At 54.2% G+C, this 57671-nt stretch carries 44 protein-coding genes and 1 tRNA gene (2 of these 45 cut by a window edge); 21 read left to right on the top strand and 24 right to left on the bottom strand.

The window, feature by feature from the left end; all coding sequences use genetic code 11:
• Window positions 1-379, top strand: the end of a protein-coding gene (locus O5O45_RS25475) for a hypothetical protein (protein ID WP_305902119.1). The gene continues 545 nt to the left of window position 1, outside the view; the window shows 379 of its 924 coding nt (coding positions 546-924); its start codon lies beyond the left edge, outside the window; it ends in the stop codon at window positions 377-379.
• On the opposite strand, the gene O5O45_RS25480 is transcribed toward O5O45_RS25475, so the two are convergent.
• The gene (locus O5O45_RS25480) at window positions 335-1639 is read right to left on the bottom strand and encodes a DNA cytosine methyltransferase (protein WP_305902120.1); all 1305 of its coding nucleotides are present in this window, start codon (window positions 1637-1639) and stop codon (window positions 335-337) included. The two genes, O5O45_RS25475 and O5O45_RS25480, sit on opposite strands and share 45 nt — an antisense overlap.
• A gap of 857 nt (window positions 1640-2496) precedes the next feature.
• Between O5O45_RS25480 and O5O45_RS25485 the strand changes: the two genes are divergently transcribed.
• Window positions 2497-3138, top strand: coding sequence for a hypothetical protein (locus O5O45_RS25485; protein ID WP_305902121.1), 642 nt, complete (start codon window positions 2497-2499; stop codon window positions 3136-3138).
• A 23-nt stretch (window positions 3139-3161) separates the two neighbouring features.
• Here the strand turns inward: O5O45_RS25485 and O5O45_RS25490 are convergent, their stop codons facing one another.
• The 4 genes from O5O45_RS25490 to O5O45_RS25505 form a co-directional block, all read right to left on the bottom strand.
• Window positions 3162-5345 carry a transglycosylase domain-containing protein gene (locus O5O45_RS25490; RefSeq protein WP_305902122.1) on the bottom strand — a complete coding sequence of 728 codons (2184 nt, stop codon included), beginning with the start codon at window positions 5343-5345 and terminating at the stop codon, window positions 3162-3164.
• A 9-nt stretch (window positions 5346-5354) separates the two neighbouring features.
• Complete coding sequence (locus O5O45_RS25495; RefSeq protein WP_305902123.1) at window positions 5355-11477, bottom strand: alpha-2-macroglobulin family protein; 6123 nt, start codon at window positions 11475-11477, stop codon at window positions 5355-5357.
• Window positions 11478-11891: 414 nt separating this feature from the next.
• Window positions 11892-12302 carry a hypothetical protein gene (locus tag O5O45_RS25500; RefSeq protein ID WP_305902124.1) on the bottom strand — a complete coding sequence of 137 codons (411 nt, stop codon included), beginning with the start codon at window positions 12300-12302 and terminating at the stop codon, window positions 11892-11894.
• A gap of 10 nt (window positions 12303-12312) precedes the next feature.
• Window positions 12313-13197, bottom strand: a complete 885-nt coding sequence (locus tag O5O45_RS25505) for a CPBP family intramembrane glutamic endopeptidase (RefSeq protein WP_305902125.1) — start codon at window positions 13195-13197, stop codon at window positions 12313-12315.
• A gap of 122 nt (window positions 13198-13319) precedes the next feature.
• Here O5O45_RS25505 and O5O45_RS25510 point away from each other — a divergent pair, with 122 nt between their 5' ends.
• Complete coding sequence (locus O5O45_RS25510) at window positions 13320-14435, top strand: cyclic nucleotide-binding domain-containing protein (protein ID WP_305902126.1); 1116 nt, start codon at window positions 13320-13322, stop codon at window positions 14433-14435.
• Between the two features lie 71 nt (window positions 14436-14506).
• On the top strand, window positions 14507-16822 hold the full coding sequence (locus O5O45_RS25515; RefSeq protein ID WP_305902127.1) for a CPBP family glutamic-type intramembrane protease: 2316 nt from the start codon (window positions 14507-14509) through the stop codon (window positions 16820-16822).
• Here the strand turns inward: O5O45_RS25515 and O5O45_RS25520 are convergent.
• Window positions 16819-17703, bottom strand: a complete 885-nt coding sequence (locus tag O5O45_RS25520; protein WP_305902128.1) for a LysR family transcriptional regulator — start codon at window positions 17701-17703, stop codon at window positions 16819-16821. The genes O5O45_RS25515 and O5O45_RS25520 overlap by 4 nt on opposite strands.
• 139 nt (window positions 17704-17842) lie before the next feature.
• On the opposite strand from O5O45_RS25520, the gene O5O45_RS25525 reads away from it, so the two are divergent.
• From O5O45_RS25525 to mddA, 3 genes are all read left to right on the top strand, one after another.
• On the top strand, window positions 17843-18358 hold the full coding sequence (locus O5O45_RS25525) for a hypothetical protein (RefSeq protein WP_305902129.1): 516 nt from the start codon (window positions 17843-17845) through the stop codon (window positions 18356-18358).
• A 33-nt stretch (window positions 18359-18391) separates the two neighbouring features.
• Complete coding sequence (locus O5O45_RS25530) at window positions 18392-18919, top strand: HD domain-containing protein (protein WP_305902130.1); 528 nt, start codon at window positions 18392-18394, stop codon at window positions 18917-18919.
• A 121-nt stretch (window positions 18920-19040) separates the two neighbouring features.
• Complete coding sequence (mddA, locus tag O5O45_RS25535) at window positions 19041-19802, top strand: methanethiol S-methyltransferase (protein WP_305902131.1); 762 nt, start codon at window positions 19041-19043, stop codon at window positions 19800-19802.
• Between the two features lie 30 nt (window positions 19803-19832).
• Here mddA and pepQ read toward each other — a convergent pair whose 3' ends face one another.
• Entirely contained in the window at window positions 19833-21149 is a 1317-nt protein-coding gene (gene pepQ / locus O5O45_RS25540; RefSeq protein WP_305902132.1) for a Xaa-Pro dipeptidase, read from the bottom strand.
• Window positions 21150-21417: 268 nt separating this feature from the next.
• Here pepQ and O5O45_RS25545 point away from each other — a divergent pair, with 268 nt between their 5' ends.
• Window positions 21418-22578 carry an RNA ligase (ATP) gene (locus tag O5O45_RS25545; RefSeq protein WP_305902133.1) on the top strand — a complete coding sequence of 387 codons (1161 nt, stop codon included), beginning with the start codon at window positions 21418-21420 and terminating at the stop codon, window positions 22576-22578.
• A gap of 95 nt (window positions 22579-22673) precedes the next feature.
• Here the strand turns inward: O5O45_RS25545 and O5O45_RS25550 are convergent, their stop codons facing one another.
• Window positions 22674-25028, bottom strand: coding sequence for a hypothetical protein (locus tag O5O45_RS25550; RefSeq protein WP_305902134.1), 2355 nt, complete (start codon window positions 25026-25028; stop codon window positions 22674-22676).
• A gap of 15 nt (window positions 25029-25043) precedes the next feature.
• Window positions 25044-25119: transfer RNA gene (locus tag O5O45_RS25555), tRNA-Ile, on the bottom strand.
• Between the two features lie 325 nt (window positions 25120-25444).
• On the opposite strand from O5O45_RS25555, the gene O5O45_RS25560 reads away from it, so the two are divergent.
• Window positions 25445-27292, top strand: a complete 1848-nt coding sequence (locus O5O45_RS25560; RefSeq protein WP_305902135.1) for an ABC transporter ATP-binding protein — start codon at window positions 25445-25447, stop codon at window positions 27290-27292.
• A 68-nt stretch (window positions 27293-27360) separates the two neighbouring features.
• On the opposite strand, the gene O5O45_RS25565 is transcribed toward O5O45_RS25560, so the two are convergent.
• The 8 genes from O5O45_RS25565 to O5O45_RS25600 all read right to left on the bottom strand — a co-directional run bounded on the left by O5O45_RS25565 (window position 27361) and on the right by O5O45_RS25600 (window position 36346).
• On the bottom strand, window positions 27361-28503 hold the full coding sequence (locus tag O5O45_RS25565; RefSeq protein ID WP_305902136.1) for an AAA family ATPase: 1143 nt from the start codon (window positions 28501-28503) through the stop codon (window positions 27361-27363).
• Window positions 28500-29369 (bottom strand): RNA ligase family protein, encoded by an 870-nt coding sequence (locus O5O45_RS25570; protein WP_305902137.1) that lies wholly within the window; start codon window positions 29367-29369, stop codon window positions 28500-28502. The genes O5O45_RS25565 and O5O45_RS25570 overlap by 4 nt, the downstream gene beginning before the upstream one ends.
• 269 nt (window positions 29370-29638) lie before the next feature.
• On the bottom strand, window positions 29639-30403 hold the full coding sequence (locus O5O45_RS25575) for a thioesterase II family protein (RefSeq protein ID WP_305902138.1): 765 nt from the start codon (window positions 30401-30403) through the stop codon (window positions 29639-29641).
• A gap of 27 nt (window positions 30404-30430) precedes the next feature.
• Window positions 30431-31366 carry an ADP-ribosylglycohydrolase family protein gene (locus O5O45_RS25580; RefSeq protein WP_305902139.1) on the bottom strand — a complete coding sequence of 312 codons (936 nt, stop codon included), beginning with the start codon at window positions 31364-31366 and terminating at the stop codon, window positions 30431-30433.
• Window positions 31367-31377: 11 nt separating this feature from the next.
• Window positions 31378-34698, bottom strand: a complete 3321-nt coding sequence (locus O5O45_RS25585; protein WP_305902140.1) for a DEAD/DEAH box helicase — start codon at window positions 34696-34698, stop codon at window positions 31378-31380.
• 87 nt (window positions 34699-34785) lie between these two features.
• On the bottom strand, window positions 34786-35133 hold the full coding sequence (locus O5O45_RS25590; protein WP_305902141.1) for a hypothetical protein: 348 nt from the start codon (window positions 35131-35133) through the stop codon (window positions 34786-34788).
• Complete coding sequence (locus tag O5O45_RS25595; protein ID WP_305902142.1) at window positions 35111-35590, bottom strand: NADAR family protein; 480 nt, start codon at window positions 35588-35590, stop codon at window positions 35111-35113. The genes O5O45_RS25590 and O5O45_RS25595 overlap by 23 nt, the downstream gene beginning before the upstream one ends.
• Window positions 35591-35605: 15 nt before the next feature.
• Window positions 35606-36346: an NUDIX hydrolase gene (locus O5O45_RS25600; RefSeq protein ID WP_305902143.1), complete on the bottom strand. Its 741-nt coding sequence runs from the start codon at window positions 36344-36346 to the stop codon at window positions 35606-35608.
• A gap of 124 nt (window positions 36347-36470) precedes the next feature.
• Between O5O45_RS25600 and pnuC the strand changes: the two genes are divergently transcribed.
• The 6 genes from pnuC to O5O45_RS25630 all read left to right on the top strand — a co-directional run bounded on the left by pnuC (window position 36471) and on the right by O5O45_RS25630 (window position 44609).
• Complete coding sequence (gene pnuC, locus O5O45_RS25605) at window positions 36471-37100, top strand: nicotinamide riboside transporter PnuC (protein WP_305902144.1); 630 nt, start codon at window positions 36471-36473, stop codon at window positions 37098-37100.
• Window positions 37087-38088 carry an AAA family ATPase gene (locus tag O5O45_RS25610; RefSeq protein ID WP_305902145.1) on the top strand — a complete coding sequence of 334 codons (1002 nt, stop codon included), beginning with the start codon at window positions 37087-37089 and terminating at the stop codon, window positions 38086-38088. The genes pnuC and O5O45_RS25610 overlap by 14 nt, the downstream gene beginning before the upstream one ends.
• 144 nt (window positions 38089-38232) lie before the next feature.
• Window positions 38233-39306, top strand: a complete 1074-nt coding sequence (locus O5O45_RS25615) for a bifunctional nicotinamide-nucleotide adenylyltransferase/Nudix hydroxylase (RefSeq protein ID WP_216736681.1) — start codon at window positions 38233-38235, stop codon at window positions 39304-39306.
• 81 nt (window positions 39307-39387) lie between these two features.
• Complete coding sequence (locus O5O45_RS25620) at window positions 39388-40767, top strand: nicotinate phosphoribosyltransferase (protein ID WP_305902146.1); 1380 nt, start codon at window positions 39388-39390, stop codon at window positions 40765-40767.
• A gap of 637 nt (window positions 40768-41404) precedes the next feature.
• On the top strand, window positions 41405-43441 hold the full coding sequence (gene fusA, locus O5O45_RS25625; protein ID WP_305902147.1) for an elongation factor G: 2037 nt from the start codon (window positions 41405-41407) through the stop codon (window positions 43439-43441).
• A 241-nt stretch (window positions 43442-43682) separates the two neighbouring features.
• Window positions 43683-44609: a glutaminase gene (locus O5O45_RS25630; protein WP_305902148.1), complete on the top strand. Its 927-nt coding sequence runs from the start codon at window positions 43683-43685 to the stop codon at window positions 44607-44609.
• Window positions 44610-44663: 54 nt separating this feature from the next.
• Here O5O45_RS25630 and nagA read toward each other — a convergent pair whose 3' ends face one another.
• Genes nagA through nagB form a run of 3 tightly spaced genes read right to left on the bottom strand, consistent with a single transcriptional unit; the run spans window position 44664 to window position 47463 of the window.
• Window positions 44664-45803 carry an N-acetylglucosamine-6-phosphate deacetylase gene (nagA, locus tag O5O45_RS25635; protein ID WP_305902149.1) on the bottom strand — a complete coding sequence of 380 codons (1140 nt, stop codon included), beginning with the start codon at window positions 45801-45803 and terminating at the stop codon, window positions 44664-44666.
• Window positions 45797-46681, bottom strand: a complete 885-nt coding sequence (locus O5O45_RS25640; RefSeq protein WP_305902150.1) for a glucosamine kinase nucleotide-binding domain-containing protein — start codon at window positions 46679-46681, stop codon at window positions 45797-45799. The genes nagA and O5O45_RS25640 overlap by 7 nt, the downstream gene beginning before the upstream one ends.
• Window positions 46678-47463, bottom strand: coding sequence for a glucosamine-6-phosphate deaminase (nagB, locus tag O5O45_RS25645; RefSeq protein ID WP_305902151.1), 786 nt, complete (start codon window positions 47461-47463; stop codon window positions 46678-46680). Before nagB ends, O5O45_RS25640 begins: the two co-directional genes overlap by 4 nt.
• 292 nt (window positions 47464-47755) lie before the next feature.
• On the opposite strand from nagB, the gene O5O45_RS25650 reads away from it, so the two are divergent.
• From O5O45_RS25650 to O5O45_RS25670, 5 genes are all read left to right on the top strand, one after another.
• Window positions 47756-49030 carry an ABC transporter substrate-binding protein gene (locus tag O5O45_RS25650; protein WP_305902152.1) on the top strand — a complete coding sequence of 425 codons (1275 nt, stop codon included), beginning with the start codon at window positions 47756-47758 and terminating at the stop codon, window positions 49028-49030.
• A 141-nt stretch (window positions 49031-49171) separates the two neighbouring features.
• On the top strand, window positions 49172-50104 hold the full coding sequence (locus tag O5O45_RS25655; RefSeq protein WP_305902153.1) for a carbohydrate ABC transporter permease: 933 nt from the start codon (window positions 49172-49174) through the stop codon (window positions 50102-50104).
• A gap of 14 nt (window positions 50105-50118) precedes the next feature.
• Window positions 50119-51003: a carbohydrate ABC transporter permease gene (locus O5O45_RS25660; protein WP_305902154.1), complete on the top strand. Its 885-nt coding sequence runs from the start codon at window positions 50119-50121 to the stop codon at window positions 51001-51003.
• A 70-nt stretch (window positions 51004-51073) separates the two neighbouring features.
• On the top strand, window positions 51074-52225 hold the full coding sequence (locus O5O45_RS25665; protein WP_305902155.1) for an ABC transporter ATP-binding protein: 1152 nt from the start codon (window positions 51074-51076) through the stop codon (window positions 52223-52225).
• Window positions 52226-52307: 82 nt separating this feature from the next.
• Entirely contained in the window at window positions 52308-53126 is an 819-nt protein-coding gene (locus O5O45_RS25670) for a GntR family transcriptional regulator (protein WP_305902156.1), read from the top strand.
• 103 nt (window positions 53127-53229) lie between these two features.
• Here the strand turns inward: O5O45_RS25670 and O5O45_RS25675 are convergent, their stop codons facing one another.
• The 3 genes from O5O45_RS25675 to exbB are packed head-to-tail and all read right to left on the bottom strand — an operon-like array spanning window position 53230 to window position 54888.
• A complete protein-coding gene (locus tag O5O45_RS25675; protein ID WP_305902157.1) occupies window positions 53230-54066 on the bottom strand; it encodes an energy transducer TonB in 837 nt (278 codons plus the stop codon).
• Window positions 54063-54443 (bottom strand): TonB system transport protein ExbD, encoded by a 381-nt coding sequence (exbD, locus tag O5O45_RS25680; protein WP_305902158.1) that lies wholly within the window; start codon window positions 54441-54443, stop codon window positions 54063-54065. The genes O5O45_RS25675 and exbD overlap by 4 nt, the downstream gene beginning before the upstream one ends.
• Before the next feature lie 7 nt (window positions 54444-54450).
• A complete protein-coding gene (gene exbB, locus O5O45_RS25685; protein ID WP_305902159.1) occupies window positions 54451-54888 on the bottom strand; it encodes a TonB-system energizer ExbB in 438 nt (145 codons plus the stop codon).
• Window positions 54889-55134: 246 nt separating this feature from the next.
• On the opposite strand from exbB, the gene O5O45_RS25690 reads away from it, so the two are divergent.
• A complete protein-coding gene (locus O5O45_RS25690) occupies window positions 55135-56058 on the top strand; it encodes a substrate-binding periplasmic protein (RefSeq protein WP_305902160.1) in 924 nt (307 codons plus the stop codon).
• Window positions 56059-56071: 13 nt separating this feature from the next.
• Here O5O45_RS25690 and O5O45_RS25695 read toward each other — a convergent pair whose 3' ends face one another.
• Window positions 56072-57671 carry the 3' portion of an ABC transporter substrate-binding protein gene (locus O5O45_RS25695; protein WP_305902161.1) on the bottom strand. The gene runs 161 nt beyond the window's last position, so 1600 of the gene's 1761 nt are visible here — the last part of the coding sequence; the start codon falls outside the window, past its right edge; the stop codon is at window positions 56072-56074.

A 57671-nucleotide genomic window follows, 5' to 3' on the forward strand; every position in this document is an offset into this window, starting at 1 on the left:
GAAGCGCGTGGATGCGCAAGTCGCGAATATCGTAAAGCAAGGCAATAAGATTAAGACCGCTCCTAGCGTTGAAGCTCTTTTCAAGGCCCACATGCTTTTTACCTCGGACCATCGCCTTCGCATGCTGGCACAAATTCTGGGCATGGACGAATTTACTGAGTATGCAGCTGGAGTGGCGACAGTTACAGGATATCGTGATGGTGTCGTGGGTGAGCGCAATATCCTCGGACATGCGATTCTGGTGCCCCAGGGAAAACCCAGCACGGTCACTGGTAGTGCTGGCAAGGTCATCGATATAGAGCAGATGCGAGAGCTGCGCAAGTTGATTCTGAACTTACGCGCTGACTTCCGCGCTCTGCTGGACGCTATGCAGACTTGAATTGACCTTTTGGTAGCTTCTTACATTCGCCTTTATGGATTGGCTTCCGAACAGATCCGCTAATGTCTCTCCAATCGCGCGCGCGGCCAGCGGTGGTACGGCATTGGCTACTTGTGTGAAGCGAGGCACTTCTTGTTTTCGGCGGTGGCCGCCTGACGTGTATTTGCCTTGAAACGAGTACCAGTCAGGGAAGCTTTGTAGCCGTGCGTTCTCCCTAACAGTTAACGTGCGCGGCTCTGAGTAGTGCAGTAAATCATCAGGCATGCTTGTTATCGTTGGCGATGGGCTATCGGGATCAAGTACACGCAAAGCCATTTTCTTGAGGCCAAAGCGTTCACGTATTTCGGCCCCAACACTCTTATTTAAGCGGCCTTCGGCATGGCTCAGCTCGATGATCTGTTTGAAGCGGCTGACAATATCCTCGCGGTGGCGAGCTAAACGCAAATCGGTAGGAGTTTGTCCCCCTGTATTCATTAGCTTTTGGAAGTGGGTAAGCGGGCTTATATAACAGATTTCTTCAAAGCCATTGCTCTCAAGTGATGGTTGTTTTCCATTTCGAGCAACTTCAAGATCAGAAATAGCGGCAGCTGATGAGACTGGTGCCGTCAAACGCAGTGAACGCAAAAATGTGGGAAGTCGATTTTTAAGGTGTAAGAATGGATTCGGCACATTCAGCTCAGAACGGAAAGCTATGACAAAGTAGCGTGTACGTGCCTGTGGCACGCCAAAGATTGATAGGTCAAGTAGTTGCTCATAAACCATATAGCCATCAGACAGCCGATCCTTGAGGAGCTGGGAAAAATTCTTTATCTCGTCACCAGCATTGAAATCAACGGTAAACCCACGCACATTTTCGATCAACACGGCCTTAGGCTTAATTATATCGACCAGCTTCAAATAAGAATCAAATAATTGGTTACGCGGATCATCATGCTGCCGACGTCCCGCAGCAGAGAAACCCTGGCATGGAGGGCCGCCAACCAGTAAATCGACGCTCCCCGAGATTTTCTCAAGTTGCTCTTGGTAACTACTAAGCAATTCGTCGATACCAATCGGCTTCTTAGGGAGCCAACGCGGCCACCTGTACATATGGGGAGCCCCCCCAGCTAACAGGTTAGTCTTTAGTGTGGAGAAGGCGGAGGTGTCATGTTCAATTGCAAAGCGGCCAACCAATCCTGCCTGCATCAAACCGAGAGAAAGACCACCACAACCTGCGAAAGCGTCGATGAATGTCAGTGGTTTAGTGGAGGATCGTGGCATCGTGTCTACTTCTCTGGACTATTGTTAGGTTATAGGTTAATTATGCCCGGCCCTACATCAGATAGCCAGGCACCATTGTGATTATCACGGTTTGCGGGGTTGAAGGCGCTGCATCCCCAGTTCGGCATTAAGCCGCAATTTCCCTAGTCCTAAGCACAGCTATTGCGTGAATCGCTCTGGGTATTATAGATATTCTATTGTTGACCATTGAACTGCTTTTAAAACTCTACCGTCGATAGTCTACCATTGAAAACATGGAGCCTATCCAGATTGAAAAATATGTCAATATAATCAAATACGTCGCCGTGAATCTCGTCTCTTCTCGAGTAAGCCTTCCTTGGTATATTTGAACACATGGATTTCGGGAAGGAGGTAGATGACGGTGAGTTGAGGCTGAGCTTTCAGGATAATCATCTTTCTACCAGCCAAACTCAGTACGGTAGTTCTCTGCCCATCAGCCCTTTGATGATAGTGGGGAAGTCGGCCCAGATGTTGTCCTATCGATCAGAGTTGAAATTGGTCTCGGTGGCTCGGTTTGCTAAGAGGATATAATTATACTGTATTTTCATCTCTGACCCGTCCTGAATAGAGTAGGAACGTTCCAGCCCTAACTTTAGGAGAAGACGTGGAGACAATCCGCTTCAACAGGGAAAAGCACTGTAATACCTTGAATTTCCACTCAATTGACTGCATTTAGCCGCAATATCCCCGGTCTTTTACAAAACTTTACATATAAAGCTGACGGCGCTTTGATCAGGTCGGCGCTTACCTGATTCGTCGGGTAGTTCGCCCGTTAGTTTTCACTTTCATCGGAAATGGACGTTCCGGCTTTTTATTTATCTGATGAGAGAGTCCCAATGTCCTTTACTTCCTGGAAGACCATTTCCGCGCTTAAAGAGTTTCGTGTTGCTAAATTCAAACAGCGTCGTCAGATTATGACGCGCCCGCTTTTGCAGCAGATGAAGAATATTCAAGTTGGCGGTTGCACTGGCTTATCGTTCGCTTGGGTGCAGCGCCATCAACGGCAGCGCGGTGAAACTCCCGCTGATCGCATTACGTATCTGAATACGGATATCGCCTGGAAAAATACGGATTACTTCGCTGGTTACTTCAATAACACCAAGCATCACTCGTATGCAGATCGTATCGCTTCTGTGGCGCCGACATCCTTGGGAATGCGTCATGGCGGGGTCGTTATCGAAAAGAACTACGATACCTACGGCTCGGCGCTTCAGCATCTGAGCAATAACCCTGGCCATCACATTGTCATGATGGTTTTGAGCGGCAAGGGTATTTCCACCAACCACGTTTGCGGGCTCTACGTGGACGCTGACGGCATGAAGTTCTTCGATCCCAACTCAGGCGAGTATCGTTGTACGACAGGCAAGCGTCTCGACTTCTTCAAGCAATTGACGGCTCAGTATCACACCTATGTGTCCGCCTCAGGCGCGGCTATCGATATCACATTCAAAGAAGTACAGTTTCACCACGTAGGTTGAAACAAGCGGCGTGATTTCGCCGCTTAATTTACCCGATATTGAATTTCTTCCGTGATGACAGATTGGGCTCCGTCCGTGAAGGCGATTTCCGCTCTGGTGGCAAAATCGCCCTTGGACAGTTTCCAGTTATAGGTGGGTTTATCAGTGGTGGCGACCAGCTGGCCATTGATGAACCACTTAACGCTTTTAATGTTGTCGGCTTCGGTCAGTGCGAATTCGAAATATTCGGATTCATCTGGAATCCGGGGGTCCATCGCCATCAGCAGGCCCTTGCTGGGTTTGCGAATCCTCACTTCGCCTGTGTCTTTATTGACCTCCCCCGGCGTGGTTCCAGGTAGAAACCACTCGTCTCGGGACTCGCAGCCATTGTCGGCGAGTTCTCCAGTGTTGATGCAGACGGATAGCTTCTGCAGGTTGCTGCTGAGATAAAGCGGCTTCACTTCCCGATTTTTATTCAACTCGTTGAAGACCGAGCGCAGCACATACGCTGGACCCATGGAGCCGGTGACTTTGTTCATCTCCGCATAGTCCAGGTTGCCCATCCATACGCCCACGGTGTACTTGTCATTGAAGCCCACCGACCAGGCGTCCCGATAATCGCTGGAGGTGCCGGTTTTGACGGCGGTCTGATGTGGGAAGTTCAGCACGGAATCCCAGCCAAACTCTTTCTCTCTCGCCGCCGGGTCGGACATGATGTCGGCCACCAGGCTGGAGATATCCTCAGACAGGACGCGATGGCCTTGGTAACCCTGGCTGCCCTCGGTGAAAGACAAGGGCCTGAAGTCGCCCATACGAGCCAGAACGGAGTACGCCTGCACCAATTCGAAAAGCGTCATCTCGCCATTACCCAGAGCCAAGCCATCGCCATAGACGTTGGGATGGCCGGACAGGCTGTCTACGCCGAGATCGTGCAGAAAGTTCAGAAACTCACCCGGTCCTACGTACTGGATAGCCAGGACGGCGGGAATATTGAGAGAGTTGCCCAGGGCTTCCCGCAGTGAAATGCGGCCGTAGTAGCCTCGGCTGTAATTGTGATAGGTGTGCATACCCAAGCCGACGCTTTCCTGCAACGGCGAATCATCCAGCATGGTGGCCGCAGTCCAGCCTTTACGGATGGCGTTGGCGTACAACAGAGGCTTTAGGGTTGAACCGGGTTGGCGGGGCGTAGTAATCGCATCGATGCGATTGAAGGGCTTGTCGTCGCGACCGGCGTAGCCCACCACCCAGGACAATATCTCGTTGCTCTCATGGTCAATCACCAGAACGGCGCCATTCTGAACACGGTATGAGGTGAGATTATCCAGACGATTGTCCAGGGTTTGCTGGATTTTGGTCTGCAGTTCCGTATCGATGGTGGTGTAGACGGCGCCGTTTTCCAGGTTCTGCGCGCTCAGTCGGTTCTCTGCGAAGCGAATGAAGTGAGACAAGTCATAGTGGATGTCCGTCTTTTGCAGTTCCAAAGATTGTGCGGCAATGGCGGCGCGTTCATCGTCATCAAGCTCCAGCCGGTCCAGCAGGTTGTCGATGGCCCGGTTCAGGTTGCGGAGCTGGCGTTGCGGATCCAGCCAGCGTGGCGACCGCACCAATACCGCCAGCGCCAGCATTTCCTTGTAGTTCAGCGTTGAGAGATCGCGGCCGAAGTAATACTGCGCCGCCTGCATCACGCCGCGGCGGCGGGCGGAGTAAGGAACCTGATTCAGATAGAACTCAAGGATTTCGACCTTGGAGAATTGCGCCTCCAGGTTGGCGGCCTCAAACCCTTCGATCCAGCGCGACCAGGGCGTGCGTGGCCGGGGATGCAGCATGCGCACGACCTGTTCGCTGATAGTGCTGGCGCCGCGCACCACGCCGCCGGACATGACGTTCTGGCGCGTAGCGTTGAGTCGCGCCAGCCAGTCCACGCCGCCATGGGAGAAGAAACGCTTGTCCTCCGACAGGACAAACGCCCGCCGCAGGAATTCGGGAATATTATGGAAATCGTTGACGTCGTAGATATTCCACTCGTTCTCGTAGGTGATGTTCAAGCGCTTGCCGCGCCGGTCCAGATAGGTGTTCTTACTGGCGCTGGCGATCACTGCGGAGAGATCGTCCGGCAACGGCGTGATGGCGAAGTAAGTGGCCCCGGCCAGGGCGGCGCAGGACAGCGTGACTGTCACTGCGACGCCGGCCGCCAGCTTTTTCCTGGCGCGCATCAGTTTTCTCAACATAGGCCCCAACTACTCCCCCACATTCAACGTGGCCGGCAGCCCTTTGCCGTAGACGTCAGGGTCGTACATCTCCTCGGCGTGCACGGGCATGACGCTGAATTCGCCTTCAGCAATGGCCTGCGCCGTGTAGGAGAGGAAATAGTTGCCCGCCGGCAGGTAATCCGCGTAGAAGCGGGCCGAGTCGTGGCGCAGCTCTTTATGATAGAAGCTCCAGAAATAACGCCCGTAGTAGGACCAGTCCGAGAAAGTGTAGAACCAGGAGCCATCTGCGGCTTTGAACTCGCCTTTATCCGCATCCACCTGTGACGCGGTGGCCAGATCGGCGTTAACCGGCTCCAGGCCTCCGGGGATAGGGTCGTTCACCACCACGAAATGGCGGGCGGTGGGAATGGATACGAACAGATCCACTTTCACCAGCTCGCCCCGACGGATTTGCATCGGGCTCGTCAGCAGCTCGAACTTGCCGTTGCGCTCAACGGAATATTCACGGCGAATTTCGATGCCGGAGTTGATGCGCGCAGCGTTGTCTTCCTTCAGGTCGTAAGCGATTCGGGCGGAGTAGTACAGCCTGCCTTCGCCTTCTTTCTGAATATTCAGGGTAGCGGCTTTGCCTGGATCTTCGGCGGTCAGAGGACGGCTAATCGTCGTCATCGGGTCCGATTTCTTATTGAAGGAGGCGGCGCCCAGGTTCTTGCCGTCAAAACTGACGGACACTTTCATGGCGGGGTCTTCCTTCTCATAAATAGACGCGTAATTGACCAGGGCGTTCAGACAGAACACGTTTTCCTGCGTGTTTTCCCAGTGGTCTCTGGAGCCGCGGCTCTGAGTAATGCTTCTGACCAGTTTGAACGGTATATCGCCAATGGTTGCGCCCATGCCGCCTTCGGTCTGCGCGCCGAGCAGGCTGCTCAGGACTGCGCAATTGGAGCGCAGCGGCGTCGCCAGGATATAGCTGTAGCTGTCGTCCCAGGGCTCGTTGAACTGGAATTTGCCGCCGCTTTGGCTGGCGTGACTCAGAATATCGTCCATGGACTTGCTCACCACACTTTGCGGAACCTGCTCAGTGCGTACAGCCGCCTGCAGGAAGTGGGCTTTGCCGAACAGGTCCATTTCCGGCAGGTGGCGCTCGTAGCGACTGACGTCGCTCTGATCGATTTTGCCGGCTTCCGCCAACGCCGCCAGGGCGACTGCCCGCACGGAAGAGGACATGCCTTTGCTGTAGAAGGTGGGGAAACTGTCCTGACGCAGCAAGGTCAGCAGATACTCATGCAGGCGTTGCTCCACGCCGACGGGAACCTCATGACCGCTGGCGCGCATCCAGTTGAACGCCATGGCGGTGTAGGCGGACAGATAAGGACTGACGTAAGCGTTGGACGCCACCCAGTAAGCCATGCCGCCATTCGGGGCCTGGAAGTTGGCGGCGGCGTTCATCGCGCTGTCGATATCTTTCTGCGCCTCCGGCCATTGCGTGTCCTCGGCCAGATATTCTTTCAGCTCCAGATAGGAACGCGCCATCGCGGCTTTGGTCAGACGCTGTTCCCAACACATATACGGGTAGTCTCTGATATAGGTGAACGCGCCATCGAGATTGCCGATGACGGAAGGCGACAAGACGGCGCCGATATAGCCGACGTCTTCAAAAATGCCTTCTGGAACCTGGACATTTTCACTAACGCTGGCCGCCGTGGTCGTGCCATAGGTGGCCGCTGTTTCCAGTGAACGCCGCTTGTTGACGATGGTTTTGTGCTCCAGCGCGTCAGTGTCTAACTGATCGCCGCCTTTGGCGATGAAGACCAGTTCGCCATCGCCCTTGGTGTCGATCGGCAGCCAGATGTTTTCCCGCTTGTACGGGCCGATTTTCAGCTCGCGGGTGAACGCGTGTTCAGCGCCTTCCGCCAGAGGACCTTTGACGCGAACATCCATCTTGATGGTGCGTTCTTTGTCGGTCCGGTTCATCACGTTGAAGCCGGCTTTGAAACGGTCGCCCTGAATCACCTGATTAGGCATGACCGGACGGATCTCCGTTGGACGATTCACTTTAAAGGTGACGTCGCCCAGTCCCATGCGATCCTCCGGCGTCACTGCGAAGGCGAAGATGCGCCAGCCAGTCAGGTTATCCGGCACTTTGAACTCGATTTCCGCTTCGCCCTTGTCGTTGGGTTCGATGGACGGATTCCAATAACTCACGAACTTGAATTCGTTACGCAGTTGCGCAGAAGCTGCGCCGCCGCCGCCAGGGTTGGCGCCTTTTTTCTCGAACTTCTGACGGCCCACCAGTCGGCTGATCAGGTTGTAGTTATACACATCAGGCTGATCAAGACGGTTAAATCCGGCGTAGGGGTCGTAATAGTTGTCGCCGCTACGGTTGAGCGCGAGAACGGATTCGTCGATAACCGCTACTGCTATTTCGTAGCCCTCAGAGGGATCGGTTTTCTTGCGGTTGATGCGGATCTTCGCCTTCACCTGCTCGCGAGGCTTATACACCTCTTTGTCAGTGGCGACGCTGATATCCAGCTCTTTCAATGGGTCCACGACTTTGGCGGCGACATAGCCCATGCGGTAGCTGGGTTTGCCCAGATCCACGTGACCGGGTCCCAGCGGTTTCTCCACCCGTGGCGACACCACGACGACGGACAGGTAGAAACCTGGCAGATAGTCCGCTTTCACCGGCACTTCTATGACCGGCGTGCTGGAATCCAGAGTTTGCACCCAGCTATCGAGAATCCCGTAACGCTCTATTGATATGAGCGCTTTGGCGCCAGGGAAAGGGTTTTTGATCAGGTAACGGGCGGTATCGCCGATTTTGAACTTGGTCTGCTCAGGGACGATCTGCAACGTGGCGTCGTTGCTCTGATCCCACACGACGGAGCCGCTGCCGGTCACCCAGCCGTATAAAGTGGTGCTGTGGTCCCGGTTCTCTGTGTCCTTGACGGTGGCGACGAACTGATAATACCCCGGCTTCTGCGGTTTGAATTCGCAGGTGGCGGCGGTTGTATCGCTCTTCAGCTCGCATTGGGTTTCTTCCACCCACTCCATGATGTTCTGCGTCAGATAGGCGTTGCCGGGACCTTTCACCCGTGACGCCTTGTACTCGCGATGATTAATGGCTATGCGCACAGGCGCGCCGGCGACCGGAGCGCCGCTTTGATCCACCACTAAGGTCTCCAGGCGCGCAGGCTCGTCTTTTTTATACAACCACTGAGTATTGCGCAGACCGACATAGCGGGTTCTGCCGGCGTAATCCGCGGTGGTGGAAGAAGCCACGAACTTGCCGCGCTCATCCTTCACCGCCGCTTCCACCATCAGGCGGCCGTAGAATACGCCGCTGTCCGGCAGGGTAAAGGCTTCCACGTACTGACCGGCGTCATCCAGTTTGCGGCGAATATCGAGCAAGTTGCTCTCGCCGCCGGAGTCATTGTCGCCGCCGAATGTAAAGCCTTTGGCGACGGGGTTGCTGCTGGAAAACTCTTTTGGGGTCAGCTTGGCGGTCAGACGCACTTCCGCCTCTGTATAGGGGCCGCCGGAGTGCAACGTGGCCAGAGAGGTGACTTGCACCGAATCGTTGGCGCGGAACAGATTCCCGTTCAGTTCGGTCTTCACTTTGAATGGTGAAGGCGTAAAGTCGCTGACCAATACAGTCACAGGCGTCCAGGACGTTTCCTGCACTTCGCTGCCGGAAGGCGCGTTCAGGGTCAGTTGGAACTGGTGCCAGCCAACGGCGCCCTGTTCCGGCAAGGTAAACTCGCCATCAAAGGCGCCGAACTTGTTCAGGCTGATGTTATTGCGCTCGTAGACGACTTTGTTCTGTGGGTCGAATACTTTCAGCGAGTAATTCGACTCGTAGGGCTCAACCCAGTGCTTGTTGCTTTGCTCGCGCACATAGATTTTGAACTGCACCTTGTCGCCCAGTTTGTAAACGCCCTGGGCCGTGGTTCCCCAGGCGTGGGCGTGACCGCCCTTGCGCTCCAGGCTGGGATACAGATCCCGATCCCACACGGAAAAGTTGCTATTCAGAGGCACGATGGCGATATCGCCCGCTTGCTCCACTTTCACGAAGAAGCCTTCCCGGTCTGCGCTTCTGCCGCCGTAGATGCTTTCCAGTTGCGGGTCAATCTTCTCCAAACCAGGCATTGACGCCATACCGTTGGCGTCGGTTTTGGCGGTGATGTTCAGATTGCGCAGGCCGGGCAGGTTTTCATACGAACCGAACCATAGAGAGACGTTGGCGTTAGCCACTGGCTCGCCGCTGCTGAACGAGGTCACCCAGGCCATGGAGTTGAAGTGGCCGAGTTTGAAGTGCACCTGATAAGGCGTGACTTCCGCAAAGATCTTGGGATCGTAGTACCAGTCCGGTGGGGTCGGGTTCGGGGTGAGCGAACCGAACAGCACGCCGCTGGCGTCGCCCAGAAGGTCCCTGACGCCCATGGGGGTGGCGTAGGAAATGTCTTCCGCCGGGGCGACGGGGATTACTTTTCTCTGATTGCGTCCAGACTGGTTAGCGCCCAGGGAATTGTAGGCAATGTCGATTTTGTTCAGGTTGGTGACGTACAAAGGCACGTCGCTTTCCACGCCTTTTTCCAATACCGCCACGTCATGGGCCACTTCCAGTCTGGGTTCCCGGTGGCCGGTGAAAAAGTTGAAGCTGACTTTGTTGTTCAGTTTGCGTCCGAACTCGTCGGTCAGGTCGTCGATATTCAAATTAATGGCGTACTTTTGATCCGCTTTCAGTAGTTCCGGCAACCAGACCTGGTAAAAACGTCCGTTACGATGGGGAGAGGTCAGATGAGTCCAGTCCTGGGTATTTTCCCAGGGATCATAATCTTTACGACCCCCGTTCAGAGGCGGCTCGAAAGTCACTTGGTCCCGCACCATGGAATTGGTCACTGGCGAGGTGAACAGCAGCGCCACTGAGCGCAGTGGCGCGCACTGGATAAACTCCTCATAGCCTTCTCGCATGGTGAGCAAGAGATCCAGTTCTATGTCCATGGCTTCGTTCGCGCCCGTGGGGGTGCAGCGAATGCCGACGAAACGGAAGTCCGGATAGGTGTCGAACCGTTCCAGTATCCGGTTTTCCGCACCCGGCTCAGAACCTTCGCTGGAAACCAGGCCAGGCTTGATCTGCAAGGTGATGTTCTGATCCAGCGGCAATTCTTTTTTCGGCTCGATGACCCAGACGGAGCGGGCTTCGTCGCCATCTAACTGGGTCAGTTGGTCGTTGACCTTGGGCTGCTCTTCGTCGTTGGCGATCGCCATCCACCAGGGTTGTTGGCGGGGAAGATTGTCTGGATAGGCGATGACGTTAACTGGCGGCAGGCCGGTGCTTTCTGCGCTCATGGACAAGGTTTTTTCCACGGACGACTTGGTGACAGGCTGGTTGAACGTTATCTGAATCATCGGCGCGCCGGGCGACAGCCAGTTGACGAACCGCTCGTAGGTGACTTTGGGACGAGCTGTGGTGAAGCTGTGCTCCACAGGCTGTTTCAGTTGCGCGCCGGTAACAGTCTTGATGCCGGGACGCATGGTGATTTCGTAATAGGTCGCCTGCTGCATTTTGTCTTCATTGCGCAGTTGGCAGGCCAGCGCGCTGGTATTGAGCCAACGCCATTCGCACTTGAGCGCAGGGGTGATGGTGACAGGAATATCTTTGCTGTCCCGTTCCATGCGACCGATGGGAACCACAGGACGGTCGAACTGAAACACCACTTGTTGCGCTGCGGGGACATCTGCGCCGCTGGGCGTGATGCGCATGATGCGGAGTTCGCCGTCAGCAGGCTGGCTGGACGAATCAAAAGCCAGCATCGCCGACAACTCTGCGTTGCGCTGACGATAGCGGCCAAGCAGGCAGGACTCGCCGGCGTCGCCGTTCAGGTCGCAATCCCGGTTGCGGTTTCTTAGCCACTCCCTTTGTTCGGACTTCAGTTTGTCCTTGGCGCTTCCGTCCAGGCCTTTCATGACGCTGCCATAAAGCTTGGCGAGCTTGGCGTCTTGGGCGGCCAGGGCCTCCGAGTCGCAGATAATATGTTCCACCTGCTGTGACGCCTTGGCGCAGTCGAAGCTGGGTTGACCGGCCCAGGTCAGGCCGCTGGCGCTAATAGCGAGTAGAAATAGAAAACCGGATCTTGCGCTTGTCATGTCCTTGTAAAACCCCCGGAAGACGCGTGAGCGACAATGTTAGGTGTGTGCCGTGCCTCCCAGCCCTTCAGTCGTATTGAGGCTAGACGATGTGATAGCGTACTACGGATGAAGCGCCGGAATATTTGCTGCAGGCGTTAAGTGACTCTATGAACTATTAATCAGGCAGACAAATAGCTTCCTTCTATTTGTCTGCAACGACAGGTCCCGCCTATGTCAGGCCCTGTTTCCCGCGGCTAGCCCCCGCGCAGGCGCATCCATGCGTCTGATTATTAACGGGCCAATATCATTGCCATGTTAATAATGAGTATAACCCGCATTTTAAAATGAAAGGGGGCGCATTATGGCAGAAAAATGATGAATTATGGCGTGGAAATTTGTTGTTTTTTTTGCTGCAAATCCAAATGCTTATCTCTATTCCAGAGTCGCCGGATCATACCAGCCGCAGTGCTCGAAACCCGCGTCGCAACAGGCTTCGCCGCAAGCCAGTATGCGTCCGTCCGCAAAATAGAATATGCCGCTGTAGTCAAAGCTGAAGGGAGTGGAAACGCCATCGAGTTTCAGAGCACCCGTTATGGAACAGCCGGAGATAGAGTATTCATCATGTATTTGACGGTGGCTGACGAATTCCCCGGTTTGCAATATGTGCTGTAAATCCTTGGGATTAACCGGGCCGCACTGCAAGCCATTCAGGTCGGTGATTGCCGGCTGTAGGCGCAGGTCGGAAAAAGTCGGGTTCTCTTGGCGGTTAAGCACAGGCTCGGCGACGCAGGCTGAGAGCCCCAGCAACATGGGCGATAACACAGAAAGCAGGCGTGGAGACATGAGGTCGCTCCTAAAAATCCGCAGGATACACGAACAGGCTGATATGAATGATATTCACCAGGAAGTGCAGCAGCACCGCCAGCCAGAAATTTTGCGTTTTGTAGTAAACCCAGGCGTAGCAGTAGCCCGCCAGGGTAATCAGCGCCATACGTAACGTTGCGTCTGGGCCTGTATGGAAATGTGCCAGCCCAAACAGCGTTCCCGCCACCCATACGCCCCACAGTCCCACTTTGTTCAGGTTGGGAAAGCAGGAGACAAAACTGCGTTGCACTAACAGCCTGAAAAAGGTTTCTTCGGCGATGCAGGTCACCAAAAGATTAAAGAATGCAAAGACCAGCATATAACTTCCGGTCTTGGGGTCCAGATCGACGCCCAGTAATGCGCCGACCCCAAAAATAACTCCCAGGGAAGCGGCAAGCAGAGGCCAATGGCGACGCAGGTCTGCGCCGGTTTGTCGTAATGTGGGGAGATAGGGAAGAAAAAGAGCGACCAGCAGCAGTCCGGCCAGCGCTTTGTCCAGTTTGGCGCTCAGCGCAAACGGCAAAGTGGCGGCGCCGAGATGAAGAGTGGGAATCACCGTCTGATGCGCGAATCCCGGCGCCAGATGCAGCGCTAACGCCAAAGACAGCACTGCCGTCGCCAGCCATGAGAGGGCCTTTTTCCAGCCGGACAGCTTCAGCATAGCCAGTCCGGCGGCCCATAACGCGGCCAAGGGCAATAATGCGATCCAGGCGGCGAGACCGAAATAAAACGCGGACCCCAGCGATGCGGCGGCGGGAAACGTCCAGGCATAGGTGGGAAGCCAGCTGGAGCGCGCTGCAATCAAACTGGCCAGCGACAGGGCGTAAAGGCTGAATACCCAGATAACTGCTGGCGTCAGAGTGAACGAAACCATGTCAGAGTTGATCTCCGTAGTAGAGCGGGGCGCGAGAAACGCAGGTTACCGGTTGCCTGAGTTTGATGCTATTTTTAATTCTGTAGACAACACTGATTCACCTATTAAGTTGAGTAGTCCCCATGTCGCTACACGCCAGTATGAACATCACCGATCAGTTGATGTCCAGGTACTCCCCGTTAAGTCAGTTATCCAAGAAATACCTGAATCAAGTGATCAAGCGCAGCAAAGTCATGACCTTTGGCGGTGGAGAGGTCGTTTTCGATAAATCCGCCAAGCGTACCGATACTTACTACCTGCTCAAGGGCGCATTGAAAATAAAGAAGAATATTCTTTCCTCCACCACCATCGACAGCACCGACCCGGATTGCCTGTTTCCCTTGAACGGCAAGATGCCAGAGGGCGTGACGGTAACCGCGCAGGAGCCGGGCCACATGCTGGCGGTGGACGGCGTATTCCTGGATCGCGCCCTGGCCTGGACGGAAGCGGAAGCCAGGCAGGATCAGGAGGAAAAGGCCGCCAAGGTGGAGAAAGCTCAGCAACAGCCGCTGCAAGTGGAACAAGAGGAAGACGTGGCGGTAGTCGTTGAAGAGGCCGGTGCGGACTTTGATGAAGCCTACTTCGACTGGATGGCCAGCCTGCTGGAATTCCCTTTGTTTTTTAACCTGCCTCCCGCCAATGTGGAGAAAGTGTTCGCTCGCTTCGAACGTATCGAAGTGAAGAAGAATCAGACCATTATTCAGGAAGGGGATGAGGGCGATTACTTTTACTTGCTGATCGAAGGCAGCGCGCGAGTGCTGATTGGCGGCGATGAAAGCAAGCCAATACGCGTCAGCAAGGGCTCGTATTTCGGAGAGGAAGCCCTGGTGTCCGATACAGTACGCTCCGCCACGATTATCATGAGCGAGGACGGGGTGCTGGCGCGCCTGGATAAGAAGTCCTTCCAAAGTCTGCTGCATGACCCGCTGGTAAATTATGTGTCTCTGGCGGAATTTCGCAAACGGGCGGCGGAAGATTCCAAGTCCACCCTGCTGGATATTCGCTCCACGGCAGAGTTTGAACATTCGCCCCTGCCCAAGTGCCTGCATGTGCCTCTGGCGGATTTGCGCGACAAAATAGCCGGCCTGGACAAGTCCGCCACCTATTATTTGTCGCAGGAAGGCGGTCGTCGTAACGACGTCGCCGCGCATATTCTCTATCAAAACGGAATCCAGGCTTTCGTTATTCGGGACGAGTAACGCAAACAGGCTGGTTTCCCTCTCTGCGCTGGGGTAGATTGCCGGTTCCCTGAACCAATGCAGTCTATCCCATGAAAGTTGTACTCTCCCTGCTGCTGGGCGTGCTCCTCTACGCCGGCGCCGCCTTTGGCGCGACTCCTGATTTTGCGGATTTTGAAAAGGAAGTAACGCGTCTTTATCAGAAAGAGGTGGCGTCTTTATCAAGTCTTGATACTTCTACGTTTAAGCGCGCAGAGGACTTGATTGTGCTTTGCCAGTTCATAGAAAACGCGACCTACCTTGAAGACCTCTACATTGAGCCCGCGGAGGAAGATTATTCGAAGTGCCTGGATGAACTATCGTCCCGATACTCTTCGGAGCCCGTCACTCAGTTGTATCTATTGGAAAGCGAGTATGGCGAATCTCTATTGGATAAGTCTGTGGAGCTAAACAGAATTGCGCTTGAAGATTGGAATACTACAGATATAACCAAGCTGTATGAGCAACTGGCGTACTCCCTTAGTTATAACAAGGACTATAAGGCTCAATCAGTTGTTTATGCTGTGTCCGCCTTTCAAATAAAGCCCACTGTACGGCTGGCGGGGGTGATCGTTGATTATTATGCAAAGAACAATGAAGTAGAGCATGCAAAACTTTTTGCGGAAAAAATCATACCGATGAGCTTTTCTGAAGAAGAAAGGGCATTGGCGATTAAAATTTTCGTTAAAGCCGACTTGCTCGAAGAAGCCGCGAAAATATTCTCTGTTCTTGATGAAGAAAAGCGAGGAAATCTACACACCTTATCGCACGCCAGATTGTTGGCGCACCTCAAGGAAAGTGGCGCGTTACGTGAGTTGATGCAAGTGAAACTCGATAGCGCCTACCACAGTAAGAGCCCCGAACTTAGCGCTTTTTGGCTCGAGTATGAGCTTGAATCCGGCGATGAAGAGAATGCTGTCAAAGCCTATCGCGCCTTTGCTGTCAGTCATTACACGAGAGACCCCTTTTTGCTGTATTGGTTCGACCTGGCGACAAAGTATCCCGGGGCGGCCGTACAATTATTCGTCGAAAATCCTCAAGTACTTTTATATGGCCTTTTTCGTTATATGGCTCTGGCTTTAGCGCCGTTGTGCATATTTTTACCAGTGCACTACATAGGGCTATGGCGGATGCGCAGGAACAAGTTCCTAAACTCACCGAATGAGCCAATATTTAGTGGGTGGGGCTTGGCTCAGGCGTGGCTTTTACTGGGACTGGTATTAGTGGTTTCCAGCGTTTTATATGAGTACTTCTATCCCGGAGCGACCAGCCAAAAGAATGTGATGCAAGCGCCCAGCGGCAATGGTCCGAATTATATGGTGATCTTTGTTCTGGTTATGTTTGTCAGCGTCATTTGTGTGACGGGGAGAACTTTACGCAGAGGAGTATTCCATAGCTATCGCCACGTTTTACTTGGAATTGTGACCCCCTTAGCGTTAGCGGTAGGGCTGTTGTTTATGACGCCGATACTGTGTCTTCCTGATCTGAAATTAATCGTGATCGCAGATGTCGACGACTATATCAAGTCCACTTATGAGACCTATGGATTAGTCGTCAGCCTGCTGCTGTTCGGAGTCATGGTTCCAATATATGAAGAAATTCTATGTCGGGGAGTGATCCTCAACGCTACCCAGCGCTATGTCGGCTTTTGGTTCGCCAACATAATCCAGGCCGCGATTTTTATGTCTTTGCATAGTAACCAAAGCCTCTACCCGTATTACTTTGTTTTAGGGTTTATCGCCGCGATCTTGTATCGCTACATTGGAGGTCTCTATGCGCCAATTCTGATGCATATGGCTATTAATTGTACTGCCGTGACCGCTTTGGTTTTTAGCATAGTTGTTGATAATGGCGTCAAATCTCAGGCGCTGCTGGAATGTGAACAAGGCGTGCAGAATGCGCAGCATGAAAAGGCGTTTTTAAGCTGTTTCCCTGTCGCGTTGCAAGGTGACGCCCAAGCGCAAGGCTACGTTGCGGACTTATATCTCACGGAAAAATTTGTTGTTAGAAATCTTCAAGAGTCCTATTCGTGGTATGAACGCGCGCTAGAAGGAGGGGATGAGCGTATTCGAAATAATTTTGCGTGGTTGTTGGCGACGTCGAGTAATTCATCCATCCGGGATGGAAAGCGGGCGATCGCCATAGCGGAAGGTATTCCAAGTGAAATGCGAAATAGTTCGGTGCTTGATACGTTAGCCGCAGCCTATGCCAGTGATGGACGTTATGAATCGGCGGTATCTTTGCAGAAATCGGCCATAGAAAAGCTTAAGGAAGACAGCCCGGATGCTAAAGATGTCCTCGAAAATATGGAAAAGCAGTTACAGCTTTATCGTGAAGGAAAACCAATCGTTCATGAGGTAACGCTCTAACCCCCACGCCGCTCCCGCCAGTCCCCCTTGTGTTTCAACAGGCAACTTTTTAACGCTTGCGCGCCGGTGGTTTTCCATCGGCCTTTGCGTTCGATGATGTAGTAGGAGATTTTGGGTAAGTCCTGAATGGGGATGGCGGTCAGGGCGGACGGAATATTACAGCAACCGTTGACGATGCTGACGCCCACGCCCAGCTTTACGAAGTGCAGCATCAACTCCCATCCGCGCGCCTCTACGGAAGGCGTCCAGGCGACGCCGTTGCTCATCAGCGCCTGCTCTACCGCCATACGTTGCGGCATGCCTGGTGGCGGCAGAATCAGTTTCTCGCCGTTCAGGTCTTTGAGGCTGAGGTGCCGTCGTTTCGCCAGCCGGTGAGATGTGGGAACCGCTAGTGTCTGCTCGACTTCCGTCAGCAAGGTCAGGTCCAGCCCCTCTGGCTTTGCGCTCAACGCAGCGACGCCGAGATGCGCCGAACCGTCTTCCACGGCGCTGATGGTCGCCGCTTTATCCGAGGTGATTAGCCGTAGTGGGTGCTCACTTATATTCTTGAAGTCCTGAATCGCCATACCCAGCAAATACAGAAACGCGCCTTCCCCGGCGGCGAGCACAACGGGCTGTGCTGAACCGCCATGGCGAAGCTCTTCAAAAAAGGTACTGGAGCGGTCGCGCATTTCTCTGGCGAAGGTCTGTACTTTTTTACCTTCCTCCGTCAGCACCAGTTCTTTGCCGGACTTGCGATAGAGCGGCGTCTGCAGTTGTTCGGACAACTTCTTTATTTTCACGTGCAATGCAGGCTGAGAGATGTGCAGGCGTTCGGCGGCGTGAGTGAAGTTCATGCACTCACTAAACACTAAAAAAGACTCAATCCAGTCGCTTTTCATAGTTCCATTTTATTCAGGGCGCTGCTCATTAATGTGGCTGGCGTTAGGGTTTGGAATAAATGGCAAACTATAACTTATTTATATAGTCGCTATATAAACAATAGTTCTTGTCTAGAGTCTGCGCCGATATGATTTCCACATGAATACGAGAATAGAACATATACACAAATTAGGGGTCGATATCGGCCGAGTAATTATCTCTCCAGTGAAAGATGGGAAGTCCGACACGGCGTTTTTATCGGGAGGCATTGAGCAGGCGTTGCAGACGCCGCCGGCGCAGGGGGCCATCGAAAGCCTGGCTCGCTTGGTCGACCTGTTCGAAGGGCGGGTCTGGCTTGTATCCAAGGCGGGGAAGAACACTCAGCACAAAACGCGTCTGTGGCTGGCGCATCAGCGGTTCTTTGAACGGACCGGCATGCCAGCTCATCACTTGCGGTTTTGCTTTAAACGACACGAAAAAGCAGGGCATTGCGCTGAGTTGGGTCTGACCCATTTTGTCGATGATCGACTGGATGTCTTGCGACATCTGCAAGGGCTGGCGCCGCATCTGTACTTGTTCGGCGAGCAACCTGAATCCCAACCAGTGCCCGACTGGGTTAAGCCCACGTTGAACTGGGACGAAACCTTTACCGCGATTTGTCGGTCGCTGGATTGAAAGAACAAGAGCAACAGCATGAGGAGTCATCACATGTTTACCGCATTTAATACTCCCGCGTTTCAGCGGGACTACGCACAGCTGACCAAGGTAACGCTTAACCCGGAAAGGCATACGGCGGAGAATGCATTGATCCACTGTGAAATGGTGGCGTCCCGGGCGCTGCAACTGGCGGATCAGAATGGGTGTACGGAGCAAGAGAAACGGACGCTGGATGCGTTGGCCAAAGTGCACGATATTGGCAAGATCAACGGCTCCGCCAATCCGGAGGAATCGCTTAAAAATTTATCGTTATACGGCGAGTTTGAGGAAAGCTTTATTAATCTGGTGAAGTACCACGACATTAATTTGCCCTGGTATATCTCCAAAACCAAAGGGCAACCACCCAGCGACAAAGCCTGGCGGAAGATGGCGTCGAAAGTGGATGTGCGACTACTGTGTCTGTTCATGATCGCCGACCGCGTCGATTGTCCCGGCGGCTGGACCGCCAACAAAGCGCTGATGTGGTTTTTAGAGGAAGCCGCGGAGCGGGGATATTATGCGCCAGTGCTGACGCAGTGAGGCGGTGTCCGCCGCCAGTAATTCTCGCCCTGGTTCAGCCGCCCTGCGCCGGTCACAATGTTCAACGCGTTGTTGTCTATTAACAAGCACGAACATGGAGCGCCAGGGAGTTTGGCCTGATATGAAACATTACCGCATCACTGTCTTTACTGAGCTAGCGTATGCCGCCGTTTGTTATTTGGCCGCCGTTGGGGCGATGTTTTATTTCATCGCCTTCATCAACGGGCTGCCGGTTCCGAAAGCAATCAACGATGGTCCTGTAATTGATACGGCCATTGCGCTTTTCATCGACTTGGGCTTGATTGCATTGTTTGGGGTTCAACATAGTCTGATGGCGCGCCAGTCCTTCAAACGCTGGCTGACGCGGCGTATTTCTCCCACGATCGAGCGCGCGACTTATTGTCTTGCTACGACATTGGTTTTTGCGGTGGTTTTTTATTTCTGGGCGCCGCTGCCCACGGTGGTCTGGTCGATAGACGGAGAGTCGGCCAGAATATTTTTTCTGACGCTGGCCTTCGCTGGATGGGGCGTAATGTTTCTCGCCACTTTTATGCTCGATCATTTTGAACTGTTTGGCCTGCGTCAGCCCTGGCGTAAATTCCGGGGACAATCGGCGCCGGCGTCTGAATTTCGCGTCATTCAGTTCTATCGCGTCGTACGTCACCCTATTCAAAGCGGCATTCTGGTGGGCATGTGGTCCACCTCGGTCGCTACTGTGGGGCACTGTGTTTTCGCCGGCGCTATGACGCTCTATATCCTGATCGGGCTGTATTTTGAAGAACGGGATCTGGTCCGCGAATTTGGGCGGACCTATCTGGATTACAGGCGGCGCGTCGGTATGTTGTTCCCCTTACCGAAGCGGGAGAAAACCGACGCGCGCTGACAGAGGGCGTATTCGCCAGCGAAAGGACTGTTAAGCCTGAAGTTCGGCGAACGCCTCGCGAGTCAGGTTGCGGCTGCGTCCCTCCTGCACCACCACATTGTCTTCGATGCGAATGCCGCCATAGGGTTTTAGGGTGGCGATCAGGTCCATATCACAACCGTGACCGGCGATATTTTTCACCATGTTATCGAGCAACATGGGAATGAAATACAGCCCCGGCTCAATGGTGATCACCATGTCTTTTTCCAATGTGCGGGTCAGACGCAGGAAGGGCGCGGAGTCGTCCGGTTTACGCAGGGTTCCGCTTTTATCCTGTTGATGGCCGCCTACGTCATGCACCTGCAGCCCCAGTAAATGACCCAGACCATGCGGGAAAAATACCTGCGGGATGCGCTTGTCCAGCTGCGCCTCTACGCCGTGTGAGCAAATACCGGTGTCATGCAGAATACTGGCGACGCCCGCCAGCGTGGCCTGATGCAATTCACTGAAGGCTTTGCCATGCACGGCTTGAGCGGCGATGGACAACTGCAGCGTATTGACCTGTTCGATCAGTTCCGCAAACAGGCCCTGGTCCGCCGTGTAAGTGCGGGTGATGTCGCTGGCGTATCCTCCGAAGGCTGCCCCAGCGTCAATCAGCAGCGTGCGCACAGCCTCGGGTTGTATAGGATTTTTCTTTTCATAATGCAGCACCGCCGCATTTTCATTCAGCGCCACAATGCCGGGATAGGGCTCCTGGTTGGATAGCTGGCCGCTGGCGGCGAGAAAGTCCCGGTAGACGTCGCATTCGCTTTTACCCGCCAGGAACGCGGCTTGGGCGGCTTTATGCCCCGCGGCCCCAGCCTGGTTGGCGCGCCACAAACAATCAATTTCGAACTCGGTTTTATAGGCGCGCTGATAATTCAGCCTGTGCAGCAGCGCTTCCGGGTTGACGCTCAAATTCGGGTTGAGCCCCGGCGCTTCGTTATATTCCGGGCCGACCCAGGCGGTTTTCCCGCTGATCTGCGGCAGCCATTCCTGTAGGGAACTCACTGGCTCTATGCGCCATTGATCGCTCCAGCCGCCCTCTGGAACAGCGTGCACCACGTGCCAGAAATCCTGTTTCGCCGGCCATAACAGGCGCGGCGTTTCGCCACGTTGAAGGTGGATAAACACATCCGGCATCAGATCGAATGGCGCCCACTGTTGCGCCATGGCGTAGGGATGAAAAGGGTGGGAGTGGTCGTCGCCAAAATAATAGGTTAATCGACCTGACGCCAGGATGACGCCATCGAAATCCGTCTCAAGCAGAGCCTGATCAAAGCGTTTACGCAGGATGGATAAATGGTTTTGATATGCCGAATCACTCATTGAAAAAGCCTCTGCCTGATCCCGAAAAGGAACAAGTCTACTCCTGTTAACGTAGTGCGTGAAAGTGGGGCGTCCAACTCGCAAAGACGTGTTTTTCTATCTGGAATAAAGAAGCCTGTCACAGTAATAGTTAGAAGATTTTTTGCGCAACGCATACAATGCTGGGCGCAATCACGCATTGCGCTGCAAAAGCACATCACCTTTTCGATTTTTAGTATCCCGCCGTTTGTGCTGTTCGCCGGGAATGAAGCAGGCACGCTTAATTTTTATGTCTAAATTTTCTGTACCTATCAAACGTATACGCCAAATTGAGCCGCACCCGAATGCGGACGCCATTGAGTTCGCCGTGATCGACGGCTATCGCTCCATCGTCAAGAAAGGCGAGTTCCAAGCCGGGGACCTGATCGCCTACATCCCAGAGGCTTCGCTGTTGCCGCAGTGGCTATTGAAGAAATTGAATTTCTGGAACGCCGAGAAGGGCGTTGGACGTTTGAACGGCAAAGACGGCAATCGTATTACCGCGATCAAACTGCGCGGTGAACTGAGCCAGGGTGTTTGCTATCCCGTGCATATAGACGGCGATACCGCCGTGATTGAACACAGCGACGGGGATTCTGAGTTGATGCGCTTGAGCCCGGTGGAAGAGGGCCAGTGCGTTGCAGAGCTGTTGGGCGTGCAAAAATATGAGCCGCCGATTCCTACTTCCATGGCGGGTGACATTTTCAACGCCGGACAGCGCTTAACGGTCCATTTTGATGTGGAAAACTGGAAGTCCTATCCAGATATTCTGCAGGACGATGAAGAAGTGGTTTTCACCGAAAAACTGCACGGCACATTCACTGGCGTCGCCATTCTGCCGGAAAAAGACGCTCGCCAAGAGGCGTTTGGCGTTAAGCGCAACGTGCTGATCTTTTCCAAAGGTCTGGGCGCTAAAGGCCTGGTCCTCGCCAATACCGACGGCAACAGCGCCAATGTCTACGTACGCGCCACCACCGGCATGGTGGCGGTGATCGACGCCTTGCTGGCAAGCGGTGAATTGCAGGTGGAGAATGAGCCTTTGTTCATCCTGGGTGAAACATTCGGTCCGGGCGTTCAGGATCTGGCGTATGGCAAGGAACTCGGCTTCCGCCTATTCGCCCTCGCCAGCGGCTACCGTGGCGCCCAGCGCTACCACGACTTCGACGAACTGCAGGCGATGGCGGAGCAACTCGGCGTACCAACCGTCCCCGTTCTCTACCGCGGCCCCTTCTCACAGGAAGTCATGAGAGCATTCACCGACGGCGCCACCGAACTCGACGCCGATCACATCCGCGAAGGCATCGTCATGACCCCAACCAAAGAAAGACGCGACCCAGAACTCGGTCGTGTCTGTTTGAAGTCCGTGAGCGCCGCGTATTTGTGCCGGAAGGGTGGGACGGAGTTTAGTTGATGTATTGAATATGGTGCGAATTGAGCGCCGTACAGGCGGTGAGGCAGATCGGGAGACTGCCGCCTCCGCTCTGTTAAGCTTGAAAGTAAACGGAGTTAGGGAATGTACGTTGACATTAAAGGATGTTTCCCTACCGCCCAACCTAAAAATTGTATCGTCTCTGAATCTGTCTTTTGCAGGCGCTGACCGTTCACAGCTAACTGAAGACCAGTCATTACGGGAGCAAACCGCACCCTGAACTCAGGCGCTTGCTCCGACAAATGCGATTGCATCCAGGATACGTGGTCATGATGCTCTTCAGGTGGCAGCTGTGTTAGGAAAAAAATCATTTGTCGCCACGCATAAGCGCTTTTTTTCATTATGTTCAGTCCAGCATGGTTACTATCCATTTTTAACTGCTGGCGTCTACATACCCACTTAAAGCAGTCTTTCACCATAAGTGAGAGATTTTCTCCCAACTTAGTCTTTAGCCCCAATGCCTGAAACAGTACCGCCAGGTTTTGCGTGGTTAAGATCTGTTGTTGCTCGATAACGACGGCGTTGCTGGCTACACTCCAACCCTTCCCAGGAGCGCCAGCGCGTTTTGAACATAGGTTGGAAAAGTTTTTAGCAGTCATGCTTCTGCCGCCAAACAACGTATTCTTAAGAAAAGATGAGTAGTCCACGTTGTAGTACCTTGCATATAGTGTGTCCTGAAGCAGCTCGGCGGCGTATTCACAGGCATTCGCATACTTCTGAGTGAACTCGCCCATGAAAATATCGGCGGCTATTTCATCGACAATAGGAACTTTGAGCTTTGCCTGGTCAGCCAAGCTTCTAATTTCCTGAAGCAACTTATTTGGAAGAGTAGAATAAGGAAAGTTTACAAGGGCCAAGATCACTATATCCGACAGAATAGTTATCGCTAACTCTTGGTTTCTTGGTTTGGTATTACGGTACTTCTCTACATTTGAAATCCACGGAAGCTCAGTCAGCTGAACTTGGTTTTGTAAGTTAATGAGCAGCAAAGAGCGGCGTTGCCGAAAAGCCTGATAAATACTTGAGTAAATATTCTTCAGCCCAGAATCGTCAAAGCAGGAAGCTCTTATATTTGCAGACAATTGCGGTAATACGTTAGCGATAGTATCCGCAGAGGTGATATAGCCTTGCTGTATAAGCTGGTAGATAGTGGCGATTTGGGTGCGTTCCACTTTCTTGGCTAAATATCGGGGGATCAATGATCCAGCAGGAGCGTTGTGCGTCGATTCATCTGAAGCGATGGGGGCAATGGCGCGCCTGACACATTCAAGTCCTTTATCCTGGGGAAGAGGTAGTAATCGCTGTACCAGGATTTTTGCAATTTCATGGTATTTTTCTGGTCTACACTGCTGAGACTGCCTGAGTCGTGACACAAGTTGCTTTTCCTCTCCAGGCGCGCCTCGTTTGGCGATATAGCGCGCCAGGTGTAAACGAACATATCCGCGATCCCGTTCATGCAGTGTTGTTGGGCTATCAATACATTGTCTAAGAAAAGCCAACATTCGCGCATGGGCTGAACCGGCTTTCAATCTTCGACTGCCTAAAATATGTTGCGAAGCCATTTGTTCATGGCGCCCGGATAATGATGTGGCGCGTTCAGTCCAGCCCGCAGGAAATGTCTTACCAGGAAACCCACCTTTTAGGTCATAGTGGCCGAGGTGGTCTCGTACTGGCTTTCCTGCATCATCCACCCTGACTGAAGGCAATTCACTTTCCACGGTTTCAATGAGCAGTCCGACGAGTTGGTCATATAAAGGAATCCAAATTCGGATTGCTTCTTCTTGTGCGGTGATGCGCTTATTCGCTTCGACTTTATTAAGCTTTTCTATGGCTGATCTGACAGGTTGTAGAAATACAAATCCATTACTTGCAGTAAACTGACCGGAAAGATTGGGATAGAACTTTAGTTCGGAGAAAAAAGGAAGTATTTCTGCAAGAATCGATTTAGCGCCAGACACATCTCCGTGTTCAAGCAGCCAAGCAACAATTGCCAAGGCTCCTTCCTCTGGAACGCTGATGGAAAACCGGCCCTCAGAGATATGTTGATTTAGGAGCTTTACGCCCTCTTCGCTTAAAAAGTAACTGTTCAGGGCGGCCCGTGTTTCTGTATTTATTGGAAGCGATAGCTTTTTCGCAAAGGCAATCTCGTTCTCCGTTAACGGCGCTCCGGCTAAGAAATTCCCAGTCGCAAATCCGCCAGTCGCGACTTCCAATGTCACCCATGCAGGCGTATTGGAGACGGGAGTGCGAGAACCTATATTCAACTCGCCAGAATACATGCTCGCGAGAATTTTCTCCCATCGCGCCACTTTCTGCCCTGAGCTTTGGGACGGATTGCTAAGATTATTTTGCAGAGCCTTTGATAGCTGAAATTCAGGGTAAGCAGCATCAATGGTTATTGTGTCTTTTTCAGGCTTTTTGTTACTTGGCATATCCAGTCTTATGGATGGGTCCGGGGGCTGGATTTGCACCAGCGCCCTCTCGGAAATCAGCCGAGCGCTCTACATACTGAGCTACCCCGGAACAGTTCTTCATTGCGTCCGTGTCATTGAGGCTAGAGTATAACGATTACTTCTATTCATTTTATAGCGCGTAATTAACTCATTACCAATCTGGTAAAGGTAGAGCCCCAGCATTGAGAGAATTGGCTTGCAGCCGTAGGGCCTGCACTTAGAGTTTCGGTAAGCAATAACCCGCCTTACATTTCCCTCCATCCTTGGTTACTCTGATTTGTCTCTGGCTTTACGCCGCACATTCGGGCGCCGTGCTTGCGCCGATCGCTCTTTGTTGTTCATTGCTTTGCACACTCTAACCCTGTTGTTTGATCCGATGGATGTGGATTGTTTCTATGCTGAGTTTGTTTGAAAAGTTTATTAAGCCCTTTCCGCCAGAGGAACCGGAGCAGCCGCCTACCGGCTTGTTCGCTTTTTGCCGTTATTACACGCGGGGAATGGAGGTTCCGTTAGTCCTGATGTCCCTGACCTCCGCATTTCTGGCGTTTTTGGAGGTGTCCCTGTTTGGGTTCATGGGGCAGTTGGTGGATTGGCTGGTGGACAAGAATCCTGAGACGCTGCTTCAGGAGGAGGGCGGCCGCTTGCTGATCATGACGTTGGTGGTGCTGGTGGGCTTGCCCGTTGGGGTCTTATTCCGGGCGTTGTTGATTCATCAGACATTGCTGGCCAATTATCCCATGCAGATTCGCTGGAAGGCGCATCGCTATTTGCTTAAGCAGAGCTTGTCTTTCTATCAGAATGACTTCGCCGGCCGCATCGCCACCAAGGTGTTGCAAACCTCTCTGGCGGTGCGGGAAACCGTGATGAAGCTGTTGGATATCATGGTGTATGTACTGGTGTATTTCAGCACCATGCTGGTGATGATTGGCAGTGCGGATATGCGCTTGTTGATTCCTATGATGGTGTGGTTGGGCGCTTATGTTTGCCTGCAGCTTTATTTTGTCCCCAAGCTCAAGCGTAACTCCATGAAAAACGCGGACGCTCGCGCTGCGATGACGGGTCGCATCGTTGATAGTTACACCAATATCACTACTGTAAAACTGTTTTCCCACACCCAGAGGGAAGCGGATTACGCACAGGAAAGCATGCAGGGATTTCTTACCACCGTACGACGGCAGATGCGCCTGGTGACGGGGATCAATGTCAGCGTGCATACCCTGAATTATATGCTGACATTCGTCATAACCGCGTTGGCGATCTGGCTGTGGACGCAGGCTGCGATCACTGTGGGCGCCATTGCGATTGCGGTGAGTCTGACGCTGCGCCTAAACGGCATGGCGCAATGGATCATGTGGGAAGTCAGTGCGTTATTCGAAAATATCGGCACGGTGGCGGATGGCATCACCACCTTGTCCAAGCCGCAGGAAGTGACGGATCGACCCGATGCGAGCAAGCTGCAGGCCACCAAGGGACATATCCGGTTCGATAAAATCGGTTTTCACTACGGCAAAGGCGAGGGCGTCATTGAGAAACTGTCTCTGGATATCAAGCCTGGCGAGAAAGTTGGACTGGTGGGGCGTTCCGGCGCGGGCAAATCTACCCTGGTGAACCTGCTATTGCGCTTTTACGACTTGGAGCAAGGGCGCATTCTCATAGATGGACAGGATATCCGTGAAGTCAGTCAGGAGAGCTTGCGTGAGCATATCGGTATGGTGACCCAGGATACCTCGCTGCTGCATCGGTCGGTGCGGGACAACATCCTCTATGGTCGCCCTGACGCAACGGAAGAAGAAATGATCGCCGCCGCCAGAAAAGCCGAGGCCCACGACTTTATACTTTCCTTGTCGGACCCGCAGGGAAGGAGAGGCTACGATGCTCAAGTCGGCGAACGTGGGGTGAAGCTGTCCGGTGGGCAGCGTCAGCGTATCGCCATCGCCCGCGTTCTGTTGAAAGACGCGCCGATTCTGATTCTGGATGAAGCCACTTCCGCGCTGGATTCCGAGGCGGAAGCAGCAATACAGCGAAGTCTGTATGAACTGATGGAAGGTAAAACCGTTATCGCCATTGCGCATCGTCTCTCCACAATAGCCGCTATGGATCGCCTCATTGTGCTCGATGACGGCGCCATCATCGAACAGGGTTCACATCAGGATTTGATCAGTAGCGGCGGTATTTACGCCCAGTTATGGGCGCATCAGACCGGCGGGTTTTTGGGGATTGAAGAGGGTGAGCTCGTTACCTGAGCTTATGCGTCTGACTCAATGCATCCAGCGATAAACGGGATGCATTGATTGGACTTATTTGGCCGCTATCAATCCTCCACTACGTACTCCACCCAATGTGCTTCGCTCGGCAACGGGATTTCCCAGCGATATAACAGGCGGTCGATCACTTTGTCAGTCACCGTGCTATCCCGTTTGCGATTGCGGGCGCGCAAGGTCTTCTCTCCGGCTTCCAGATAGACGATGCGGATTTTCGCGTGGTAGGCGTACAACAGGTCCAGAGCATTACTGCGCATTTCCTGCGACAGGTGCGTGGCGTTCCACACAAAGGGCTGCTTGCGCCGTAAATGCTCTTTGGCCATATCGATGGCGTGATGAGCCACCTTACCTTCATTCTGGCCGTATTTGAGGCCCATCTCCTCACGGGCGTCGTCGTAGGAGACGGTGGGCCAGTCAGGTCGATGCCGGCTCGCCCAGGTATTCTTGCCTGAGGCGGGAAGTCCGCATAACACCACCACCTCGGAGCCTTCCGGTTGCTGGTATCCATAATCCGCCGCCGTGGCGCCGTCGGAGCGAAAGTATTGCTGACGCACTGTTTCGTCGGGAAAAACGCGGGGTTGTTCCCAGCAGGACTCTTGCAGGGCCAGCTCTCGAAACAATGCGATGTCTGCGATACTGTCCGCTTTTTTCTCATAGGTTCTGCCGCTCATATCCGCCAGCGCCACCGCATAAAGCTCCTGCAGGCTCACCTCCCAGGACATGCGATGCGCCAGAAACTCGGGACGTCGCTGCGCCCGGTCGTCGAAGATGAAAAACGGAACCTGATGCTGAGCGATAATGCGACAAATGCGTTCCCGCAAAGCAAAAGGAACGCCGGCGCGCCATAGCAGTATTCGGGCGTCCACCGCGCCGCGTCGGGAATGTCGGGGGCTGCCGACGCCGCCATCCGGGCGCACGATAGTGGTGGCCGGTTTGGCGATGTCATGCAACAGGGCGGCGTAGAACAACACAAAGCGCTGTTCCGCATTCGCCTGTTGGTAAGTCTCCCCCGCCAACAGCTCATTCACCACCATTTTGGTGTGCGTCCACACGTCCCCTTCCGCATGGTAATACGGGTCCTGGGGCGTGATCGCCAAAGACTGCAGATCAGGCAGACCTTCCCACAAAGCTCGCCAATCCGGTTCGGCGCTCTCGCTCGGCATCCAATTTTGGAGTTGCTGATAACTGATCATGAGCATGTCTCCTCTGTGGCGCCTGGCTCCTGTGAATCCGGCTCAGAGTGGCCGAGATCCTCCCATTTCAAGGTTAGCTGCGGGGCGTACATATCCACACCCTGCGCCAACTGATTGGGGAAAATAGGCCGGTTCAGATGGTGGCTGCCGCTGTCCAGAATGGCCTGAATGAAATCATGGCGCACCCACTTCAGACGGCCGACCGTACGACCGTTTTCTTCTATCTTGATATACAGGCCTTCAGACAAATCCGAGTCATCGGTCTGTCGTTTGACCAGCTCAAAATCCAGCGCTTCCTGATGTGCAACCTGTTCCAGACTGTTGCGCCAATGCTTGGTTTTCGCCAGCGACGGGCGCACTAGTTTTTGTAATTCCGCCAAGCGCTTGGGCGCCAAGCCGGCATATAAAACCGGTACGGAAAGCACGGGTGAATCCTTTAACATGCGTCGACGCGCTGACGTAGAGAGAAACTCTCCTGTCTCGGTGTCGAGAATATCGAACTCGGCGAATAGATGCGGCAAGCGGTCATAAAATACTGTGTGCTTCGACGCCATCCATTCCCCGTACAGGGTGTAACGGGTCCCCAGAATTTCGAACAAACGCTCCTGATGCACCGTAGCCCAGGACTTAAACTGCGCGAACTGCGACTCGCGTCCGCCGCCGGTCAACACATGCCCGCGACTTTGCAGGCGCAATGCGCCGGACGCGTCGAAACTGACGCCAGCATTGGCGCCGTCGAGTTTTTCTTCGATGACCAGATAACGCCCGGCCAGTTGCGCATAGGGAACCTGATCCGATGCGCTGTCCCCCGGTTGCAGCCGTGACCCTTGCAGGTGGGGCGTACGGGGATATTTGCGGATAAACATACCGCCTCCTCAAAAACAAAATCCGTATTGATTCCTCCGCAAGAAAACGTCCTGCGAAGATTCAAAAGAGTCAGCTTGCTATGCGCAGAAGACGAGGCGAAACAATACCGTCGTCAGTTAAGACGCCGTAGCAAAAGCTGATATTGAGGGTGCGATCGCCATTACATGACCGTATCCGATGTGAACTGGGTAAACCTGAAGCGGAAAACGCGAAAGTCTAGCGGCGTTGAGTCAAAGGTTCCAGTAGGGATTGACGCATGCGTCCGACTCTAAGCCGGAAGCAATGCGTTTTCCAAAAGCGTCTGACTGATGAAAGCCGTGACTTCCTGCTCGCTGCTGCGGATGAAAAAGTGGTCGCCGGGGAAGGTGCGCAATTGAAATCGACCGCTGGTGTAATCTTCCCACTCGTGCATGCGTGCGGCCGCGTCGATGGGGTCGTCCTGCCCGCTTAGAGCGGTGATGGGAACCCGTAATGTCTGTGACTTGTCGCCGCTCCAACACTCGGAAAGCTTAAAGTCCGCACGCAACACGGGCTCTAACAACGCCATCAGTTGCTGGTCCTGTAGCGCTGCTTCGGGGGCTCCATTCATTTGGCGGATTCTTTCTATCAACTCTTCCATTGGCAGCTGGTGTATGAACGGCTCGCGACTGTTGAGGTGGGGACAGCGACAACCGGAAATAAACACATGCTTCGGCAATGGCCCGCCATAGGATTGCAGGCGTCGGGTCAACTCGAAGATAACGCGGCCGCCGAAACTGTGTCCGAAAAAGGCGAAGGGCTGGTTCAGGTAAGGGACGATTGCTTGCAATACGGCCTCCACCAGTGGCGGCCATTCGCTGAAAGGCGTTTCGCTGATGCGGTTTTCCCGGCCGGGCAGACGCACTACGACGACATCAACGTCGTCTGGAAAGCGTTTTACCCAGCTTCGAAATGCATTGGGACTGCCGCCGGCGTAGGGAAAGCAGAAGAGTCTGATCGACTTGCCTGCCTGAGGCGTGGGCATGAACCAGCGATCCTGCGTACGATGTGGCATTCTAAACTCCTTGTATAGGCATCGGACTTACGCCTGCGGCTCTTTCGTCGGCTGCGCTGCGTGCAACTGCTCCGCCATGGCGGCGATGTCGTCGCGCATATGCAATTTGTCCAACCAGTCCTGGCGAATACCGCTGACGCCGTAATAGGCGCCGGCGATCTGGCCGACAATGGCGGCAGTGGTGTCTGCGTCGTCGCCAAGATTGGCCGCTTTCAGCACTGCGTCCTGAAAGTTGTCCGTATGGGCGAAACACCACAGGGCGGCTTCGAGAGCGTCAATCACGTAGCCAGTGCCGCGCACTTCGCTTTCGCTTTTATTCAGGTAACCGCCCATGCATATCTGCGCGACTTTGTCGGTGTAGGGCACATATATGGGATCTTCCAGCACATCCTCTTTGGCGTCGCCAGTCAACAGTTGATGCAGGATGACTCCCATCAAACGGCAGGCGTCCACACATTCGTCAGCACCGTGAGTGGTGCGTGAGCTTTCGCCGCAGTATTGCACGACCTGTTCGATACGAGGGCTGTAATACATGGCGACTGGCGCCAGACGCATAATGGAGCCGTTGCCGGCGCTATGCGCGTCCAGCGAGCCGGAGTAGGGTTCGCCGCTGTCCAGAAAGCGCTGGAGAGCGCCGCGCACCGTATTGCCGATATCAAAGCAGTTTCCGGTGCTGCTGAAATAGCCCCACTGCCACCAGTTGCAATAGCGGGTCATTTGATCCGCGGCGTCAAAACCCTGTTTGGTCAGCAGAGATTCCGCCAGGCATAACGCCATGGAGGTGTCGTCAGTCCATTGTCCCGGTTGTAATCCAAAAGGGCCGCCGCCCACCATGTCGTCGATAGGCTCAAAAGAACCGCGCGGACGAAACTCCAACGTAGTGCCCACGGCGTCGCCCACCGCAAGACCCAGCAGGCAGCCTTGGTATTTGTCGAGATTGTTTCTATCTGGTTGTCCAGTCATGTACTTTTACCCTATTCAACCGGGGCGAATAACTTACGCAGTTCTTCTTCATCGAAGGTGAACTTTTCAGCCTTGTCCGCAAGTAGATTATCCGCCAGCGCTTGTTTCTGCTTTTGTAATTCGACGATTTTTTCTTCCACGGTTCCTTCTGTGATCAACTTGTAAACGAACACCGGCTTATCCTGGCCGATGCGGTAGGCGCGGTCGGTCGCTTGGCTTTCAACGGCGGGATTCCACCAGGGGTCATAATGGATGACGGTATCCGCTGCGGTTAGATTTAAACCCACGCCGCCTGCTTTAAGGCTAATTAAAAACAAAGAGACCTCTCCGTTTTGAAATCGACTGACAGGCGTATCTCTGTCTTTCGTCGCGCCTGTCAGTTTTACGTACTCTATACCGGCTTTGTCTAATTGCGCCTCAATCAATCCAAGCATAGAAGTGAACTGGGAAAACAACAGTATTTTGCGGCCTTCCTCAAGCAGGCTGGGCAACATGGACATCAGCGTATCCAGCTTGGCGCTGCTTTTCACTTTACGCGCACTGTCCAATTTAAGCAGCGATGGATCGCAACACACTTGGCGCAGCTTCAGTAATGCGTCCAGAATTTCTATATGAGAACGTTTAACGCCTTTCTTCGCGATAGCGTCACGAATCTTCTTATCCATGGCGACGCGAATACTTTCATAAAGATCCCGCTGCTTTCCTTCCAGCAAAACAGTGCGTTGTATTTCTGTTTTCTCCGGCAGCTCCGTCGCGACCTCCTGTTTGGTGCGGCGCAGCATAAACGGCTTGATGCGCTTTGATAACAAGCGTTGTCGTTCAATATCGCCCTTCTTTTCGATAGGAGTGCGGAACAGGGTGTTGAACTTTCTATCGTCCCCGAGCAGGCCCGGCGTAAGGAAATTAAACAACGACCACAGCTCGCCCAGATGATTTTCCATGGGCGTTCCAGTCAGACACAGCCGATGTCGGGCCTCAAGCCTGTGTACTAGCTGGGTGGCCTGCGCCTTTGGATTCTTGATGGTTTGCGCTTCATCCAAAATAAGATAATGGTAGTTCTGCTGCAGCAGATATTCGCTGTCTCGCGACAGTAGCGGATATGTCGTCAAAACCAGGTCGTTGTCGGCTATGTGTTCGAAACGCCCGGCGCGTTGAGGACCGTGCAGAACGAGCACTTTTAGCTCTGGCGCGAACTTTTCCGCTTCCTTACGCCAATTGCTCATTAAGCTGGTGGGCGCGACGATCAGGCAGGGCCGGTCCATCCGCCCCTGGGCTTTTTCCACTGAGAGCAGGGCGAGGGTTTGTATGGTTTTCCCCAACCCCATGTCGTCAGCCAGGATGCCGCCCATTTCGATTTCTCTAAGGAAACCAAGCCAGTTCAGACCCTCTTGTTGGTAGTCTCTGAGGGTGGCGTTGAACCAGTCGGGGGGGCAGACATGGCTCATTTTCTCCTGATGCTTCAGTTGATCAATTAAGCGCGTCAGTTTATCAGCGCCCAGCCAGCGCAGACCGACTGAAGTCATGGCGTCGTTGATAGCCAGAAGCTGGCCAACCTGTCCCCGATCCAGGCGGAATTTATCGTTCACCAGAGGATCATGGTCGTACAGCTCAATGAGACTGCCTAACAGGCTCCTGACTCTCTCGACATCCAGCTTGATCCACTTGCCAGGGGCGACCTGGAGCAGAACATCGCTATCTCCGGGATAATCGGCCAGTGTCTGAAGCTCCCACTCTTCCGGCGCGTCTTTAATCAGGTTGTACAGGACGGGTAGCAAGTTGATGCGCTCACCGCCGATTTCCACGCCGAGGTCGAAATCAAACCAGTCGCTGTCGCTTTCCTCCAGACTGGAATACCAGGAGAGATCTTCAACCTCTGTATTGAGGTACTGGAAGGGAAAGTCCTCTTCAATGGTAATAATCCATCCTTGTTTCTCTAGCAGGGCGATGCCGTACTGGGCGAACCCGTGCCACTCTCCGACGCTCTGAAAGCTCAGGTCCATTTGATGCGCCTCATCGACGGGCGGATAGCTTTCGATCGTATTGAGCGGGCGCATATCCAGAATTCTTAGTTTACACAGGGCCGTCTCTTCAGCATGAAAATCCCGGGGAATGATGAGGTGGGTACTGTCTTTGTGCGTAATCACTTGCTCAATATCGGAGTGATAAGATACGCGGACATCGCGATAGGAAAACTCCAGCCTGGCGCAGGGAATATCGGTGTGATTGGTTCTAAATGGAAAATAGCCAGCTTGAGAAGGGCTTGCCGCCCCAAGGGTGAGATGCACCTGCGGCCTGACTTTTATGTCCTTCTCGATGGCTATCTCGATGGGCATGGGAAGTCGTGCGCTGGGGAGTCGTTGCTCCAGAAGCGAGCGTACTTTTCCCGCCTGATCCGGGGATAACCTGGGCGCGCGATTAAGCGTCGCCAGCACGGATGGCGGCAGCTCACTAAGCAGCTGACCGCATTCTCCAGTGCTGGTATTGATACAGTAGATCGGATCAGTAGCGACCATCATTAGGTGCGATGGGACCATTTCCAGTGTTTGTCCGCCCTCCTTATCCACTCGCCATTGAAACTCCGCCCGCGCTGGAGCGCCTTCGAATAATTTCGGCCCTTGTGGGGATTCCCAATACGCGCGCCCCGTCGCCAATATGCGTTGAAGGGCGTCTGCTCCGGTTTCTTCCGTTAACGGTAGGACAGAATCCCATCGCGACCATAACAGGCGTTTAAAGATCGCCAAATCGGCTTTGGTCAGGAAGGCGGCTGGCTTGCTCTGATTAAAGGCGGCGTTGATATTGTAACGCTGAGTTTTTTTGGAGTATTCGCCGGACTTAAGAGTGCGCGCCTGGATAACATTGACGCAGACATTCCCGTTCATATGGTTGTGTTGCAACAAATAGAGCACGCTAACCTGATTGGCGCTCTCACGAGTTGTTTCCTCTGTTGCGGTGTCAACCAATTGGGCAAGCCAACGCCGGACGTCAAAGTCCAGTGTTTCTTCTGGGCTGTGAACGGAGTAATGGCCTGAGTTTGTATCTTGCTGGGCTGGAGCTTGGCTTCTTTCGTTTACGGCGAGTAGTGTCGCTGCAACGTGCTTACAGTTGTAGCCGATAGGACATGAACACTCCCCTTCTATACTCTGACCATAGGCGTCATTTTCAAGCCGCACCAAGACCCGGTAAATGCTGTTACCAGAACCCTGCACGCTCGCTGCGGCGTGATCCTTGCCATATTCCACCAGAGTGACGCGTTGTTGTTTGAAATATTTTACGCCTCGCTCAAAATAGGTGTGGCCAAGCTCTTTAGCTATCTGGCTTTCCTTTACCAACATGTGAATTCACTACCTTTATCAAGCACTAATATGAAATGACGGACCTACAAGAGCGCCCGTAGTGGATTCGCATGATAGGTTTTTTGTCTATTCGTCTCTATAAGTGGCGATGACTTCAATATCGCCGACTATGTGATCATTGAACTCTTCCAACCGCTCCGCTGGAATCCAGTATTCCGCGTGCTTTTTACCGCCGACAATTTCCACATTAAATTGACTCAGGTATTCCGCATCCACGTCGAAGCGTGTGACATAGCCTACGCCGGAGTCTTTGACGTTCCAATCCCGGGCGATTTGACGGGCGTAGTCCTCGTTGCAAACCGGGTAGAAAATGGGTTGCTCCGGCAGGCGTGGCGGCCAGCGTTTGAAACCGCTGGCTTCAACCAGCGCCAGCTCATTCGGTCCGGTGGGTCTATATAAAGTGACCGTTTTCATATTTGCTTTTACCTTGTCGAATTGCTTCGCGCACTTCCATCAAAATCTTACCCAGCATATTCAGACCGCTACCGTCGCCGCCGTTCGCCCAATAGCGATCATTGGCGGTGTGCTCGACTAATTCGGCGTCGCCGGTTTCCAACAGTATAGAAGTGAGTTTTTCATGCTGAACGAATTTGGCCATGACCGCTTCGCGCATGATGTCGTCTTTGACTTCCTCCCAATCCGGCCGCAAGGGACGTGTGCGCTCACGACCCATATTAGCGGCTTCCATGGGCTTTGACGCCATGCGAACGGCTTCTTCGTGCTCAGTGCCTGCGAATTTCTGCGCCTGAAAATAATGTTCGGACGTAGGCCAGCGCTTGTCTTTCAGATATACCGGATCGCGGGAGAAATTGGAAAAGCATCCGTATTCGCCGTTGGCCAGGTAAAAGTTAATCGTTTTTTTCTCAGTCATTACATCTCTCCGACATTAACTGCGCGGTCCTTCGATGGTTCTGGGGAAGAAATGATTCTCCACGCCGCGCTTGAGTCGATATAGTTTTGCAGGTCGGTTGCTGCCGGTGCGCATGGCGCCGCTTTCCTCCAGAATATCCGCATCCAGGATGCGGCGACGGAAGGATTTTTTCTCCACCTCGTTACCCAGAATCACTTCGAATACTTTTTGCAGCTCCGTCAGCGTAAATTCTTCTGGTAATAGGTGAATCGGTAACGCGGTATATTGCACTTTGCTGGTCAGTCGTTCGCGACACAGACGCAGAATCTCGTTGTGATCAAACGCCAGTTTATAGTCGCGTAAGGCCTCGGTTACCGGAACCCAGCGTGTTTCCTCTTTGCCGGCGTTGGGGTCGACATCGATCTCTTCATGGGCGACCAAGGCGAAGTACACAACCGTCACTGACCAGCCGCGGGGGTCTCTTTGCTTACCGCCGAAGGTAGCGACCTGCTCCAGATAGGGGCTTTTTACCCCGGTTTTTTCCACTAACTTCCGATGAGCGGTGTCTTCGAGAAGATTGTCTTTCTTCAGGTCGATAAATCCGCCCGGCAGCGCCCATTGATCCTTGGCCGGATACTGCGAGCGCTTCACCAGCAGCACTTCGAGTTGCTGTTCCCTGAGCTTGAATATCGCCATGTCCACGGAAGCCAGAGGCACTTCGTAATCGTGGATGTTGTAAGCGGCGAGAAAGTCTTTTTCTGAGGCGTAATCTTGCATAACCTGAAAAACATACTAATATTAGTGGCATTAGGCCACTAATATTAGCGGCCCTTGGCGATGGTGTCAAAACAGACGCTTCGGCTTCAACAATAAAAGCATATCCAAACTCCAGAGTAATACCATGGACATACAATCCTTTTTGGTCGGCTTCTTCGGCGGCTCCACGATAGAAATCATCGCATCCCTGGCGGGCTTTATCTGCGTGTTCCTGATCATCCGACGCAATATCTGGTGCTGGCCCATCGGGCTGGTGCAGGTGGCGCTGTACATGATTGTGTTTTACGACGCCAAACTCTATTCCGACTTCATTCTTCACGGCATCTATGTGGTGATGCAGTTTTACGGTTGGTGGTATTGGCTGCAGGGAAGGGGACAGGATGACGATCTGGTGGTGTTGCCCACTGCCTTGCCGATGACGTTGTTGTGGGTGGCCGTCGCCATTCTCGGCAGCTTCGGACTGGGTTACGTGATGTCTACCTACACTGACGCGTCGTTGCCATACCCTGACGCCTTCACGACGGTGGCCAGCCTGGTGGCGCAATGGTTGTTGTCCAGACGCCAGCTGATCAACTGGGGATTCTGGATTGCCGTAGATATAGTCGCCATTGGCGTGTATTGGCAGAAAGGTCTGTATCCGACGACGGTTCTTTATGCGACGTTCCTTGTTATGGCGAGCGCTGGCCTTATGGTCTGGTTGCGTCGTTATCAAACACAAATGCTGGAGATGAAAGCGGAATATGCGAAGGCCTGAGTTCGAAGCGGGGCGTAAGGTTGGCCTGACGTTAGGGAAGTTCGCGCCGCTGCACAAAGGGCATCAGTATCTGATTGAACAGGCTTTGGAGCAGGTGGATCACCTGCTGGTGATGATTTACGGCTGTCCTGAGGTGATTGATGTTCCGTTGGAGCGGCGAGCGTCCTGGATTAAAACGCTGTACCCGCAAGCGGAGGTCATTCTGGCGCCGGATGGACCGCAGGAAGTGGGCGATACGCCGGAGATTTGTCGGAAGCAGGAGGAATACATCGGGCAGTGTCTGGCGGGGAGGCGGGTGACCCATTTTTTTTGCAGTGAATTCTACGGCGATCATGTCAGCCGTTATCTCAACGCGCAGGACTGTCGAGTGGATGAAGCTAGAAAGATCGTACCCATCTCCGCTACTCAGGTGCGCAAAAATCCTTTCGCCGCCAGAGACTGGCTGCATCCGTTGGTGTACCGGGACTTGGTGAAGAAAGTGGTGTTTCTGGGGGCGCCTTCTACCGGGAAAACCACGTTGGCGGAGGCGATGGCGGCGCGCTTTAATACGCAGTGGATGCCGGAGTATGGACGGGAGTATTGGGAGGGAAATCAGGTTGAGCGACGTCTGACCCCCGAGCAATTAGTGGAAATCGCAGAAGGTCATCTGCAGCGGGAAGATAACCTGCTGCTGGATAGCGATAGTTATTTGTTTGTAGACACCAATGCCCTGACGACGCGCCATTTCGCTCATTATTATCACGGGTTCGCGTTGCCCGAGCTGGACCGCCTGGCGGATGCCGCGGCGCAGCGATACGACCGTGTGTTTTTGTGCGCTGACGATATCCCCTACGAAGATACCTGGGATCGCTCAGGGGAAGTAAACCGCGCGGATTTCCAGCAGGAGATCATCGTGGAGCTGGAGCGCAGAAACATAGAGTATGTGTTGCTAAGGGGCGATGTTGAGGCGCGTATCAGGCAGGTTAAGAATGTTTTAGAAGGAGGCTGAAAATAGCGCTTGACCACATAGTGTCATTATGCCACTATGTGTCCATCGACAGGGTTCATGGGACTCATGAATCCACGGAGAAAAAGATTTAAGCGGACCTGGAAAGACCGGGTTCCCGTCAACCACAGCAAGGAGATTGCTGGTATGCAAAATTTCGAATACGACTTTTTAGTATTTATCGGACGTTTCCAACCCTTTCATCGCGGCCACCTGGCGGTGATTGAACAGGGACTGCGTAAAGCGCGTCAAATGATCGTCTTATGCGGATCGGCGCATCAGCCCCGCTCCACACGCAACCCCTGGAGCGTCAGCGAACGCGAAGACATGGTGCGCAGCGCCCTCAGCAAAGAAGATAGCCAACGCGTACATATCGCGCCGCTGATGGACATTGTCTACAACGATGAGATCTGGGTCAGAAACGTACAGTCCACGGTTCAGGGACTGGTGACCGCTCATCACGGCATGCCGCACAAATCCGCCAAGGTGGGCTTGATTGGCCACAGCAAGGACCACAGCTCTTTCTACCTGAAGTTGTTCCCTCAATGGGGGAATGTTGAAGTAGAAAACGTGGATGGCATCAGCGCCACGCCGGTGAGAGAAGCGATTTTCGGCGTTAACCAGACGGATCGTCGCGGTGGTTTGAATTACCTGGATAGCGACGAAGCAGCGCAGGTGTTGCCGACAGCGGTGCGGGAGAAACTGGCGAAGTTCTGTCTCAGCGAAGACTATGAGGAAATCAAATACGAGCATGATTTCATCGCCAAGTACAAACGCGCCTGGAGCGCCGCGCCTTATGCGCCCACTTTCGTAACGGTCGACGCCGTTATTGTGCAAAGCGGACATGTGCTGCTGGTGGAGCGCAAAGCGCGTCCCGGTAAAGGGTTGTTAGCGTTGCCGGGAGGCTTTGTAGATCAGAATGAGAAATTACTGGATGCATGCCTGAGAGAGTTGCGGGAGGAAACCCGACTGAAAGTGCCAGCGCCGGTATTGAGGGGCTCAATCAAAGCGCAGCAAGTGTTCGATGATCCTCATCGTTCAGCCCGAGGGCGCACTATCACGCATGCATTTCACATTGAGCTGGAGCCAAGCAGCGAGCTGCCGAAAGTGAAAGGCGGCGATGACGCCAGACAGGCCATGTGGGTGCCCCTGGCGGAACTGGACCCAGGCAAGTTGTATGAAGATCACTACTTCATCATTCAGGAAATGACCGGCATCTAACCGGAGAATTATTAAGACAAACGAGGGGCGCGGATAGACCGCAACACCCTTTACCCAAACATTGATCGGAGGATTTCCGTCATGAAAAACAGCATTATCTTAAACGTAGACTCTTACAAAACCTCTCACTACCTGCAGTATCCGGCTGGCGCCACGCAGGTTTCCAGCTACATCGAATCACGCGGCGGCGCATTTGAAAAAGCGGTGTTCTTCGGCCTGCAGATGTTTATCAAGGAGTACCTGACCAAGCCGATCACCGCGGACGATATTGAAGAAGCCAAGCTGGTGTATCAAGCCCACGGCGTACCCTTCAATGAGGAAGGCTGGCGCTATATTCTGGACAAACACGAGGGTTATCTGCCGATAGAAATTCAGTCTGCGCCGGAAGGAACTGTCATGGATGTGAAAAACGTGATGGTGCAGGTAATCAACACGGACCGCAACTGCGCCTGGTTGACCAGCTATGTGGAAACGGCATTGTTGAGAGCGGTGTGGTATCCAACCACGGTCGCCACCGTATCCTGGAGCTGCCGCAACATCATCAAACGCTATCTGGAAGAGACGGCGGACACCATCGACGGATTGCCGTTCAAACTGCACGATTTCGGCGCTCGCGGCGCGAGCTCTGAAGAAACCGCAGCGATTGGCGGCGCCGCGCACTTGGTGAACTTTATGGGCACTGACACCGTTAGCGGCATCATGGCGGCGAGACGTTACTACGGCGCCGACATGGCGGGTTTCTCAATCCCTGCGGCGGAGCACAGCACCATTACCAGCTGGGGCAAGGAAGCGGAAGTGGACGCTTACGCCAACATGCTGGATCAGTTCGCCGAACCTGGCAAACTGGTGGCGGTGGTCAGCGACTCTTATGACTTGTGGAACGCTATCGACAACCTCTGGGGCGAAGCCCTGAAAACCAAGATCGAGCGCAGCGGCGGCACTTTGGTGGTGCGTCCTGACAGTGGCGATCCTGTAGCGATCGTGACCGAGACCATCGAACGGCTGATGCGGAAATTCGGCTTCACTGTTAACAGCAAAGGCTATCGGGTATTGCCGGCTTGTATCCGGGTGATTCAAGGCGATGGTATCTCTTTACACACGATCGAAGCCATTCTGGCGGCAATGAAAGCCCGCATGCAAAGCGCTGAAAATATTGCTTTCGGTATGGGTGGAGAACTGCTGCAGAAAGTAAACCGGGATACGTTGAAATTCGCTATGAAGGCCTCTGCGATATGCGTAAAGGGCATCTGGAGAGATGTCTACAAAGACCCCATCACTGATCAGGGCAAGCGGTCTAAAAAAGGACTTCTGGCGCTGGTGAAAAACCTGGATGGCGGCTTTCAGACAGTACGCCGGCAGGATCTGGGCAATCGGGAAGATCAGCTGGTCACTGTCTTCCGCAACGGCGACCTGATGAAGGAATGGACCTTCGACGAAGTCAGAGCCAACGCAGCGCAATAAGCCTGGCGCCAGAGCGGAGTCGGTTTTCCGGCTCCGCTTTTTGCGTTCGTATATATAGCAACTTTCTCGAAAAAGGCTGATTGAATACTAAACAAAGGCTTGCTAATATCCGCGCCCACTAAACGAATTTACCTGAAGAGCAAGGTTATGACATTCACCACTACCAACATCAGCGGCCGCGTCGGAACGATCTCCATCGTTCGCGACAGCGCGTGCATTTTGGTATTGAAGTCATAGCCTTCGCTATAGCTGGCGGGGGCGTATAGGCCTCCGGTTGCAATGTGAAAAGACCCCGGTAGGCCATCGCCTCCCGGGGTTTTTTCGTTTTCGGTTCCGAAAAAGTTCGGACGTTTATTCAACATCGCCAAGACATGGTTTCGTTATGAGAACTTACGACAAGTACATCGCAGCAATAGTCCCAGCCCAAGGGCCGGAGTTCTCGCGCCTATCCCTTGGTGCTTCCACTTTTTCCACGCTTGTTCGTCCTGTTTTTGTTATGGGTAAGCGCGGAACGCCAAAAGACCGGGAAACAACTTAACGCTCCCATGACGCCTCTTGCGCCCTGGGAGTAAATACTTCCGGGCGTAGTCAGAAAGACCTGCCCGGAAGAGGAATTTCAGGTTTTCAGAGGTTTGTTATGAAACTTCAAAAGTTAAGAAATATCGGCATCATCGCTCACGTTGACGCAGGCAAAACCACACTGACCGAAAGGCTGCTGCACTTCACTGGCGCCCTGCACAGTATGGGCGAAGTGCATCATGGCGGGACCGTCACCGATCACATGGTTCAGGAACGCCAACGAGGCATTACCATCGCCAGCGCGGCGGTTACGGTGGCTTGGCGGGATCATCGTATCAATATCATTGATACGCCTGGTCACATTGACTTCAACATCGAAGTGAATCGTTCGTTGCGCGTGTTGGACGGCGCAGTCGTGGTTTTCGACTCCGTGGCCGGCGTCGAGCCGCAATCTGAAACCAACTGGCGACTGGCGGATCAATACGGCGTACCGCGCATATGTCTGGTTAATAAAATGGATCGCATCGGCGCTGATTATTTGCGCGTGGTGAATATGATTCGTGAGCGACTTGGCGCCAGACCGCTGGTGGTTCACTTGCCGGTGTTCGTCGAAGAAAGCTATTCCGGCCTGATCGATTTGACGACCATGACCCTGCATCGCTGGAACAGTGATGACGGTTGGAACTATTCATCCGAAGACATTGCCCCTGAATATCAGGAACAGGCTACGCAGTATCGGGCGCAACTGGAAGAAACGCTGGTTGAGCTGGATGACGAACTCCTGGAAGGCTGGCTCAATGGAGCCGCCTTGCAGACTGAAGATCTGCAGCGACTGATTCGTCAGGGCGTTGTCAGTGGCGCATTCGTTCCTGTGTTGTGTGCGTCTGCATTCAAGAATAAAGGCGTGCAGATGGTGCTGGACGCGGTGGTCGACTATCTGCCTTCGCCACAGGATGTGAAAGGAGTGGAAACTGTCGATGGCGCTCAGGTTGTGGATGCGGACATCGAAGGCGCATTCGCTGCATTGGCCTTTAAAGTGGTGAACGATAAACACGGCGCTTTGACTTATGTTCGGGTTTATCGGGGTTCGCTTGCAGCAGGCTCGCGGGTGTTGAACGCCAATGTCGGTCAATATGAACGCATTGGCCGCATATACGAGATGCACGCGGACCGTAAGGTGGCGCGAGACCGTATCGGCGCTGGCGACATCGTGGCTCTGGTTGGCATGAAGCATACGCAGACCGGCGATACGCTGTGCGACCCGGAAGCGCCTCTGGTGCTGGAGCGCATTAGCGCGCCGGAACCGGTTATGGACATCGTGATTGAGCCGAAATCCCGGCAGGATCAGGATCGACTGGGTGAAGCACTGCGCGCGATCGTCGGCGAAGATCCCAGCCTGCGTCTGAGTACGGGCGCCGCCGGAGAAACGCTGGTGTCAGGCATGGGCGAACTACACTTGGAAATTGTGGTGGACCGACTGCAAACGGATTACGACATCGCCGTGGCGATTGGTCGACCACAAGTGGCGTATCGAGAGACGATCACGCAACCGGCTGCTGTGGACTATGTCTACAAGAAGCAAAAAGGCGGACCCGGTCAGTTCGCAGAAGTGCGCATGCGCTTTGAACCTATCGCCGGCGACGGTATTGAGTTTGAAAGCCAAATCGTCGGCGCCGCCATTCCGCGGGAATATATTCCCGCAGTGGAAGATGGCGTCAGACAGGCTGCGCGCTCTGGCGTACTGGGCGGTTATCCCAGTGGCGGCTTCAAGGCGGTGTTGCTGGACGGTTCCTATCATGCGCAGGATTCGTCGCAACTGGCGTTCAGCGTGGCCGGACGGGAAGCCTTCAAGGAAGCCATGGCGCAAGCGGCGCCCAGACTGCTGGAGCCAGTGATGGCGGTTGAGATTGTGACGCCTCGCGATCACGTCGGCGACTGCATTGGCGACCTCATGCGCCGTCGCGGTTCGATCCTCAATCAGGTGGACCGAGGCGACGCCTGCGTCATCAACGCGGAAGCGCCGCTGGCGGAAATGTTCGGCTATATCGGCGACCTGCGCACTATGACGGCAGGGCGAGCCAGTTTCTCCATGACGTTCTCGCACTACGCGGAAACGCCACAGGGAGTCGCCGACTCGGTACTTAACGCCGATTGATCCTAATCACCCAGTGCGAACTGTGTTGCACACTCAAAAGGAGCCCGGAATCATTCCGGACTCCTTTTTTCTTCCCTTCTGTTTGTGAGTTGCCGCGATTTATAGTCAAGACTGGCAATGACTCAGTCTGGGACCTAGCATAAGTTAAGCGTCAGGCACTGCGTACATCCGCGCATTGTCTGGGCTGGCGACGGCGCCTATATTTTTCGGCCCGGTACATTAACCAGACATTGCTGAGTCCATGAAGTTACAGAAGTCCGAACTCCCTGCATTGCTTGAGCGTATTTATTCTGAGGTGACGCCTTTGTATGGCGTGGGTAAGACGGCGGATTACATTCCTCCGCTGTCGAGGGTGAATCCGCGTCAGTTCGGCATGGCGATTCGCTTTGTCGATGGTGATGAGTTCACGGTGGGTCAGGCCTCGACGCCTTTCTCTATTCAGAGTATCTCCAAATTGTTCGCCCTGATGCTGGCCCTGGATATTGTGGGCGATGATTTGTGGAAGCGGGTGGGGCGCGAACCTTCCGGTATGCGCTTCAACTCGTTGTTGCAGTTGGAAAATGAAAACGGCATTCCGCGCAATCCTTTTATCAACGCTGGCGCCATTGTGGTGGCGGACACTATCGTTAATCACAGTGCGTCGCCAGTGAAACGTCTGGAGCAATTCATGGCGTCGCTTTCCGGCAATGTATTCAACCGGTACGACCCGGAAGTCTATGTTGCGGAAGCGCGCACCGGTTATCGCAACGCCGCCATTGCTAACTTGCTCAAGGCGTTGGGCAATTTGGAAGGGGAAGTGGATGTGGTGCTCGACAGCTACTACAAGCAGTGCTCGATGACCATGAGTTGCCTGGATCTGGCGCGGGCCACCGAGAGTCTGGCCAATAAAGGTAAATCCAGTTTTCGTACTCAGTTTCATGGCGAGCGCATGGACAAACGGGTTAACGCCCTGATGCTGACTTGCGGGCTCTACGACGCTGCCGGTAACTTCGCGTATCAGGTAGGATTGCCGGCCAAGAGCGGCGTGGGAGGAGGTATCGTGGCGGTGCTGCCTGGCTATTTCTCTGTCGCGGTATGGTCGCCGGAACTCGACAGTTATGGTAACTCGGTGCTGGGCCAGAAGGCGCTGGAGTTACTCACTCACTACACCAGCAGTTCTATCTTCTGACGTCGCTAAGATATCTGCAAAATGGCAGGGGCGTCAGCGTGGCGCTCCAGCCATTTAGTCTTTCACCCCGCCTATCCAGGTTCCCTCGACTTCTAATTGGTCATTCAACAATACCAGATCGGCGCGATAACCCGGCGCGATACGGCCGTACTCGTCATCAATACCCAGGAATTGCGCAGGATACAGCGACGCCATACGTAGCGCTTCTTCCATATCCAGACCAATCGCGCTGACGCTATTGCGCACTGCGGTAGCCATGTCCAGGTCTGAGCCCGCCAGCACGCCTTGTTCCGTCGTCAGTCGACCGTTACAGCGCACCAGTTTTTCGCCCAGCAACTCGAACTCTTCACCCGGCATGCCGACGGAGTGCATGGCGTCGGTGACCAGCATGATTTTCCCCTGGGCTTTGGCGCGCAGGGCGATGCGCATGGTGGCGGGATGCACATGATGATTGTCCGCGATCAGACCACACCAGCTGTCGGCGTCATCCAGCGCAGCGCCAACGACGCCAGGGTCGCGATTACGCAGAGGCGTCATGGCGTTGAACAGGTGAGTAAAACCTGTCGCCCCTTCCGCCAGCGCCTGATGTACCTGCTCGTAACTGGCGGCGGTATGCCCCAGGCAAACATGGACGCCGCGCTCTCGCAGTTTGCGGACAAAGCCTTCCGGCACTTTCTCCGGCGCCAGGGTGACGATGGTTGCGCCGATGTCGCCGAGGCTGCTGAGCAGTTGCAGGGCGTCGGCCTCCGGTTCGCGAATGACGGATTCCCGGTGAACGCCTTTGCGGGCGACATTCAGATAAGGGCCTTCCAAATGAATGCCGAGCACCCCCGGCGCGCCCTCGCGTAATGCGGCCTCTACCGCGCTCACGGCGGCTTCCATTTTGTCGCGGGTGTCAGTGATCAGCGTAGGCATGAAGGCGGTCGTGCCATAGCGCCGGTGGGCGGCGCCCATTTCCCGCAGTACCGCTGGGCTGGGGTTGTCATTGAACAACGCGCCGCCGCCGCCGTTAACCTGGACATCAATATAGCCAGGGGCCACCAGCATTCCATTCAGAGATATGCGAACCGCATCAGCAGGAATTTGATGCTCGGGCGCGATGCTGTGAATGCGTCCGCCTTCGATGATTAACGCTTGTTGCGAGAGTAGGGTCTCGCCGGTAAAAATCCGGCCATCAGTTAAGGCTGTTAGCATTCGCTTGTCTCGGACTTCTGTTTGATCAGTAAGATGGCGCCGTCCAGCGCGTCCCCCAAAGGAGAGGTCAGGTAAGGCGTAATGTCCTGCGGCAACCAGGGGACAATGGCTTCGCTCAGGCCGCCCATGATGCAGACGGCGGGCGCGCCCAGATTGATCAGGCCGCGAATCATCAGCGCCGCTTCATCGGCGGTTTGCGCCAATAATTGCGTAGCGACAGGGTCATCCAGGCGGGCGTGCTCGAACACCAAAGGAACGAAAGCGGCGTAATCCCTGGGTTTGGCTTGATCCATCCAGGCCACGACGTTTTCCTGGTTGTTGTCGAAACGTTGCATGACGGCGTCGGTGAGAACCGAAGCCGGCTGCAGTCTCTCGAACGCCAGCAGGGAGTGACGCAGCGTATTCAGGCCGAGCCAGGCGCCGCTGCCGCAATCGGATACCGGGAAACCCCAGCCGCCCAGCAAATGAAATTCATGATTTACTGTGGCCACTGCGCAGGAGCCAGTGCCCATAATCAATATGCCTCCGTCGCCACCCTTGAAGGCGCCCAGACAGGCGGTATGGGCGTCGGTATGCAAGGCCAGATCCGCAAACGGGTGAGGATGGTTCAATACCAGTTCCCGTTCTTTTTTCTGCGCGACGCCCGCCAGACCAAAGCCGGCGTGGATACAAGGCAGCGCGCCGTCGTCCAGATTCGCCGCCGCCAACGCCTGACGGGTGGCCAGCATAATGTTGGCGTAGGCGAAGTCAAGGCCCAGGCGCGGATTGGCGCCGCCTGCAAACCCTTCGCCGAGAATGCGGCCATCGGCGGAGCAGAGACGGGCGCGACAGGAGGTGCCGCCGCCGTCGACGCCGAGATACATAGGTTGCTGCGTCACAAATAGGCCCCCTGTACGCGTAAAGTTTCGCTCTGCACCCAACGATAATAGTCGATCAACTCCAGTTTGGAGGCGGCTTCCGTGTCCACGATCACCAACGCGGACGGATGCATCTGCAAGGCGGAAGCCGGGTGCATGGCGCTGACAGGTCCTTCCACCATTGCTTTGACCGCGTCGGCTTTGGCGGCGCCCGCCGCCAGCAGCATGACTTTGCGCGCATCGAGAATCGTACCAATGCCCATGGTGATAGCCAGATGCGGCTGCTCTTCGTCAGCGGAAAAAAAGCGGCTGTTATCGCGAATGGTTTCCTGGGTCAGGGTTTTCGCCCGGGTGCGGGAACTCAGGCTGGAAGTGGGCTCATTAAAACCGATATGACCATTGCGGCCAAGCCCCAGTATCTGCAGATCAATACCGCCGGCGCTGCGGATTTTATCTTCATAGGCGCGGGACTCCGCGACGGGATCCCCCATGCCGCTAGGGATATGAGTGTTCTCGGGAAGAATATCAATGTGGTCGAATAACTGCTTCTGCATGAAGCTACGGTAGCTCTGTGGATGTTGCGGGGCAATACCAATGTATTCGTCCAGATTAAAGGTGCGTACCTGACGGAAGCTCACCTCTCCCTGCTGGCGCCGCTGAATCAAGTGTGCATACAATGCGATGGGCGTGCTGCCAGTGGCGAGACCCAAGACCGCAGCTGGTTTGTCCTGTAATAAACGAATGCACTGTTCGGCGCCCATCCGGGCCACTGCTTCCGGGGAATCTGCGATGATGACGCGCATAAGATCTCCTGCTGATTCAACGCCCTCTGAAGCAAGTATCCGGGACGTTCGATCGAGACAATACCTTTTTAATACCATTAATATAATAAGCGCACATGCGGACGAATAACAGCCCCAAATTTAGATAAAGGCGCCATTTTTGGACAAAGGTATTAAATTTCAGCTCCAGGAAGGCTTGATTACCACTTTGCAATGGGTTTATATTGGTATTGTCAAATAAAAATACCAATTATTCTCCGGTATTGAGTACGAGCTGTTGAATCACTAACAACCTCTATGGGAGAAACAAGCGATGAGCTTTTTAACAATAAAGGGTGCGTTTCGCCATGCGGCGAAGATCGGGTTGGGCGTTTTCGCCCTGACGACATTAACTGCGGAGGCCGGCGACAAACTGGTCATCGAAAGCTGGCGCAACGACGACGCCAAAGTCTGGAACGACGTTATCATTCCCGCCTTCAACAAAAGTCACCCCGATATCAAAGTCACTTTTACCCCCACACCTCCCGCAGATTACAACTCGGCTCTACAGGCTAAGCTTCAGGCGGGCACGGCTGGCGATCTGATCACCTGCCGTCCGTTTGACGTGTCCCTGGCTCTTTACCAAAAGGGCAATCTGGAGAAGTTGAACGATCTTGAAGGCATGAAGAACTTCCCCGATGTCGCCAAAACCGCATGGTCCACTGACGACGGTAAAGATGTATTCTGCCTGCCAATGGCCTCGGTCATTCACGGTTATATCTACAATAAGGAAATTTTCAAAGAACTTGGCTTGTCCGTACCGAAAACGGAATCCGATTTTTTCAAAGTGCTAGAGAAGATTAAGGATGAATCCCGCTATACACCGCTGGTCATGGGCACGGCGGACCAGTGGGAAGCCGCCACCATGGGCTTCCAGAATGTCGGTCCCAACTACTGGAAAGGGGAAGAGGGACGCAAGGCCCTGATCGACGGCAAAGAAAAGCTGACCGACCCTGAGTATGTGAAAGTCTGGGAGCATCTGGCGAAATGGAAACCTTTCCTGGGCCGAGGCTATCAAGCGCAGAAATATGCGGATTCGCAGAACCTGTTCACCTTGGGGCGCGGTGCTATCTATCCAGCCGGTTCCTGGGATATCACCACCTTCAATGAGCAGGCCGACTTTGAATTCGGCGCCTTTCCCCCGCCTGTGCCGGATGGCCAGAAAACCTGCTACATCAGCGATCACACTGATATCGGCATGGGCCTGAACGCCGCGTCCGCCAACAAGAAGGAAGCCCGTATTTTCCTATCCTGGATGGCGGGTCCGGAGTTCGCAGAGCTGTATGCCAACCAGTTGCCAGGCTTCTTCCCGCTGGGTAACCACAAGATTTCCATCAAAGATCCTGTGGCGAGCGAATTCCTGAGCTGGCGCGGTCAGTGCGAACAGACCATTCGCAACTCCTACCAGATTCTGTCTCGCGGCACGCCCAATATGGAAAACCAGCTTTGGAACGTGACGGTGCAAGTGCTGAACGGCTCCATGGCGCCCAAAGCGGCGGCGGAAGAAGTCGAAAAAGGCCTGAAGACCTGGTATCAGCCGCACATGTAATCTTCCATTAGTGAAGATCCCGTCCCGGCGCTCCGACCTAAGGAGCGCCGGGCGCATAATAAACACAGCCGCAGACGCATTTTCGCCTGTGCAAAGGCAAACCGGGGCGGGCTTTCCGTCTCTAACCGGCTTGGTGTAGCTATGATGACTCACTCTGATATACGCAAACCTTTTCCCTGGCATATCCTGGTCTTTCTGGGCCCCGGACTGCTGATTTATCTGACCGTCAGCGTATACCCGTTGTTGGATACGCTAAGGCTGGGCTTTTTTAGTGAAGACGAAAGCGGCGCCACCTTTTTTGTCGGCATGCAGAATTACGCCAACCTCCTGTTTAGCGAGGTCTGGTCGGAACCTTTCTGGAACGCTCTGAAAAACAACTTAATGTTCTTCGTTATCCACATGCTGCTGCAGAACCCAATTGGTCTGTTGCTCGCCTTGTTGTTGAGCTCGCCGCGCCTGCGCTTGAGCGGAACCTATCGCACTTTGCTGTTCATGCCGACCATGTTGTCGGTGGTGATTGTCGGCTTCGTGTGGCAGTTATTGCTGAGCCCGCTTTGGGGGATTTCCGAAGACTTCATGTACAACATCGGGCTGGGCGACTATTTCGACGCTTGGCTGGGGAAAGAAGGCACGGCGTTAGTGACGCTGTCGTTGATTTCCGTGTGGCAGTTCGTCGGCATACCTATGATGCTGATTTACGCCGCATTGCTGAATATTCCCGAGGATCTTAATGACGCCGGCGTGGTGGACGGCGCCAATAGCTGGCAGATCTTCTGGAATATCAAACTGCCCTTGTTGCTGCCCACTATCAGCATGGTGTCGATACTGACCTTCGTCGCCAACTTCAACGCCTTTGAACTGATATATGCCGTGAAAGGCGCGCTGGCGGGCCCTAATTTCTCCACGGACATCATGGGCACCTTGTTCTACCGCACCTTCTTCGGCTTCCAGCTGCAGCAGGGCAGCCCCACCATGGGCGCGGCGGTGGCGACGCTGATGTTTCTGATCATCCTTATCGGTGTGGCGATTTACCTGTTCTTCGTACAACGGCGCATCCAGCGCTTCCAACTGTAACGGGGAGGCGAACTATGCTAAACAAGATGACGCTGACAATGCCCTGGAGCGGTATGAATAAACTGACGTTAAAGCCGGATCTCGGTAAAAAGTTGATGGTGCACGCCGTATTGCTGACGTACACCGTTATTGCCTTGTTTCCGATTCTGGTGATCCTGATCAACTCATTCAAATCCCGTAAGGCGATTTTCAACGATCCGCTGGGGCTGCCGGATGCGAGCAGTTTTACCTTGGTGGGTTTCGAAGAGGTGCTGGCGCGTTCTTCATTCGACGTGTTTTTCTTTAACAGTCTGATCGTGACTGTGTTGTCGCTGTTCTTTGTTCTGCTGTTCGGCGCCATGGCGGCCTGGGCGTTGACGGAGTACCGCTTTCGCGGCGCGCTGTTTATCGCGGCGCTATTCGCCATGGGCATCATGATTCCTATTCGTCTGGGTACCGTGAGTATTCTGCAATTGATGGTGGATCTGGATCTGGTGAATACGCGAACCTCTCTCGTACTGGTGTATATTGCGCAAGGGTTGCCGTTGGCGGTGTACATTCTGTCGGAGTTCATCCGCACCATTCCGAAAGAACTGAAAGAAGCGGCCCGCTGCGATAATGTCAGCGAATACAAAATCTTCTTTCAGATCGTGCTGCCCTTGATTCGTCCGGCGATGGCGACGGTGGCGGTATTCACCATGATCCCGATCTGGAACGATCTGTGGTTCCCTCTGATTCTGGCGCCAGGTGAAAGCACGCAGACCATTACCCTGGGCGTGCAACAGTTCATCGGGCAGTTCGTGACGGACTGGAACGCGGTATTGTCTTCCCTGACGCTGGCGATTGCGCCGGTGCTGGTTCTGTATCTCATATTTTCACGCCAATTGATTCGCGGCCTGACGGCGGGAGCGGTGAAATGAGCGGCGCAATCTTTATTCGTGGCCTGCGTTCCGGCGCACCGGCGGGGCTATGTCGGACAAGAGGTGAGTAATGGCTGACGTACAACTTAAACAGATTAAGAAGAGTTACGGCCAGGTCAATGTCCTGCACGGCATAGATCTGGACATCAAGCACGGCGAGTTCGTGGTGCTGGTGGGCGCATCCGGATGCGGCAAATCCACATTGCTGCGCCTGATCGCCGGTTTAGAGGACATTACCGGCGGCGAACTGCTGATTGACAACAAGGTGGTGAATCATCAGCCGCCCGCCAAGCGCGGCATCGCCATGGTGTTTCAGTCATACGCTCTGTACCCGCATATGTCGGTGTTCAAGAACATGGCTTTTGGCCTGAAGATCTCTGGCAAAGATAAGAACTACGTGCGGGAAAAAGTGGAGCACGCCGCCAAGATTCTGCAGATCGATCATCTGCTGGAACGCTTGCCCCGGGAATTGTCCGGCGGTCAGCGTCAGCGGGTGGCGATAGGGCGCGCGATCGTGCGCGATCCCAATGTGTTTTTGTTCGACGAGCCCCTTTCCAACCTGGACGCCGCCTTGCGGGTGCAAACCCGGGTGGAGATTGGCAAGCTGCATAAAGACCTGGGCGCAACCATCATCTACGTTACCCATGATCAGGTCGAGGCCATGACCCTGGGGGATAAGATCGTGGTGATGAACAAGGGCAGGGTGGAGCAATGCGGTTCGCCTCTGGAACTGTATCGTCATCCGCGCACGCAGTTTGTCGCGGGTTTCATTGGCTCGCCGAAAATGAACTTCATGAAAGGAAAAGTCTCGGTGAAAGCGGAGGGCTCCATTTTTGTGAAGCTGGCTGACGGCGTCGAAGTGGAAGCCCGCGTGGAAAGCGGCGCCATTGCGGTTGGCGAAGATGTGACGGTCGGCGTGCGACCCGAACATTTACAGGAAAGTCTTCACGGCGAAGGCCGGTTAAAAGGAAAAATTAACCTGGTCGAGCATTTGGGTGAAGTCAGTTATATATACATGACATTAACGGACGGATCTGAAGTTGTCGTGCGCGGAGACGGCGAAACGGAAGTGAAAGTGGGCGACGAGATATACGCTGACTACCAGCTGCAGAATGTTCATGTATTCAATGCGCAGGGACTGGCTTTCAAACGATTAACGGCAGCGGAAGCCGATGCGCCGGCGGCCGCCATGATTAGGCAGGCAGCCGGTGGAAATACCTGACTTTATTCAAGTTTCTGCTATGCTAGCGTCTTCTCGCAGCTCAAAAAGCAAATCTACTGCTAAGAACCTACGTCAAGACGCTATGAGCAAACCAGACAGTCTGATTACCAAAATCTTCGGAATTCCGGAGCAAATCTCGCGGCACTCAGCGCCGTTGTATCTGCAATTGCAGACCAAGATCCGCGAGGCGGTGGACGCTGGCGTACTGCGCGCCGGCGATGTGGTGCCCGCGGAGCGTGAAATCGCCGCCGCCATGAAAGTTTCACGCGTCACGGTGAGACGCGCCATCGACGATCTGGTGGAAGAAGGCTTACTGACCCAGCGCCAGGGCGCAGGCACATTTGTGACTGAGCGTGTGGAACAGCCGCTGAACTATCTCAAGAGCTTCTCTGAGATCATGCAGGAACGCGGCAAGAAGCCGGGTTCCCGCTGGTTGGACCGCTCCGTCGGCGTGCCCCACGAGGATGAACGCGTGGCGCTGAAACTGGCGGCGGATAGCGAAGTCGTGCGCTTTCATCGTCTGCGTTTGGCGGACGATAAACCCATGGGGTTGGAAGTGGCGACGATACCGCGGCAGTTTCTGGACAATCCGTTTGAAGTCACCGGTTCGCTGTATGAAGCGCTGGCGGAAAAGGGGTTGCGTCCGGTCAAAGCGCTGCAGCGTCTGCGCGCTATCTCCATTGATGAAACCCGCGCCAAGCTGCTGGACATTCCGGTGGACAGCGCCGTTCTCTATATCGAACGTTTAGGCTTGTTGGAAGATGGCGTTCCCATCGAATTCACGCGTTCTTATTTCCCCGGCGACGCTTATGACTTCGTCGCGGAGATTCGCAATGTGTCTCACTATGCGCCAATGGGTTTTCACAAGTCAGATGGCGTTGAGGAAGACGACGAGGACTGAGCGCGCTGCGTCGTGTCTCTTTCGGGCGTGTATTTATTTTTGGACAGTATTGAATAAGGTGGACGGCGTGAGCCGGCTCCACCTTATTTTTTAGTCTGGCAAATCAGTTCAACTGAAATCGAATCGGCACCGCCATTTTCCAATAGGTGCGCTCAAGCTCATCCGGAATAGGCTGAAACTGGGCCAGAGTGACCAACGCTTTGACGGCGGCTTCGTCCAGACGGGAAATGCCGGAGCTGTCGCGCAAGCGCACTTCCGCTATATCGCCACTTTTTGTAATGGTGAACTCCACCGTGCTGGTGCCTTCCTGGCGGCGGCGTTTGGCGCTCAGCGGGTACCTCTTGTTCTTCTCCAAGGCCAATTGCAGCGCATTGATATAGGCCTGTTCAATACTGACGATCTGCGCTGAGCTTAGCTGCGGTTGCTCCGCAATGGCCGGCGCCGTAGAGATGTCCGTGTGCGGGTCTGGTGAAGGAACGGGATTTTCCGCTACGTCCTTGTTGGGCTCAGGATCGACTTTGGCGACTTCCTCTTTCTTGGTCGGCTGCGGCGTCTTCACCTTTTCGACGACCTTTTTCGGCTCAGGCTTTTTCTTGACGGGCTGCTTGGGCTCTACCGGCTTTTCCACCTTGGCGACCTCCGGCTTGGGCTCGGGAGGCGTCTCTACCGGTTTAGGCGTTTCCTCTACGATTTCAGGTTCGGGCTCTTCAATGACCGGCTGTTCGGTTTCCACCACCTCTTCGACTTCTGGCGCAGGCTCCGCTTCCGGTTGTTTCGCCTCGATCTGTTGCTCGACAATGCGCATTTGCGACAGCACCAGGGACACTGGCGCGGCGGCGATGGGAGCCGGCGCTGGCGAAGAGACGCCGGAAATCAGCCAGGCCGCGAGCGATACATGCAGGCACAGGGCGACGGTGATTCCGATGATATGGCGTTTCATTGGTTACGACTGGCGAGTACGGAGAAATTGGTCAGTGAATATTTCTGCAGCAGGTCGGCGACCGCTACAAAACTTTTGAAATCCGCCTGACTGTCGACCTTGAGAGTGATCGGGCTGGATTTCCCCAGCGCTTTCAGGCGACTTTCCAATTGTTCCAGAGACGCGGCTTCATCCTGGTAGTAGTAAAGGTTTTCCTTGTCGATAACGATATTGACCGCGTGTTCCGGCGCGGATTTGTTGGAGACGTTTTCCGCGCTGGGCAATTCGATGGGGATTTTACCCTGCACCACGAAGGTGGCGGTGGTCAGCACAATGGCCAGGAGCACCAGCATGATGTCGATAAACGGAATGACGTTGATCTGATCAAACTTTTTCATAGTGGGCCTAGCTTCCCTGGCGGGTCTCTCTATCGGCGCGCCATAGCGCCTGTGTGACTTCCACTTTGCGGGTCAGCGCGTTGTAAATCATCAGGGTGGGGATCGCCACCAGCAGGCCGAGGGCGGTGGCTTTCAGCGCCAGCGCCAAACCGCCCATGATGGCGCCTACTTCCACATTGCCGCTTTGGCCGATCTGATAAAAGGTCAGCAGAATGCCAGCGACGGTGCCCAACAGACCAACATAAGGGGCGTTGGCGCCGATGCTGGAAATGGTGGTGAGGTGCTTGGTCAGGTCGACGGTGAGCCGATCGAAATTCTGGTAGTCCGGCAGCGACAGGGCGCGCATGAACAGCCAGCGTTCGATGGACAGCCAGACGACGATGAAGCTCATCAGGCCCAGGATGCCGAAAATGGTGAGATCAAGGTATTCAGAAAGAAGTTCCACTACGCCTCCCTTTGCGTCCGGCGCTGAAACGCTGTTGCGATTGAGTGGATCGCCGGGCTGCAAGACTAATTTGGGGATCAATGACGAAAAACAATAATCATACACAAATGAAAATGATTATCAATAAATAGCTGGGGCGACAACATCGCTGAAATGACTTCTTGGCGGGTCCAGCCAGGGTCGACGCGGGAATGGGATTTATCGACTACTATTTAAGTAAATCATCAAGGCTTTATCTGGGAAACTATGGGCGCACCACCTCGTTTTCACTGCTATAGCCGCACGCCTCGTCGCCTTGCCGGTCTGGCGTTAGCGCTGTTGTTGTCCGCCACCTCAGCCTCCGCCGCTTCCGTGGGGGTGTGCGATACGCTGAATGTGACCGGCAATCCCGAGTATCCGCCATTTCTCTGGCGGGACCGCGACAACCCGGATCAGCTCATTGGAGTGGCGGTGCGGCTGTTGGAGATCGCACTGGAGCCGGAAAACATCGCTGTTGAATCGCACTATGTCGGACCTTGGTCGCGGGCCCAGGTAGAAGCGCAATTGGGGCGGGTGGATATGCTCACAGGCGCATTTATCACGGAAGAGCGGCAGACTTATATGGACTATATCAAGCCACCCATGATGATCATGCCCAACGTCATTTTTGTGAGAAAAGGCAAAGCCTTTCCGATGACCAGCTGGCTGGATCTCAAGGACCGACACGGCGACACCCTTATCAACAACAGCTTCGGCCAGGAGTTTGATGAGTTCGCCAAGCGCCAGTTGGATATCGAAGAAGTGCGTTCGATTGAGTTTGCGTTTGAGCGTCTGTTGCTGGGGCGCACTGACTATGTGATCTATGAGTTATACCAGGGCTACGCCATTGGCGAAGTCAGAGGCTTCAAAGGCGATATCGAGCATTTACCGACCCCTATCAGTTCGGAAGGGCTTTACTACACCGTGTCGAAAAAGTCTCCCTGCCACAATCAGGAATTGATAGATTTCCTGAACAAGCGAGTGCGTGAACTGGTGGATAAGAAAGCGCCGGAGAGTCTGGTGGAGCGCTACATGACGCTATGGCGCAAACAGGCCACCGCCATCGATATTTCAGAAGTGTCTTCTCTCAGGATAAAAAAAGCCGCTTCTCAAAATGAGAAGCGGCAAACTCCCAGGATATTGAAACGCTGAGGGCAGGTTTCAATTACTTGCGTGCGTCCTCCCAGGACTTGATCAGAGCGTCATAGCTGACGGTCTCGCCTTTGGGTTTCTCGTTAGCCAGTTTGGCTTTCGGAGAACCAGGCTGACTCAGCCAGTAGCTCGGGTCCTTCTTCTCGTTCAGCTTGGGACCGCACTCGCCCTGTACATTGGCGCGTTCGAGGCGCTGCAGTACTCGGTCTTGTGCTTCCGCCAAACCGTCCAAGGCTTGCTGCGGAGTTTTCTCGCCGTTGGCGGCCTCCGCGATGAACTGCCACCACAACTGGGCCAGTTTCGGATAGTCAGGTACGTTGGTGCCGGTAGGCGTCCACTGAGTACGGGCCGGGCTGCGATAGAACTCGACCAGGCCGCCCAGTTTCGGAGCGACAGTCGTCATGTCTTCAGACAGGATGTCGGACTCGCGGATAGGAGTCAGACCTACCAGGGTTTTCTTCAGAGAAACGGTTTTGGCTACGGTGAACTGTGCGTACAACCATGCCGCCAGACGACGATCATCCGGCGTGGACTTCAGGAAAGTCCAGGAACCGGTGTCCTGATAGCCCAGCTTCATGCCGTCTTCCCAGTAAGGTCCTCTGGGAGAGGGCGCCATCCGCCACTTTGGCGTGCCGTCTGCGTTGACCACTGGCAGACCTGGTTTGGTCATGTCCGCGGTAAATGCGGTGTACCAGAAGATCTGCTGTGCGACGTTGCCTTGCGCAGGAACCGGACCGGCTTCAGAGAAGGTCATGCCCTGTGCTTCAGGCGGCGCATACTTACGCAGCCAGTCCACGTATTTTGTGGTGGCGTATACCGCCGCCGGGCCGTTGGTGGCGCCGCCGCGCTCTACGCTGGAGCCCACTGGGCGACAACCGTCGACGCGAATACCCCATTCGTCAACAGGTACGCCGTTAGGCAGTCCTTTGTCGCCCGCACCCGCCATGGAGAACCAGGCGTCAGTGAAACGCCAGCCCAGGGAGGGGTCTTTCTTGCCATAATCCATGTGGCCGTAAACGCGCTGACCGTCGATGTTTTTGACCTTGTCGGTAAAGAACTCAGCGATGTCCTCATAGGCCGACCAGTTCTTGGGAACCCCCAGCTCATAGCCGTAGATTTCCTTGAACTTTTTCTTCAGGTCGTCGCGCTGGAACCAGTCATAGCGGAACCAGTACAAGTTGGCGAACTGCTGGTCTGGAAGCTGATAGATTTTACCGTCTGGCCCAGTGGTGAAGGACAGGCCGATGAAGTCCTGCAGATCCAGGGTCGGCAGAGTCAGGTCTTTGCCGTCGCCTTCCATCATGTCGGAGATGGGGACTACTTTTCCGTAGCGGAAGTGAGTGCCGATCAAGTCGGAATCGTTGATGTAACCATCATAGATGTTGCGGCCGGACTGCATCTGAGTCTGCAGTTTTTCGACCACGTCGCCTTCCTGAATCAGGTCGTGGTTAATCTTGATGCCGGTGATTTCATAAAATGCTTTCGCAAGTACTTTGGATTCGTACTCGTGCGTGGTGATGGTTTCGGAAGCAACGTTGATTTCCATACCGCGGAAACGTTTCGCCGCCTCGGTGAACCACGCCATTTCTTTCATCTGTTCTTCTTTCGACAGC

The sequence above is a fragment of the Hahella sp. HNIBRBA332 genome (genome assembly GCF_030719035.1).
Classification (GTDB): domain Bacteria; phylum Pseudomonadota; class Gammaproteobacteria; order Pseudomonadales; family Oleiphilaceae; genus Hahella.

Bases quoted from the DNA above. Each gene is read 5' to 3' on its own strand.
- O5O45_RS25655 (WP_305902153.1), top strand. From the start codon at position 49,172: ATGATGACTCACTCTGATATACGCAAACCTTTTCCCTGGCATATCCTG.
- nagA (WP_305902149.1), bottom strand. From the start codon at position 45,803: ATGCTAACAGCCTTAACTGATGGCCGGATTTTTACCGGCGAGACCCTA.
- O5O45_RS25630 (WP_305902148.1), top strand. From the start codon at position 43,683: ATGAAGTTACAGAAGTCCGAACTCCCTGCATTGCTTGAGCGTATTTAT.
- O5O45_RS25480 (WP_305902120.1), bottom strand. From the start codon at position 1,639: ATGCCACGATCCTCCACTAAACCACTGACATTCATCGACGCTTTCGCA.
- O5O45_RS25575 (WP_305902138.1), bottom strand. From the start codon at position 30,403: ATGCCACATCGTACGCAGGATCGCTGGTTCATGCCCACGCCTCAGGCA.
- O5O45_RS25485 (WP_305902121.1), top strand. From the start codon at position 2,497: ATGTCCTTTACTTCCTGGAAGACCATTTCCGCGCTTAAAGAGTTTCGT.
- nagB (WP_305902151.1), bottom strand. From the start codon at position 47,463: ATGCGCGTCATCATCGCAGATTCCCCGGAAGCAGTGGCCCGGATGGGC.
- O5O45_RS25515 (WP_305902127.1), top strand. From the start codon at position 14,507: ATGAAAGTTGTACTCTCCCTGCTGCTGGGCGTGCTCCTCTACGCCGGC.
- O5O45_RS25660 (WP_305902154.1), top strand. From the start codon at position 50,119: ATGCTAAACAAGATGACGCTGACAATGCCCTGGAGCGGTATGAATAAA.
- O5O45_RS25510 (WP_305902126.1), top strand. From the start codon at position 13,320: ATGTCGCTACACGCCAGTATGAACATCACCGATCAGTTGATGTCCAGG.
- O5O45_RS25520 (WP_305902128.1), bottom strand. From the start codon at position 17,703: ATGAAAAGCGACTGGATTGAGTCTTTTTTAGTGTTTAGTGAGTGCATG.
- O5O45_RS25650 (WP_305902152.1), top strand. From the start codon at position 47,756: ATGAGCTTTTTAACAATAAAGGGTGCGTTTCGCCATGCGGCGAAGATC.
- O5O45_RS25545 (WP_305902133.1), top strand. From the start codon at position 21,418: ATGTCTAAATTTTCTGTACCTATCAAACGTATACGCCAAATTGAGCCG.
- fusA (WP_305902147.1), top strand. From the start codon at position 41,405: ATGAAACTTCAAAAGTTAAGAAATATCGGCATCATCGCTCACGTTGAC.
- O5O45_RS25615 (WP_216736681.1), top strand. From the start codon at position 38,233: ATGCAAAATTTCGAATACGACTTTTTAGTATTTATCGGACGTTTCCAA.
- O5O45_RS25585 (WP_305902140.1), bottom strand. From the start codon at position 34,698: ATGTTGGTAAAGGAAAGCCAGATAGCTAAAGAGCTTGGCCACACCTAT.
- O5O45_RS25565 (WP_305902136.1), bottom strand. From the start codon at position 28,503: ATGATCAGTTATCAGCAACTCCAAAATTGGATGCCGAGCGAGAGCGCC.
- O5O45_RS25690 (WP_305902160.1), top strand. From the start codon at position 55,135: ATGGGCGCACCACCTCGTTTTCACTGCTATAGCCGCACGCCTCGTCGC.
- O5O45_RS25590 (WP_305902141.1), bottom strand. From the start codon at position 35,133: ATGAAAACGGTCACTTTATATAGACCCACCGGACCGAATGAGCTGGCG.
- exbD (WP_305902158.1), bottom strand. From the start codon at position 54,443: ATGAAAAAGTTTGATCAGATCAACGTCATTCCGTTTATCGACATCATG.
- O5O45_RS25675 (WP_305902157.1), bottom strand. From the start codon at position 54,066: ATGAAACGCCATATCATCGGAATCACCGTCGCCCTGTGCCTGCATGTA.
- pepQ (WP_305902132.1), bottom strand. From the start codon at position 21,149: ATGAGTGATTCGGCATATCAAAACCATTTATCCATCCTGCGTAAACGC.
- O5O45_RS25665 (WP_305902155.1), top strand. From the start codon at position 51,074: ATGGCTGACGTACAACTTAAACAGATTAAGAAGAGTTACGGCCAGGTC.
- O5O45_RS25580 (WP_305902139.1), bottom strand. From the start codon at position 31,366: ATGACTGGACAACCAGATAGAAACAATCTCGACAAATACCAAGGCTGC.
- O5O45_RS25490 (WP_305902122.1), bottom strand. From the start codon at position 5,345: ATGTTGAGAAAACTGATGCGCGCCAGGAAAAAGCTGGCGGCCGGCGTC.
- O5O45_RS25530 (WP_305902130.1), top strand. From the start codon at position 18,392: ATGTTTACCGCATTTAATACTCCCGCGTTTCAGCGGGACTACGCACAG.
- O5O45_RS25570 (WP_305902137.1), bottom strand. From the start codon at position 29,369: ATGTTTATCCGCAAATATCCCCGTACGCCCCACCTGCAAGGGTCACGG.
- pnuC (WP_305902144.1), top strand. From the start codon at position 36,471: ATGGACATACAATCCTTTTTGGTCGGCTTCTTCGGCGGCTCCACGATA.
- O5O45_RS25560 (WP_305902135.1), top strand. From the start codon at position 25,445: ATGCTGAGTTTGTTTGAAAAGTTTATTAAGCCCTTTCCGCCAGAGGAA.
- O5O45_RS25505 (WP_305902125.1), bottom strand. From the start codon at position 13,197: ATGGTTTCGTTCACTCTGACGCCAGCAGTTATCTGGGTATTCAGCCTT.
- O5O45_RS25500 (WP_305902124.1), bottom strand. From the start codon at position 12,302: ATGTCTCCACGCCTGCTTTCTGTGTTATCGCCCATGTTGCTGGGGCTC.
- O5O45_RS25620 (WP_305902146.1), top strand. From the start codon at position 39,388: ATGAAAAACAGCATTATCTTAAACGTAGACTCTTACAAAACCTCTCAC.
- O5O45_RS25550 (WP_305902134.1), bottom strand. From the start codon at position 25,028: ATGCCAAGTAACAAAAAGCCTGAAAAAGACACAATAACCATTGATGCT.
- O5O45_RS25595 (WP_305902142.1), bottom strand. From the start codon at position 35,590: ATGACTGAGAAAAAAACGATTAACTTTTACCTGGCCAACGGCGAATAC.
- O5O45_RS25600 (WP_305902143.1), bottom strand. From the start codon at position 36,346: ATGCAAGATTACGCCTCAGAAAAAGACTTTCTCGCCGCTTACAACATC.
- O5O45_RS25670 (WP_305902156.1), top strand. From the start codon at position 52,308: ATGAGCAAACCAGACAGTCTGATTACCAAAATCTTCGGAATTCCGGAG.
- mddA (WP_305902131.1), top strand. From the start codon at position 19,041: ATGAAACATTACCGCATCACTGTCTTTACTGAGCTAGCGTATGCCGCC.
- O5O45_RS25525 (WP_305902129.1), top strand. From the start codon at position 17,843: ATGAATACGAGAATAGAACATATACACAAATTAGGGGTCGATATCGGC.
- O5O45_RS25495 (WP_305902123.1), bottom strand. From the start codon at position 11,477: ATGACAAGCGCAAGATCCGGTTTTCTATTTCTACTCGCTATTAGCGCC.
- O5O45_RS25610 (WP_305902145.1), top strand. From the start codon at position 37,087: ATGCGAAGGCCTGAGTTCGAAGCGGGGCGTAAGGTTGGCCTGACGTTA.